The following is a 55857-nucleotide window of genomic DNA, read 5'->3' as shown; positions in this document are numbered from 1 at the left end:
CGTGTCCTGCCGTATCGCTGCCGTCGCCAGTGCGCCGAACGCGGTCGGCGTCTGGTTCAGGACGGTGATCCGCCGGTCGGTGAGGACCTTGAGGGTTTCCTCGGGTGACCGGGAGGTCCAGTGAGGCAGGACCACCAACCGGGCGCCGGTGGACAGCGGCCCCCAGATCTCCCAGACGGAGAAGTCGAAGGCGATGGAGTGGAAGAGCAGCCACCGGTCGGAGGAGGTGAAGGTGAAGAGCCCGGACGCGGCGGCGAGGAGAGCGACCACGTTCCTGTGCCGCACGGGCACGCCCTTGGGCTGTCCCGTCGTCCCGGAGGTGTAGATGATGTAGGCGGTGTCGTCCGGCCGCGGGCCGGGTGACTCGGTGCCGTCCGGCGCGGCAGGCGCCGCTTCGGCGGGATTCAGGGCGGGCCCCGGCCGGCCGAGCGCCGCCACAACCTCCTCCGCGATGACCGGTAACCCGGCCGGGACGCTGCCGTCCGCGTCGCCGAGGAAGGCGGTAGCACCGCAGTCGGCGAGGATGAACGCGTTGCGGGAAGGCGGATTGCGTACGTCCAGCGGTACGTAGGCCGCGCCCGCTTTGAGGATTCCCAGCATGGCCGCGATGGCCTCGGCGCCCGGAGGCATCCGCAGGGCGACGCAGTCACCCCTTGCCACGCCGTTCCCACGTAACGTCGTACAGACGGCGTTCGACCATTCGTCCAGCTGGGCGTAGCTGACCGTGCGCCCTTCCGATTCGACGGCTGGGGAATTTCCCGACCGCGCGGTGGCGGACAAGAGGAGATCGACGAGGGTGACGGCGGGGTGACCAAGGGATTGAGTGGCCGATAATGGCGCATGGTGCGTCAACGTGCCTCCCCACATGGCGTGTCAGAAAGGTACTGCTGAACGGTTGCGCTCAGTAGCCACACTTCCACGTCGCAAATCGCCCGCAAAGGTGATTCGTCATCAAGTTATCTTCGTTACAGGTGGCTTCTTGTGGTTTAAGCCCCGGCAGCCATGTGAAAGTCGCAGGTCGCGACGGGTGTACGGCGAATGTGGCGGCGAGCGCGAAGTCATGGGTCACCGCTGTGACCGGCCGACCGCGGTGGTCCGGGCGCGTGGGGAGCGTGCTCCGGGGAAACGCTGAGCGTCGGCGGAGGATGCTCAACCGGGATCCGGACGGTGGGGCGCCGGTCAACGGTGCTGCCACGCCGACCGGCATTCGATTTCGTGGAATGTTCCGCGAACGAGAAATGATCCTTTTCGGGAAAGCCCTGCTCAGGGCGGCTGACCTGCGGCGACGAAGATTTCCGCACGCCCCGCGGGGGCGGGCGTCGGGCTCGGCGGGCGGAGGGCGCCGGCGCTGGGCCCCGGGCGCCGGGCATCGGCGAAGGGCGCCGGGGTCGCCCCCGCTCCGGGCCCGGCCTTACGCCTCCACCCCCTCCACCACCACAGGTAGATGACGTGGGCCCCTCAGGACCGCGTTGCGGCGGTACGGCGGGGGGTCCTCGGCGAGGCGGGGGTTTTTGAGGCGGCGGGTGAGTTCGGTGAGGGCGATCTGGGTTTCGAGGCGGGCGAGGGGGGCGCCGAAGCAGGTGTGGATGCCGCTGCCGAAGCTCAGGTGCTGGTTGTCCGCGCGGTCGGGGAGGAAGCGGTCGGGGTCGGGAAAGCGCTGCGGGTCGCGGTTGCCGGAGGCGAGGAGGAGCCAGAGGGAGGCGCCTTTGGGGATGGTGGTCCCCGCGATGTCGATGTCGGTCAACGTGGTGCGCTGGGGCAGGAGTTGGACCGGGGGATCGTAACGGAGGAGTTCCTCGACGAAGGGGGCGGCGAGGGCGGGGTCGGTGCGGAGGCGGTGGAGGAGGGCGGGGTCGCGGAGGAGGGCGAGCATGCCGTTGGTGATGAGGTTGACGGTGGTTTCGTGGCCGGCGATGAGCAGGAGGGCCGCGGTGCTGACCATCTCCAGGGGGGACATCGCGCCGTCGGGCCCGTGGTCGGTGGCCATGGCCGAGAGCATGTCGTCGCGGGGGGCGCGGCGGCGTTCCTCGATGAGTTCGGAGAGGTAGGCGGCGAGGTCGGCGCGGGCCCGGCGGACGGTCCGCAGCTGGGTCTCGCGCTCCTCGGGGGTGCCCTGGACGGGGTCGAGGCCGGCGGCGAGGGTGTCGGCCCAGACGTGGAAGCGGGGTTCGTCCTCGCGCGGGACGCCGAGGAGCCGGCAGATCACCGTGACGGGGAAGGGGTAGGAGAAGTTGTCGACGAGGTCGAGGTGGTCCCGGTCGTGGAAGCCGTCGATGAGGTCGGTGACGATGGCGGCCAGTTCGCCCTGCATGGCGGAGACGCGACGGGGGCTGTGCGGCGGGCCGAACGGACGCATCGCCAGTCCGCGCAGCCGGTCGTGTTCGGGCGGGTCGAGGCGGAGGAACGTCGGCGGCAGGTTCGGGTCCTCCTCCTGGCCCAGACGCGCGGCGGCCTCCGGGTTCAGGTTGCGGGCGTCGGAGCTGACGCGCGGGTCGTGCAGCAACTCCTGGATCTCCCAGTACGTGCTGACCAGGTAGGCGCCGGTCTCGTCCCGTACGACGGGGGTCTTCCGTAGCTCCGCGTAGAGGGGGTAGGGGTCGGCGCGGTGGGCGGGGTCGAGGATCTGCCGCAGGAGGGCGACCGACGTCATGGGGGGTTCCTTCCGGGCTGCGGGCGGGTGGAGCCGGCTCAGCGGCGTGCGGGCCCCGGGGGGCCCTGGGCTTGCGGTGCGGGGCCCGGCGCCACCGGGCTGGCGTCGCCGCGCGGCGACGCGTCGAGGCTTCGTGAGGCGGGTGCTCAAGGCCGGCGGTTGCGGGCGTGTGCCGGGCGGGGGCCCGGGGTCACGCGCGTCGGGGAGTGAAGGAGAGGCGGCGGTCGGTGGGGGAGTGGCCGCTGAGGGTGACGGTGGGGCCGTGGGTGGGGAGGGAGGGGTCGGGGAAGCCGGCGGCCACCGGGTGGAGCCCTTCGGGGCGGCGGTCGACGGTGGGGAACTCCGGGGGGAACGGTGCCGCCCGTTCGATCTGCCGCTCGTAGAACTCCAGCCATTTGCCCTGGTCGAAGGTGACGGCGGCGATGACGCGGCCCTGGTGTCCGTAGACCGCGGTGAAGTGGCGGTCGGCCAGGGAGCCCTGGGTGACCAGGAGTTGGTCGGCCATGGGCGGGACGCCGACGGACTTGATGTTGACGCCGAACTGCGCGGACCAGAACGACGGCATCCACAGGTGCGGGCGGCGGTCGGTGCTCGCGCTGATCATGTTGTGGGCGGCGGTCGCTGCCTGGGCGACGGCGTTGCCCCAGTGCTCCAGGGAGAGGAACTGGTAGCCGAAGAGCGGGTGCGGGGAGCGGGCGACGTCCCCTGCGACGAAGATGTCGTCGGTGACGATGCCCCGGACGTCGAAGGCGCGGCAGCCGGCGTCGCAGGCGATACCGCGCGGGCCCGCGCCGAGTCCGGAGCCCGCGAGCCATTCGGTGTTGCGGGTCGCGCCCAGGCAGACGACGACCACGTCCGTGTCGAGGGTCGTACCGTCCGAGAAGTGGGCGCGCCGCACCCGGCCGGCGGAGTCCCCCTCCAGGCCCGTGACCTGCACTCCGCAGCGCAGATCGACGCCGTGGGCGCGGTGCAGGGCGGCGGCCGTCTCGCCGATGACGCCGCCGAGCGCGCCGGAGAGCGGGGCCGGGCCGCGTTCCGCGACGGTGACCGGCAGGCCCCGCTCGCGGCAGGCGGAGGCGATCTCGGAACCGGTGAATCCGGCGCCGATGACCAGCACCCGGTGCGGTCCGGCGGACAGCCGGCGGTGCAGCCGCGCCGCGTGGTCGCGGGTGCGCAGCACGAACACGCCGTCCAGGTCGGACTCCAGCTCGTGCGGCCAGGGGCGGGAGCGGACGCCGGTGGCGATCAGCAGCCGGTCGTAGGGGACGGTGTCGCCGTCGGCGAGGGTCACCCGCTTGGCCGCCGGGTCCAGTGCGGTGGCCGCGGTGCCGAGCCGCCACCGGGCGTCGAGCGCGCGGCGTCGCGGCAGCGCCGTGTGGTCGGCGGGGACGTTTCCCAGCAGCACCTGTTTGGACAACGGCGGCCGGTCGTACGGCTCGTGGGGCTCGTCGCCGATCAGGGTGAGGGTGCCGCGGAAGCCTTCCGCGCGCAGCGTCTCGGCGGCCCGCAGGCCTGCCAGGGAGGCGCCGACGATGACGATGCGGCCCTCGCGGCGGAGGGCTTCGAGGCGGTCGTCATCCGGCATGGCAGCCACCCGCCGCCGGCTCCGCGTCCTCGACGGTGATGGCCCGGACGGGGCAGGCGTACGCGGCCCGCAGCACCTCCGCGCGCCGTTCGTCGGCGGGCTGCGGGTCGTACATCAGCGCTTCCGCGCCGTGCAGGGTGAAGACATCGGGTGCGAGGAAGGCGCACTGGGCGTACCCCTGGCACCGGTTGAGATCGACGACCAGCCTCATCGGGTCTTTGCTCCTTCGCGAGGTGACCGTGCGCGCCTGCCGTCCCCGCCCCTCGGCGCGCACGCCGGAATCCGCCCGCCCCGTTCCAGCATCGGAGGGGACCGCGGGCGGTGCACTCCGGCCGATGCGACGGGGTGATCCGCCGGGCCGGAGGGGCAGGGAGGCGATGGGCGCCCCGGCCGGGGTACGCGTGGCCGGGGCGAGGGGGCGGGTCGGTGGCGCGGTGCGTCGTGACGGCTCAGGGCGGGCGGCCCGTACGGCTGCCCGCTCGCCGGTCAGCCGCCGAGGTGCCAGCTGACGGTGGCGTCGGCGGTGGTCAGCGCGGCCAGGACGATCAGGTCGGCGGTGCCGAGGACGAGTCCGAGGACGGCGCGGCCGCGGCGCCGGGTGCGGCGGGCCAGGGCGAGGGCGCCGAGGACGAGGGCGCACGGCCCCAGGACGACGTTGAAGACCAGGGTGCCGAGCAGTCCGAGGACGAAGGACGCGATGGCCATCCCGTCGGCGGAGGCGGTCCGTGCGCGGCCAGGACCGGCGGCCGGATCGCCGTCCGCGGTGTCCGGGGAGTGCGGTGCGGTGTCCTCCGGGCGGTCGGTGAGCGTGGCGGAGGTCATCGGGAGGCCCTCCCTGCGGAGTTGCGGTGTTCGCGTACGGAGAAGACGAGCAGCCAGCCGGCGATGACGGCGGCGGCGAGGAGGGTGACGGAGACCGGGAGGTGTGCCGCGGCGCCCAGCAGGATCCCCATCAGGAGGAGGGCTGCGACGAGAAAGAGCATCGATCTGCCTTTCCGATTCGGAGGACAGTTGTTCACTCACTTCCCTCAGTGTAGGGGTTGCCCGGGTGGAGAAGTTCGGAGAACGCTTGTTTACTGGATGATGTGAGTCACACCGTAGGGGTCCGCCAGGCCCGGAAGCAGAAAACCCGTCAGGCCCTGCTCGACGCCGCCCTGGGGCTGCTGGAGGAGCAGAGCCTGAGCAGCCTGGGGCTGCGCGAGGTGACCCGGACGGTCGGCATCGCCCCGACCGCCTTCTACCGGCACTTCCGCGACCTGGGCGAACTGGGCGTCGTCCTCGTGGAGGAGGCGCTCGGCAGTCTGCACGCGATGGTGCGTACGGTCTTGATCGAGCAGGCGGGTATCGAGGCGCAGATCGAGAGCGCGGTGGCGGTGATCGACCGGCACGTGCGCGAACACCCCGCCCACGTACGGTTCGTGGCGCGCGAACGCCACGGCGGGGTGCGGGCCGTACGGCAGGCCATCGCCGGGCAGTTGGACCGGTTCGGCGCCGAGGTGGCCGAGGCGCTCGCCGCCCAGCCGACGGCGCGGGGCTGGGACGGGCACGATCTGCGGATGCTGGCGGATCTCTTCGTCGACCGGCTGGTGGCGACCGCCGCGGCCATCCTCGGCACGGAGGACGCCCAGGACCCCGAGGCGGCCCGCGCCCGCGTCGTCGAGGCCGCCCGCTGGCAACTGCGGCTGATCGCCCTCGGCCAGCAGCACTGGAAGGACGAGGCGGCGGGCCCGGGGGACGGCGCCTGACCCGGCGCGCCCCGCAGGCCCGGCGCCCTCACGGCTCCGGCGGTGACGGCAGTGAGGGCGGCCGTACGCGGATGCGGAAGGTGCCGTCCGGCGCGGTGGCGAGGACGGTGACGGCGGTGCCGCTGCCGGGGTCGGTGAAGGTACTGCCGGGCCGGTGGGCGGCGTCGGAGAGTTCGGCGTCGACGTAGCGGTCCCCGGTGTGGCAGCCGCCGCTGCCCGGTGTCGCGTCCATGACCTGGAGCGGCCCGCCGCCGGAGCGGACGTCCGCCGAGACGCGGTAGACGAGGACGCCGGGGCGGCACAGCGCGGGATCGAGCGGCCCCCGGGTGCGCGCCTCGGCGACGAGGGCGGTGTGCGCGGAGGTCGGGATGACGGCGATCTTCGTACCGCCCGGGGTGGCCAGCGGCGTCAGTGTGTGGTCGGCCACCGGGCTGCCCGGCGGGACACAGTCGACCTGGCCTGCGGTGAGCCAGCCGAGCTTCCACTTGTGCCAGCCGAGGAAGTCGTTGCTCGGCCCCCAGTCCTCGTCCATCGGGTCCCAGTGGCCGACCGGGGGCGGTGCGGTCCGGCCGTCGGTGAAGTACAGGTCGGGCAGGCCGAAGGAGTGCGCGTTCTCGTGGTTGACGACCCGGAAGGCGCTCGGTCCCGGCTGCCGGCTCCAGAGGAACGACGTGTTGCGGAACGGCACCCCGTCGTCGGTCCGTAGCCCCAGATCGCCGCCGCTGAACGTCACCGACAGGACGGTACGGGTCGCGGGCGGGCCCGCGTTGGGGGCGGCGATGACGTTGATCAGGTCGTAGTCGCGGAAGTCGACGGAGGAGTCGACGGCGCGGACGATCTCGCGGGCGAGGGCGTGGTACCCGCCGTCCGACCCCGCGTCGAAGGTGGCGCCGCGCTGGATGCCGTACGCGGTGAGCGGCTTCGCCATGTGCAGCCAGCGCAGCAGCGGCACGGGGCGGTAGCGGAGCCGGCCGTAGGAGCTGCGGTGGAAGTAGTCGGACGCGGCGGGGAAGAACTCCGCGTACCGGGCGCGCGGGCTGATCGTGGCGCGGGCGTCCGGGAAGTCGATGAAGAGGGTGAGGGCTTTCACGGTGCCGCGGGAGCGCGCGTAGCCCTCGGGGGTGGCGGTGGTCTCGCCGACGTCGTCGCTGACGCCGCGCAGGGCGCACGGTCCGTGGCGTCCGCCGGGCGGTGCGGGGCCGGTGGGTATGTCGGGGGGCTGGGGGCCGGCCGCCCCCGGGGGTATGGAGAGCGGCGCCGGGGGCCCGCACAGCGCGACGGCGGCGGCCACCGCCGACGCGCCTGCGGCGAACGCCGCGGAGATGCACCGCTTCATACGGCCACCCTCGGGCGGCCGGCCCCGGCCCGCGCGCCGGATTACGGCATCCGGCGGGCGCGGGGAATTCCGGCGTCCGGTGCGGCAGTGGAGTGACCCGTGCGGTGGACGTTCACGGTGCCGGGGTGCGCTCCGGCACGGCGCCGCCCGGAAGGCCCGCCGGGGCGCCGCGGGTGAGCGGACGGCAGGCGAACCCGATCAGCACGGCGGCGAAGTGGCCGACATCGGTGAAGCCGCGGCCGGTCAGCAGCGGCGCCCCGTAGAAGGCGAGGACGCCGAGCGCGTAGGCGTACCGCCAGGGTCCGGTCAGGCGGTAGGTGAGGACCGCGACGACACCGGCGAGCGCGTAACTGACGCCCACATCGAGGGTGTTGACCGCCGATTCCGGGGCGGCGCCGGTGCGGATGGCGACGGCGAGGAGACCTTCGCTCAGGTACGTCGCGCCGATGTGCGCGGTGGCGAGGACGGCGAGCCAGCGCCGGGTGCCGAGCCAGCGTTCGGCGGGGGCGTGGACGACGTTGTAGAGCACGAAGTGGAGCGGCCAGCCGCCGCCGTCCAGCCACAGGGCGCTGGTGAGGAGGACCCGGCCGGGCGTGTGCAGCAGGTTGTGGATGTTGGTCGAGCGGTGCTGGAGGAAGTCCGTCAGGACCTCCGGGCTGAACCGGTGCATGATCGCCGAGGTCACCAGCAGGATGCCCAGCCAGAGGAAGGTGCCGGGTGCCCGGTGCAGATGGGTCCACAGGTGCCCGGCGAGGCCGCCGGGAGGCGGGGCGGGCCCGGTGGGCGGCCGTACGCGGTGCCGCGTGCGCGTCGGACGGGATATCCGGCAGGCGGCGAACTTGGACCTGGCGCGCATGGCGGACAAATTACCAAGAGGCGGGCAGGGCGGCCCGGGGAGCGGCCGGGTGTCCGGAGGACGGGGGCCGCGCGGCCGGGCCGCCGGGCGCCGGGCCGCCGCGCCTCAGCGGAGCCAGGGCAGGTCGGCACCCTTGGGCTGGAGGCCGTCCGCCACCACCCGGCAGATCTCGGCGAGTTGGCCGACCTGCTCGGGGGAGAGGCGGTCGAAGATCGCGCCGCGCACCGCGGCGACGTGCCCGGGGGCCGCCTTCTCCAGGACGTGCAGGCCCTCGTCGGTGAGGTGGGCGAGCTGGCCGCGCTTGTCGGACGGGCAGTTCTCGCGCCGCACCCAGCCGTTCTTCTCCAGGCGGGCGACGGCGTGCGAGAGGCGGGAGCGGGTGATCTTGGCGTTCTGGGCCAGTTCGGTCATCCGCATCCGGCGCCGCGGGGCGCGGGAGAGCTGGACGAGCAGGCCGTAGTAGACGTGCGGCATACCGGCGTCACGTTGCAGCTGGCGATCGAGGTGATCCTCCAGCAGCGTGGTGGCGTGGAGGTAGGACTGCCAGGCGTATTGCTCCTCGTCGCTGAGCCAGCGCGGCTCGGCTGCGGATTCGGTGCTCATGCCATCCATTCTCGCACCGCCCTCACTCTTCTTGAATGTTTAACAATTCCCTCCGGGGGGCGTAGGCTCGCAGTATCTCTTGAATCTTCAAGCAGATCCCGGGGTGCGTTCCCGGGTCCGTAGCCACGACGCCCGCCGGGAGCCGCGATGTCCGCACAGCCGATGCCGGCCCTCTACCTCAGCCACGGCGCACCGCCGCTCGCCGACGACGCGCTCTGGCCCGGTCAGCTCGCGGCCTGGTCCGCCGCCCTGCCGCGCCCCGCCGCCGTCCTCATCGTCTCCGCCCACTGGGAGGAGGCCCCGCTCGCCCTCGGCGCGACGGTCACCGCCCCGCTGGTGTACGACTTCTGGGGCTTCCCGGAGCGCTACTACCGCGTGCGGTACGCCGCGCCCGGCGCCCCGGAGCTGGCCGACCGGATCCGCCGCACCCTGCGGACGGCCGGGACGCCGGTGCAGGACCTCCCCGACCGCGGGCTCGACCACGGCGCGTACGTCCCGCTCGTCGAGATGTTCCCGCGGGCCGATGTGCCGGTCCTCCAGCTCTCCATGCCGACGCTCGATCCCCGCGCGCTCTTCGCCCTCGGCCGCAAACTGGCGCCGCTGCGCGACGAAGGCGTGCTGATCGTCGGCAGCGGCTTCTTCACCCACAACCTCGCCGCACTGCGCCACCAGGGACCCGGGGTGCCGTCCTGGTCGGCGGAGTTCGACGACTGGGGGCGGCGCGCCCTGGAGGACGGCGACCTCGACGCCCTCCTCGACTTCGGCCGCAAGGCCCCCGCCGGGCAGTTGGCCCATCCCCGCACCGAGCACTTCGCGCCGCTCTTCGTCACACTCGGCGCCGCGGACGCGCACGGTCAGCTCACGGACGGCCGGAGCGTGATCGACGGCTTCTGGAAGGGCCTGGCGAAGCGGTCGCTGCAGTTCGGCTGAGGGGCGACGGGGCACGGTACGGGCGCCGGGCGCACCCGAAGGCCGGGCCCGTACGGCCGCCCGGCACGGTGCCGGCCGGGCCCGCCCGGTGTGTCGGCTGCCCGGCCTTCGGGTGTTCCGTCGCAGGTCAGACGCCGGGTTCGATCAGTTCCAGGGAGCGGAGCGCGGCGGTCAGGGCGCGGTCGTCGCCGTCCGGTGTCCAGGACGCCACGTCCAGCGCGGTGTCCGTCAGCTTGATCGCGTGCGCGTCACCGTGGGCGGCGGCGCGCTGGAAGACCTCCTCGGGGGTGAGCGGCCCGGTGCGCAGCGGCGGCAGCGCGTCCGCCGTCCCGTAGACGGAGGTCAGCGCGGCGCTCGCGGCCCAGGCCAGGGCGAACGACGGTGCCCACAGGTCGCGCGGCAGGGCGGGCAGGGTGCGCAGGATCGCGTTGGGCGCGGTCGCCGCGTGGACCAGCATCACCCCGTCGCCGTGCCCGTGATCGGCGTACCGGTGCGTGGCCGCTCGTACGAGCGCGGTGAGCTGGGCCCGCGCCGCTTCCGGGTCGCGCGGCGCCCGGACCGCCTCGGCCGCCGTCCGCCAGCCCGGGGTGTCCGGCAGCTGGGCGAGGCCGCCGAGCGCGCTCGTGCGCTGGTCGGCGACGCGGGGCAGGGCGGCGAGGGCGTCGTCCGGCGCGGTGGTGCCGCCGGGCACCACGGCCACCGGCAGCGTGGTGTGCCGGGCCGCCCAGTAGCCGAGGGCGTGGGCCAGCTCGGCGATCCGCGGCCGCGTCTCCTCCTCGGCCAGCAGGGTGCGGACGATATGGCCGACCCGGATGGCGGGGTGGGTGGCCGCGCCCGCGATACCGGGCAGCAGCCGGGGCCACCACTGCGCGAGCACCTCGCGCCAGGGCCGCTCGGCGACGGCGCGGGCGAAGTGGCCGGTCCAGTCGGTGACCCGCCGCGGATCGCCCAGCGCCTGCCGCCAGTTGGCGCCGGTGATGGCCTCGCGGGCGCCCGGTACGTCCTCCAGCTGCGCGGTGTACGCGTCGAGCCAGCGGTGGACGCCGCCGCCCTGCCCGTGGCGGGCCAGCGCCTCGACCGCCATGGGCCCGTGGTTGCTCAGATAGCCGTGGAATTCCGGCCCGGTGGAGTGCAGCCGCTCCAGGGCCTCGTCGAAAGTGCCGTGGTGTGCCGTCATGTCCGTGAGGCTAGAAGCGCGGCCGCCGCCCGGTAACCGGCTGCGGACCTGGTCCTCGCGCCGTACGGGGTGGCCGCCGTCGGTCGCGGGGACGAGGCCGCGGGGACGAGGCCGAGCGGCGGAGGGGACGGGCCCCGGCCGCAGGCGCGGTCGGCGGCGGCGCGTGCCCGTGTGGGCCGGTGCGTTGTCAGTGGCCGGTGTCACCATGAAGTCATGGAGCAACGCAGCGTGGTTGACGAGGCGGGCCGGCCGGACGCTGCGGCGCCGCGGGCCGGAGCGCCGGGCGCGGTGGGGCCGGGCGCGCCCGTACATACAGACGCCTGGAGGAATCCGGACAGCGGATGTCGGGTTGGGGAGCGACCTTGGAGGCATGACGGAAAGCGCGTACGGAGAGGCCGGACCGGACGGGACCGGGACGAGCGGGAGCACGCCCGGCCGGAACGGGCCGGACGGAAGCACGCAGGGCAGTGACAGGCCGGGCGGGGCCGGGCCCGGCCCGGTGGGGGCGGCGGGTCCGGCCGCCGTGCCCGGGGCGCCGAGGCGGCAGGCACCACCGGCGGCACGGCCGGATACCGCGGCACGGACCGGGCCGCGCGGACCCGTACCGCGCGGTGTCGGCTGGGCGGTGGCCGAGGCACGGGAGCCGGAGTTCGTCCGCGCCGTACGGGAGCGGTTCGGGCGCTACCGCCACCACGTACTGGGCACGCTCCGCGCGGACGGCTCCCCGCGGCTGACCGGCCTGGAGGCGGACTTCCGCTTCGGTGAGCTGTGGCTCGGCATGCTGACGGGCTCCCGCAAGGGCGCCGACCTCCACGCCGACCCCCGGTTCGCCCTGCACGCCAACCCGGGGCCCGGCACGGACCTGTCGGACGGCGACGTCCGGGTGTCCGGCCGCGCGGTCCGGACCACCGACGAGGAGGTGCTCAGGCGCTACGCCGCGGAGGTCCGGCCACCGGAGCCGTTCCTCCTCTTCCGCACCGACGTGACGGAAATCGTCCGGGTCTCCGTCCAGGAGGCCGCGATGACCGTCCAGAGCTGGCGCCCGGACGAGGGCCTCCGCACGGTACGGCGGTAGGGGGAGGGAGGGGAGGGGAGCAGAGGGGAGGGCAGGGGGCGGGGGCCAGGCACTCCGGGCCACGGCCCGGCCTCGGGTTCCGCCGCTCGTGCCCCGGGCCCCGCCCTTCGACGGGGGCCCCGGGCCCCGCCCCTTCGCCGCGGTACCCCGGCACGCGGGCCCCGCGCACCCCGAGGCCCCGGCCGGAAGCCGGGGCCTCGGCGTGTGCTCGCCTCATCACCGGTCGACCGTCAGTGCGCCCCGTGCGGGGTGCGGTGCATGTGGCGGGGGCGGTGGCGGCCGTGGGGCTCGCGGACGCGGTGGGAGCGGAAGATGTAGAGGGAGACGACGAACATCACGGCGCCCATCACCAGGCCCCAGGCCGACGACTTCAGGACGGACGGGCCGCTGAGGTTGTAGAGCCAGCCCATGCTGCTCCCGAACAGCGCGCCGTAGGCGAGCGCCCGGGTGTCGGTGATCATCGTGGACTGGAAGTGCACGAGGATCAGGCCCAGGGCACCGGTGACCACCGCGGCGATCAGCCCGAGCAGGGCGGCGTGGCCACCGCTCGCGCCCCCGGTGTGATCGATCCAGATCGTGTAGCAGCCGAAGCCGAGCGCGGCGATGACCGGCCAGACCACGGTGGCCGGCAACCGGCGGCCACCCCTGGGGTGTGCCGCACCGGACTCCGGCCCCGTGCCGGCGGTCGCGCCGTGTTCCCGTTCGACCGCGCCGTGCGTACCGGCGGCCCGCGCGTCGTGGCGCGGAGCGTGGTTCTCCATGACGGGCTCCTCTCGCTTGCCCCTCCTGTCCAGGCGACACCCGCGCCCTGCCCCCGTCAACTGGATCAGCGGCCCCCGGGGCCCAGGCCCGCGCCCGCCCGCGTCCGGCGCCTCGGGCCAGGCCCCGGCGTCGCCCGCGCTCCCGCGCAACCCGGCGACGGCACGGGCCGTCTTCGGAAGGGAAGGCGCCGGCTGCCGGGCCCGCCGGAACGTCCCGGACCCGCCGGTGTCCGAAGCCGCGGCGCCCCGGGCGGCACCGTGAGGGACACGCCATCGAGGTGACGTACGTCCCCCGGGCGAAGGAATTGCCCACGAGTCACAGCAGCCCCGGGCAGGGCCACGGACCGCGCCTGACCTGGGGTTCTTCCCTCCCGGTGGCATCTGGGCGCCCGTGGCCGGGCCGCAGGGTACTGCATGATCAGAAAAATAGACGGGCAGCTTGGGAATTCTGTCCGGTTTCCAGCCGTTGTTTCCTTCGGACGGGGCAGTCCGGTCACCCCGCTCTTCCGCGTCCACCGTCCCGCGAACGACTCATCACCGACTCATCGCAAAGGGAGCTCACGCATGGCAACCCGTGCCGTCGCCCGCCGTCAGACCACCAGCAACGGTGCTGACAGGGCCAGCAGTGTTCGCGCCGTAGGCGGGGAGATCGCCGACCGCGACCTGGTCGGCATGTACCTCGACGAGATAGCGCGCACGCCCCTGCTCGACGCCGCCAAGGAGGTCGAGCTGTCCCAGACCATCGAGGCGGGCGTCTACGCGCAGAAGATCCTCGACGAGACCGTGACCGACGGCAACGCCGCGGACGCGAGCCGTGCGGAGCTGGAAGCGCTGGTGGCGGAGGGTGAGCGGGCGAAGGACGTCTTCATCCGCTCCAACCTCCGCCTGGTCGTCGCCGTGGCCCGCCGCTACCCGCGCGCCGGTCTGCCGCTCCTGGACCTGATCCAGGAGGGCAACGCCGGTCTGGTGCGCGCGGTGGAGAAGTTCGACTACGCCAAGGGCTTCAAGTTCTCCACGTACGCGACGTGGTGGATCCGCCAGGCCATCACCCGCTCCATCGCCGATCAGTCGCGCACCATCCGGCTGCCCGTCCACCTCGTCGAGGAGCTGGGCCGCATCCGCCGCGTCCAGCGCGAGTTCAACCGCGAGAACGGCCGCGACCCGGAGCCCGCCGAGGTCGCCGCGGAGCTGGGCTCCACGCCCGCCCGCGTCACCGACGTCCTCGACTGGGCCCGCGACCCGGTCAGCCTCAACATGTCGGTGGACGACGACGGCGACACGCAATTCGGTGACCTGCTGGAGGACACCTCCGCCGCCTCGCCCGAGCAGTCCGTCCTCTCCCTGCTGCGCAGCGAGGAGCTGGAGGACCTGATCGACCGCCTCGACCACCGCACCGCCTCGATCATCAAGGCGCGCTACGGCATCGAGGACGGCCGCGAGCGCACCCTGACCGAGGTCGGCAAGCAGCACGGTCTGACCCGCGAGCGGATCCGCCAGATCGAGAAGCACGCCCTGGTCGAGCTGAAGCGGATGGCCCGCGACACCGGCTTCGACGCGGCGGCCTGACCACATCCGGCACACCGGGCACGCCCGTCCCGCGGGGCGTGCCCGCTCGTGCTGCCCGGGGAACGCCCGGCCTGACGCCCCGCGCCACCACCCCGCCCCCGTACACACACCGGCGGCCGGCCCTCACGAGGAGGACCGGCCGCCGGTTTCCGTACGGGCGCGAGAGGGAGCAGCCCCCTCGCGGAAGGGGTCAGACCGCGCTGCCCGCCTTCCACTCGGACCAGGAGAGGTTCCAGCCGTTGAGACCGTTGTCGGGCTGGACGGTCTTGTCGTGGGAGTTCTTGACGATCACCACGTCGCCGATGAGCGACTGGTTGAAGAACCACTTGCCGGGGGTGTCCCCGCCGCCGCCCTTCGCATCGCGCAGACCGACGCAGCCGTGGCTGGTGCCGGAGCGGCCGAAGATGGACGGCGAACCCCAGTAGTTGCCGTGGATGAAGGTGCCGGACGACGAGAGCCGCATGGCGTGCGGGACGTCCTTGATGTCGTACTCACCGCCGAAGCCGACCGTCGAGCCGTCCATCCGGGTCTGCTCGAACTTCTCCGAGATCACCATCTGGCCGTTGTAGGTCGGGTGGTCGGGGCTGCCGCCGGAGATCGGCACGGACTTCAGGACCGAGCCGTTCCGCTTGACCGTCATGGTCTGGGTGTTCATGTCGACGGTCGAGACCTGCGAACGGCCGATGGTGAAGGTGACCGTCTTGGACTGCACACCGGTGATGCCGTTGCCGCCCTCCACGCCGTCCAGGTCGATCTTCATCGTGACCTTGGAGTTGGCCTTCCAGTACTCCTCGGGCCGGAAGTCCAGACGCTGCGCGCCGAACCAGTGGCCGACGACCTCCTGGCCGCTGCTGGACGTCACCGTGATGTGGGACTGGACGTCCTTCTTGTTGGTGATGGCCTTGTCGAAGTTGAATGAGACCGGCATGCCGACGCCGACGGTCTTGCCGTCGTCCGGCGTGTAGTTGCCGATGAAGCTGTGGTCCGACGAGACGGTGCTGAAGGTGGCGTTCTCGGTGGCGGAGCGGCCCTTGGCGTCCTTGGCGTTCGCCACCAGCTTGTACTTGGTGCCCCGCTCCAGCTGGACGCTGGGCTTCCAGGAGGTGCCGTCGTCCGATATGGCGCCTTCGACGGCCGCGCCGCTGTCGGCGACCGTCAGCTTCACATCGGTCAGCTTGCCGCCGGTGACCTTCACGCCGGTGGCGTTGATGCTGGCGTCCGTCGCGCCGTCCTTCGACGAGACCGTGATCTTGGCGTCCGAGGCGTCCTTCGCGGCGGCGGCGTCCGCGCCCGCCTGGCCGTTCTTGCCGTCGCCCGAACCGGCCTCGGCGCTGCCGCCGCACGCCGACAGCGTCAGCGCGCCGGCGGCGAGCAGCGCCGTCAGCGCGAGGGTGCGGCGCGTCCGGCGGCCCCGGCGCGGCGCCGCGGCACCGTCCTGCTCGGGCGGCTGGAGCAGCTGGTGCGAGGTGCGGGACCGAGCGGTGGTGGAGTTGTCCGGCGATGTCACGAGCTGCTCCATACAAGGGTGTTGTGTGATCCGTGCTGGTAAACAGCACGTACGGCGGGAATTGGTTGCGGATGGCCTGAACTTGTGGGCAAGGTCACACGCATGGCGGAAGGGGGTGGTCGGGAGGGCCCGACAGCCAGGTTCGCAGCGGTGTGCCGTGTTCGTCCAGACGCGGAGGGGGTGCGGGGGTTGTGACGGGTGTCTCGGAGAGCCGGAGTGCGCTGCTGATCTGGGGAATTCTCCCCTCTCCCACCGCGGTCACAGGCGCCAGCCCCAGCCGCTCGGCGAACTCCAGGGCTTCCGAGAGGGTGTTGACGGGGCCGCAGGGCACCGAGGCTGCGGTGAGCCGTTCCGTCCATGCTTGCGGCGTATCCGAAGAAAGCAACTTCTCCAGCAGTTCAGCCAGTTCTGTACGGTTTTGTACACGGTCTTGATTGCGACGGAAACGCACATCGTCGGCGAGCGCGGGCGCGCCCAGGGTATGGACCAGCGCCCGGAACTGCCGGTCGTTGCCCACCGCCACGGCCAGCAGCCCGCCCCGGCAGGCCAGCGTCTCGTACGGGGCGATGCTCGGGTGCCGGTTGCCCATCGGGCCCGGATCGCTGCCCGTCGCCAGGTGCCCGGACGCCTGGTTGACGAGCGAGCCCAGCAGTGACGACAGCAGGTTGACCTCCACCAGCTGGCCCCGCCCGGTGCGCCCGCGGTGGTGCAGCGCGGCGAGGATCGCGGTGGTGGCGTCCTTCGCGGTGAGGACGTCGACGAGGGCGACGCCCGCCTTCAGCGGCGGACCGCCGCTCTCCCCGGTGATGCTCATCAGCCCGCCGACCGCCTGCACCACGAAGTCGTACCCGGCCAGATGCGCGCCGCCGCCGGAGCCGAAGCCGGTGATCGAGCAGTGCACCAGGCGCGGATTGGCGGCCCGGGTGGACGCCGGGTCCAGGCCGTACTTGGCGAGGGCGCCGGGCCGGAAGTTCTCGATCAGGACATCGGCGCGGCGGGCCAGTTCGCGGGCGGCGGCCGCGTCGCCGGGATCGGCGAGGTCCAGGGCGAGGCCGCGCTTGGAGCGGTTGGCGGCGTCGAAGTAGGCGGCGGTGCCGTCCGGGCCGAACGGCGGGCCCCAGGACCGGGTGTCGTCACCGGCGCCGGGCCGCTCCACCTTCACGACGTCGGCGCCCAGGTCGGCGAGGGTCGCCGCGGCCAGCGGACCTGCCAGCACCCGGCTGAAGTCGGCGACGAGCAGCCCGTCCAGGGCGTGGGCGGGCGCCCCGTCCGGCTGCGGGGACTGCGGTTGCGGGGGCGGCTGCGGCACGGCGTACTCCTCACCTCGCGGGCGGCTGCCGCCATCGTCGGTGACACCTCGGGGCGCGGGAAGGTGCCGCCCCGTCCAACGTGGGGGCCGTACTCTGCCGCCCCGGAGGGAGCGGGGGTGGTGGCGGGGCGGGCAGGCACTTCCGTCATAATGGTGTGAAGTGCTGCAATACCGGTAATTCTCCTGAGGGGTACAGGACTTCACCCGGTGCCCGTAGAGTTCCGCGAGGCCCGGCCGGTGCGCGTCCGGCCACGGCCTCGTCCCGTCCACCGTGGTCACCGCGCCCGCGTGGCCACGCCGTCCGCCGCACACCGCCCCGCCCTGGAGGACCGCATGCTCCTCTCCGCCTCGACCCTTCAGCTGATCGGATTCGCCGTGCTCGGCGTCGCGAGCGTTCTGTGGGTCGCCGGGCTGCTCCGGCTGCTGCGCCGGGAGGAACACCGCGCGGCGACCGGACGCGACGGCCGGGCTCTGCTGGACCGGGTGCCGCGGCAGACGGGGCCGGCCGGCCCGCCCGCCGAGTGCGTGGAGCTGACCGCCGCCGAACGCGAGGCGTTCGCCCTGCTCGTACGGCAGTTGACGCGCCGCCGCTGAGCCCTGTGGATCACTGTGCGGGGGTCACTGCGCGGGTCCGAGTTTGAGCAGCGCCAGCGCCGCCAGCATCTGCACCGATATCGCGGCCGCCGCCTTGTGCGTCGGCAGGTGGTGCTGACCGCGGATCAGCAGCACCGCCAGGACGTACCCGAAGCCCCAGGTCGTCCACGTCAGCGCCTGGACGAAGGTGGCCTGCGGGGGCAGCCACGTCGCCAGCAGCAACCGCGGCAGGTCGGTCACCCAGAACAGCACGATGAACAGGCTCGCGGTCGGCGCGAAGCGGCCGTTGCCGCCGAGCGTGCGCGCGATGGCGTGGGTGGCGGCGCCCAGCGCGAAGCTGGCGGCCAGGACGCATCCGACGGCCAGCCCCATCAGCTTCAGCGCCGCACTCGGGTCGGACGTCCACTGCCCGTCGAACGCGTCCGCCGACAACACCCCGACCACGCCGCTGACCAGGCACAGCACCACCGCCGCGCTCCATGCGGAGCGGTCCCGCGCCTCGTCCAGGATCTCCACCGGCCGGTACCACAGGCCGAGGAACAGCCGGTGCCACCACAGCCGCCGCCGCTCGGGCGCGGGGCGGGGCGGCTGGACGAGCGTGGGCGTGGGGGGCGGCGGAGCGGACATACAGCCGTTCTACCATCGGCCGTTTTGTCGCGTTGCGGTGGCGTCGGCGCCGGGCGCGCGGCCCCGGATGAGACCCTGCGGGCATGAGCGAACAGACGCCCGATCACGGAGAGGCGCACGGCGGCGGGTTGGGCGGGCGGCTCAACTGGCTGCGCGCCGCGGTGCTCGGCGCCAACGACGGCGTGGTCTCCACCGCGGGCCTGGTGGTCGGCGTCGCCGGAGCCACCACGTCCCGCGCCACCTTGCTGACCGCCGGACTCGCCGGACTCCTCGCCGGCTCCATGTCGATGGCGGCGGGCGAGTACGTCTCCGTCTCCACCCAGCGGGACGCCGAGAAGGCCGCACTGGTCCAGGAGCGGCGCGAGCTCGCCACCGAGCCGAAGGCCGAACTCGTCGAACTGACCGGTCTGCTGAAGGCGAAGGGCCTGAGCGCGAAGCTGGCCCGTGAGGTGGCCGAGCAGCTGACCGCGCACGACGCGCTGCGCGCCCACGCCGAGGTGGAGCTGGGCATCGACCCGGACGAACTGACCAACCCCTGGCACGCGGCGGGCGCCAGCTTCCTCGCCTTCACCGTCGGCGCGCTGCTCCCGCTGCTCGCGATCGTGCTGCCGCCGCACGGTCTGCGGCTCCCGGTCACCGTCGTCGCCGTGCTCGCCGCCCTCGCCCTGTGCGGCTGGACCAGCGCCCGCCTCGGCGGCGCCCCCGCCGCCCGCGCCATCCTCCGGAACGCCGGGGGCGGCGCCCTCGCCATGGCCGTGACGTACGTCGCGGGATCGGCGCTGGGCGCCAGCGGGGTGTAGGGCGGGACGCGTTCGGGCTTCCGTACGTAGGTGATGCTCAGTCCGGGGCGTGGGGCGCCCGGCCCTGGAGCGCGTGGGGCGCACGCCGTCGGGCCGGTGGTGTCCCGGCCGGTGCGCGCCGCCGGGCCCGCCGGGGCTCGGCCTCCTCGGTGAGCGACGTGCCCGCCGGGCGGAGGCGAGGCGGCGGGCTGCGGCCCGCCGGGACGGCGCCGCGCTCGCGGTCTCCCGCCGTGCCGCCGCCGCACGGGGCGTGCCCGGTACCCGGGCCGACGACGGACACGCCCGGCACCGGGCCCTACGGCGATCGCACGCCGGGCCCGTGCCGTGTGCCGGGCCGGTGCCGTGGGCCTTACGGCTGCCCCGGGGGCGCCCCGCCCGAGAGGCCCGGGGCCCCGCCCGCGTCCGTGTCCGCGTCCGTCCTGCCGTACAACTCGGTGTACGAGGGGAAGAGGCCGCCGGGGCCGTCGACGGAGGTGGCGGTCAGGAGCGCGTCGGTGACGGCGCGGGTCAGGACGTCGGCGCCGGCGGCGAGCACGTCGTTGAGCGCCCCGGTTGCGGCGTGCACCGCGAAGGCCGGGTCCGCGTTCTCCGCAGTGAGCGGCCGGGCGCAGGTGGAGAGGGCGAAGACGGTGTCGCCGTCGGACATCAGATGGACCGGGCGCACCGCGCGGGCCAGCCCGTCGTGGGCGGTTCCGGCCAGCTTGTGGGCCTGGGCGCGGGTGAGCACGGCGTCGGTCGCGACGACGGCGAGGGTGGTGTTGAGCGGCGGCCGGGCGGCGGCCGCCGCCCGCTGCCGGGATGTCTCGCGCGCCGCGTCCAGCGCGCGGGCCGCCGCCGCGTGCCGCTCCGGCGCGGGCGGCGCACCGGGCGCCCCGTCCGGCCCGAGGAGGTGCCCGTAGAGCACACCGGTACGGGGATCGACGGGCGACCCGACGGCGTTGACGGCGGCGAGCGCGGCGACGGTCACCCCGGAGGGCAGCAGCACGCTCGCCGTCCCGATGCCGCCCTTGAGCCCGCCGGCCACCGCGCCCGTACCGGCGCCGACGTTGCCGCGTTCGACGGGGCCGCCGGCGGGGGAGCGGTGCGCGGCGTGGACCGCGGCCCGGCCCAGCGCGGCGTCCGGCCGGGCCCGCCAGTCGCCGCCGCGCCCGAGGTCGAAGAGGGCGGCGGCCGGGACGACCGGTACCACCTGCGAGGGGTCCGGGCCGACGCGGAAGCCGCGGCCGTGCTCCTCCAGCCAGGTGGCGACACCGGACGCGGCGTCCAGCCCGAAGGCGCTGCCGCCGGTCAGGACGACGGCGTCGACGCGCTGGACGAGATTGCGGGGATCGAGGGCGTCGGTCTCGCGGGTGCCGGGCCCGCCGCCGCGCACATCGACCGCGGCGACTGCGCCGCCCTCGGGCGCGAGGACGACGGTGGTCCCGGTCAGATGGCCGGATCCGATGCGCTGGGCGTGCCCCACCCGAAGGCCGGTCACATCGGTCAGGGCGTCGTGGCGGTGCGCTGCGTCAGCCATGCCCCATGCGTACCACGGCGCACGCGGGGCGGGGCGAGGCCGGGCGGGAGGGGGCGCGGACGCGGCCCGCGGAAGGCGCGGAGCGGCCGGGCGCGCGGGCTCGGCCACGTCCGGGAACGGCCCGGGGCGTCGCGGGCGGGCCGGAGGCGGGGGCCCGGCGCTCGGACTCCGGCGTCGGCCGGGCCGGTCCGGCCCGCGGGCCTGTTGGGGCACGGGCCCCCGAGGCCGGGCCGGCCGGGCGCGTGGCCCGGCCGGCGGGCCGTCAGCTGTCGCCCGGACCCATCACGATGACGGGGTGCTGTGCGGGATCCAGGGTCCGCAGCAGTTCCCGCATCACCTCGGGCTTGAGGCTCACACAGCCCTGGGTGGGGCCGTCGTGGTCGACGTGCAGCCACACGCCGCCGCCCTTCTCGTCACCGTCCGGGCGCTCCGGGTCCAGGGGCGAGGTCCCGGCCACCCGGTTGTAGTTGATGGCGATGACGTAGTCGAACGCGCCCGCCAGGGGCTCGCCCTCCACGCCGGTGCCGTTGGCGACGAAGCTGTCGTTGTGGTCGTACGGGAGCTTGGTGCCCTTGGGCGCGGGCAGCAGGCCACCGGCGTCGGTCAGGGTGAAGACCCCTTCCGGGGAGCGCAGGTCGCCGTAGTGGTGGTCGTCGGTCCAGCCGTGCGCGGCGTTGTGGGCCGCCCACCGCGCACCGGGACGCCAGTCGTCCGACCCCTTGGCGCGGGTGTACAGGACCACCTGCGAGTCGAACGAGTCCTTGTCCTCGCCCCGCACGACGAGGACCTGGCGGGAGTCGGCCGGTATCCGCTTCCGCTCCGCGTCGCTCAGACCCGGGATGGTACGGGTGGCCTTCGCGACGGTCTTGGCACCGGACGGTTTCTCCGGACCGGACACCGACGCGGGGGTGCCGTTCTTGGCCTCCTGCTGCGCGTCGTGGTCATCGCCGGATGCGGGCCAGGCCCACAGGGCGGTTCCCATCAACGTGGTCAGCGCGAGACCGCTCACGGCCTTCCCGCGGCGGGACATACTTCTGCGCGCGCGGGGCTGAGCGTGGCGGGCGGCCATGGCTGGCGTCTCCTCAGATACGGATCAGATACGGACGATCGGGTACGGCGGTCGGGTGGTGCGGTTCGGTCTCCTGCGGGCGGTACGGCCGGTCAGATGCCGGCGGGCGCACGGCCCGTAGGTATAAAAAGGGCAATATGCACCCTACCGCGAGCAGGTCGTGCCGCCGCCCCGGCCCGGGTCCCGCCGCTCGGTCCGCAGGGTCCGAACGCCCGGAATGTACGCCCGAAAGGGGCAGGTGTGGCGCGGTTCGGGCTCCTGTACGGGGCGCCGGTGACGGCCCGTCCGAAGCCCCGGAACATGGCTGAAAATTCACCGCAAAATCCCCTACCTGTCCATGAGTTGTCCTCCAATGCCGAGGAGGCCCAGGTCACGGCGTACGCCGGAGGGGGGAGCGGTCCGCTGGAGCGCCCCGCGGAACGGTGCGCGAGCGGCCCGGCGACGCCGTACGCCGGGGGCGGCCGCCGCTCACGCGTCCGGGGGAACCGCTCCGATTCCCGAAATCGGACGCCGTAATTCCGCCGGTCGGGCCGGGGCGCGCGCTCTGTTCACCGGGGTGGCGGAGGAGCGGGGGCGCACGGACGCCGGCGGGACGGGCGCGAGGGCGCGGGAGCCGGTTCCCGGCGGGAGCCGCGTGGGACTTGCCGGGACCGGGCCTTCGGGGCGGACGTGCGGTGCCGGTCCGCCGGGGCCCGGCGGCGTGCCGGGGCGGGAGCGCCGGCCGCGGCTCACGCGCTCAGCGCCGCACCCTGGCGGGACGTCAGGGTCACACCGGCGGTGACCGCCGCCGCACACACCAGCCCGGACGCGAGCACCGCGTACGTCCCGGCGAAGGTGCAGCCCAGCACGGCGACCGCGGCGAGCGGCAGCACCAGCTGCTGGGCCCAGCCGCGCTTTTGATGGCGTGAGTGCAGCAGCCAGACGCTGAACAGGAACAGCGCGGCCGGCACCGTCACACAGGCGGACGCGGCCAGGACCGACAGGTGCGAGGCGCCGACCGACTGCTCCACCGCGACCTCGATCCCCGCGCCGATCGCCGCCGCCGAGCCGAAGACGACGTAATGGCCATAGCCCCAGACGAACGCCTGACGGCTGGAGCGCAGATGCAGATGGATGGGGACGGCGAAGTAGATCCAGTACGCGGCGAAGACCAGCAGCAGACCGCCGCCGGCGATCGGCAGCAGCGCCCCCAGCTCGTCGTGCTCGTCCAGCGCGGACTGCACCGCGACGGTCGCCGCCGAGATCGTCTCGCCCAGCACGATGATGGTGAACAGTCCGTACCGCTCCGCGATGTGGTGCGGATGCCACGCCGTCGCCCGGCGCCGCTCCGCGAACGCCGGTACGCACATCTCCGCCACCGCCATCACCAGGAACACCCACGGGCGGCCGTGTTCCGGCAGGAACAGCAGACCGAGCCAGCCGACCTGGCACAGGGTCACCCCGCCCGCGTAGCGCAGCGCGGTGCGGCGCTCCTCGCCCTCGCAACCGTGCGCGGCGCGCAGCCACTGGGCGACCATCGCCAGCCGCATCACCAGATAGCCGAACCAGACGACCGCGAACTGACTCTGCTCGAAGGCCCGCGGCACACCGGCGGCCAGGATGAGCACACCGGCGATCTGCACCAGCGTCGTGACCCGGTAGAGCGTGTCATCGGTGTCGTAGGCGGAGGCGAACCAGCTGAAGTTCATCCACGCCCACCAGATGGCGAAGAAGAGCATGAGGTAGCCGCTGATCCCGTGGCCGGCATGCCCCTCGGCGAGGGCGTGTACGAGCTGGCGCCCAGCCTGGGCGATGCCCACGACGAAACACAGATCGAAGAAGAGCTCCAGCGGGGTGGAGGCGCGGTGGGCCTCATCGGTACGGCGGGCTCGCATACGGACCGGCACGGCGGCGTTCCTCCTGGGCGACCGGTGATCCCTCTCGGCGTGATCACGTAGGCCACGACGGTACGCGCGCACCCTTGCCTCCCGGGGGAGCCGCCGCCTCGCGAGGGGCTGTGGCCGGCGCGGGGCGCCGGATGTCCGGCCGCGGGACCGGGCGTCCGGGCGCCCGCCGGCCGTGATGGGGCGCCGCCGGGTGGATGCGGCCGGGGCGCCCGGAGCCGGTCGCGCGCCGCCGGGCCGCCCCGCTTCGTACCCGGGACGCGCAGTGAGCGGCCGTCGCACGGTGGGCGTGCCCCGGCCGGACGCGCGGGGCCCCGGCCGGCCCCGGGCCGCGGGCGAGGGCGCCGCCCGGACCCGGCGTACGGGCCGCCCGCCCGTCAGGTCATTCGGCGACCGCCTCCACCACGGACGGGGGCGCGCCGGTCGGCAGGACGCGGGTGAGCCGGAAGCCGCCGGACGACAGCAGCGCCGCGAACTCCTCCGAATCGCGCTCCCGCCCGTCGACGACCGCCATCATCGCGACGTCCATCGTCTTGCCGAAGTGCGGGGCGTTGCCCGGTGGCAGCACCGACTCGACGATCAATATCCGGCTGCCGGGCGCCATCGCGGCGCGGCAGGTCCGCAGGATGTCCCGGCACCGCTCGTCGGGCCAGTCGTGCAGCACATGCTTGAGGACGTAGACGTCGCCGCCGTCCGGGACCGCCGTGAAGAAGTCGGCCTCCTCGGTGCGCCAGCGGCCCTTCAGCTCGTCGTCGTCCAGCAGATGCCGGGCGAGGGGCGGTGCCTGGTCGACGAGGATGCCGGTCAGTGCCGGGCGGCGGCGCAGGACCGCGCGGAGCAGTCCGCCCCGCCCGCCGCCGACATCGACGACGGTGCCGGTCTCCGGGAAGGGGTAGGCCGCCGCGATCGCCTCGTCCGCCGCGGACGTCAGGGAGGTCATCCCGTCGTCCAGGAGGGTGCGGGCCCGCTCGTCGCCCTGGAGGTAGGTGAAGAGGGGCTGCCCGAAGAGCCGCTCGAAGGGCGCGGCGCCGTCCCGGACGGTCTCCTCCAGCTGCGCCGATGTCTGCAGGAACAGCGAGTCCGTCAGCATCAGCACCGCGGTGTGCAGCGAATCGGGGACGTCGGTACGCAGCAGACGGGCGGCGGGCGTGAGTTGGTAGGTGCCGGAGGCGTCCTCGTGGAAGATGCCGCGGCTGGCGAGAAGGCGCAGCACCCGGCGCAGATGCGGGGCGTGTGTACCGGTGACCTCCGCCAGCTGCTCGGGGGTGCGGGGGCCGCGGGCCAGGTGGTCGGCGAGGCGGTAGTGGGCCGCGGTGCGCAGCGCGGCCGAAAAGAGGTGCCCCAGCGCCTGGTCCGTCAGGTGCGTGACGAGATCGGTGGGCTCGCCGGTCGGTCGGGGGGATGAAGTGGCCAACGTCCGCCTCCGGTCATCGACGTGAAGGTGCTGGTCCACGGTGGCAGCGTCCGGCCCGCGTGTCACCAGAGCGCCGGGCCGCACCCGCGAAGTCCGGCCAGCCGGGCGCCGGGTTCGCGCCGTACGGAGGTGGCCGGTAGGGATGCCTGGACAGCTGACCCGTGGTCGAATGCGTGTATGGGCCACCGTGATGACGATCGTGAGAACAGGACCGCTGCCACCGCCGGAAGCGAAGGCGGGAGGGAGCCTGCCGGCGCGGACGCCGCGGACCGGGACGCCGTACTCGCACCGCTCGACGCCCGCCTGGACGATCTGGTGGCGCTCTACGAGGACCTGCACCGCCACCCCGAACTCTCCTTCCAGGAGACCCGCACGGCTGCCGAGGCCGCCCGGCGCCTGACGTCCTGGGGATACGACGTCACCACCGGCATAGCCGGGACCGGTGTCACCGGGGTGCTGCGCAACGGGTCGGGTCCGGTGGTCCTGCTCCGCGCCGATATGGACGCGCTGCCGGTCGCCGAGGAGACGGGTCTGCCGTACGCGTCGACCGTGCCCGGGGTCATGCACGCCTGCGGGCACGATGTGCACGTCAGCTGTCTGCTGGGCGCCGCCGACCTGCTGGCGGCGGGGCGGTCGCGCTGGTCGGGGACACTGGTCGTGCTCTTCCAGCCCGCCGAGGAGAACGGCGGCGGCGCCCGCGCGATGCTGGACGCCGGGCTCTACACCGAGGGGATCGTGCCGACGCCGGACGTGGTGCTGGCCCAGCACGTGGCCCCCTTCGGCGCGGGGCTGATCGCGTACTGCCCCGGGGCGTGCATGGCCGCGGCCGACAGCCTGGAGATCACCTTCCACGGCACCGGCGGCCACGGCTCCCGGCCGGAGACCACCATCGACCCGATCGTGATGGCGGCGTCGTTCGTCCAGCGGGTGCAGTCCGTGGTGGCGCGCGAGGTGGCGCCCGGCGAACGGGCGGTGGTCACCGTCGGCTCGTTCCGGGCCGGTGACAGCGCCAACGTCATCCCCGACCGCGCCCAGGTCAAGCTCAGTGTCCGCACCTTCGACGAGGCCGTACGGTCCCGGGTGCTGGACGCCATCGACCGGATCGCGCGGGCGGAGGCGGAGGCGTCGGGGGCGAAGCGGCCGCCGGAGACCGCGGTCCTGGACGCCTTCCCGGTGACCTTCAACGACGCACGCACACTGCGGCAGGTCAACTCGGCCCTCACCGGGCTCTTCGGCGAACAGCGGCTGTTCGCGTACGACCCGGCGTCGGGCAGCGAGGACGCGGGACTGCTGGCCACGGCCGCCGGGGCGCCGCTCTACTACTGGTGGCTGGGCGGCTGGGATCCGGAGGCGTTCCACACGGCGTTCGCCGCCGGGCGGCTGGCGCAGGACATCCCCTCCAACCACTCGGCGCGCTTCGCGCCCGTCCCCCGCCCGACCCTGACCATGGGCGTCCAGGCCCTCACGACAGCGGCTCTGAGCAGGCTCGAAGCGGCGTAGCGGAGGCCGCCCGGTACGTAGGTCCTGACGCAGTCCGGGCCGCCGCGCGGGCGCCGGGGCACACCGCGCCGCCCGAGTGACGCGGCTCCGGGCGGTGCCGGGAGGCGGTGCGGGCGCGTGTCCCGGAGCCGGTGCCGGGCGGTGGTCCGGGCGCGTGGCGAGGGGGACCGGGGCCGCCCCTTCCCCGGGGCCGGCCGTCGCCCGTTCCGGCCCCGGCGCCGGGCGCCCCGGCAGCCCCGGTGACGGACGGGATTGACCTTGCCCTTGGGGGAAACCGCAGCATCGGTGGAGCCGGGCGACGGACCCGGCACGAGGAGGACGGCCGGGCGCCCCACGGCTCCCGGGCGGAGCGGGAAGGGGCGGACGGTGACGGGGTACGGAGAGCGCGCGGAACCAGGGGCGGCGCTGCTGACGATCGGGGCGTTCGCCCGAGCCTGCCGGCTCTCGCCCAAGGCGCTGAGGCTCTACGACGACCTCGGCCTGCTGGTCCCGGCGCACGTCGACCCGTTGAACGGCTACCGGCGTTACGCGCCGGCGCAGCTGGAACGGGCGCGGCTCGTCGCCTGGCTGCGGCGGCTCGGGATGCCGCTGGCCCGTATCCGGGAGGTGTGCGCCCTGCCCCCGGACGGGGCGGCCACCGCGGTCGCCGGGTACTGGGAACAGGTCGAGGCCGACACCGCCGACCGCCGCGACCTGGCCTTCTTCCTCGTCGACCAACTGACCCGGAAGGACTCCACCATGACGACCACTTCCTCTCCTGTGACGCTGCGGGCCGCGGCCCTGACCGACGGCGGGCTCGTCCGTACCGCCAACCAGGACGCGGTGTACGCGGGGCGACGGCTGCTGGCCGTCGCCGACGGATACGGCGCGGACGGCGGCCGGGCGGCGGTTACGGCGCTCGCCGAACTGTCGGCCCTGAAGGAGCGTGATCTCGCGCCCGCGGATCTCCTCGGCGCGCTGGAGGAGGCAGCGCACCGCGCCAACCGCGCGGTCCAGCGGCCGGCCGCAACGGGCGCGGCGGAGGCGGGCTGCACCTTGACGGCGCTGCTGCGCGCCGGGGCCCGGTTGGCGCTGCTGCACATCGGGGACTCGCGCGGCTACGTGCTGCGGGACACCGGGCTGGTGCGGCTGACCCATGACCACAGCCTCGTGCAGTCCCTCATCGACGAAGGGCGGCTCACCCCGGAGGAGGCGCCCGGCCATCCGCAGCACGGGCTGCTGACCCGTGCCCTCGACGGCGGTGAGGCGTTCGCCCCCGAACTGCAGTCGCTTCACGCGCGCCCCGGCGAGCGGTACCTGCTCTGCACCGACGGGCTCCACACCGTCCTGCCGGCCGCCACCCTCCAGGAGGTGCTGACCGCCGCACCCGGCCCCGAAGAGGCCGTACGCGAACTGGTCGCACGGGCGCGGGAGGCCGGCGCCCCGGACAACGTCGGCTGCGTGGTCGCCGACACCACGGCGGCGCCCGCCTGACCCCGCGGAGCGCGGTGGACGCGGCAGCCACCCCGCCCACCGCCCGGCCCGGCGCCGACCGCCACCCCACTCACGCCACCTGCGCCGGGCGCCCATGGGCCGTCCGATGGCGGGACGGGCACCTCCGCGTCCACTTGGACCACGCCGGACCGCACCACGTCCGCGGACACCGCGCCGACCACTGCCGCGCCCACCCGCGCCGAGCCGCTCAGCCCAGCGACCACTCGTCAACTTCCGCATGCCGAACCCCCGTTGAATCACCGTGCGTCACCTTCCGCGTGATGTCGCTGACTCAGCGTACGGCCGCCGAGGCGCGCCGCGCCGAGCCTGTGGATAACTTCGCGACGGGGTGCGTGACGCATGCTGCACGGGCCCGAGCGGCGGTCATTCCGTGTCGCTTCTTCCGCCCCTGCGCGTCGTTCGGCGGAGGAGCCGGAGGACGGTCGGGGCCATCAGGACGACCGCCGTCGTCAGGCAAGCCCCGCCGAGGAAAGCGGGGCGAGGGCCCTCGTCAGGGAGCGGCAGGGCGAGGCCCAGTCCCGCGGTGACGGTCAGAACCGCCTTGGTCACCCCGGCGGCGGTGCCCGCCCCGTCGGCCGCCGCCAGGGCCTGCGTGCCGGTGAGGGCCAGGGCACCCGCCGTCCCCAGAGCGGCCGTCGCGACCGTGGCCGCCACCAGGACCGGCAGCGGACTTGCGCCGCACCGGGACAGCGCCCCCGACGCGACGGCCGCCACTGCCAGACAGCCCGCCATCACCGCGGGCCCGGTCGCCGCTCGCACCCGTCCGGCGACCGGACCGCCTGCCGCCAGCGCCCCGGCCGGTAGCAGGAACGCCAGACCGGCGGCGGCCGGTGACAGCCCGGCAGCTCGTTCCAGCAAGTGCGGCACGGTGAAGAGCAGGGCCACCGTCGCCGCGTTGGCCACCGCCCCCGAGGCCGTCAGCCGCAGATACCGCCCGTCGCGGAGCAGCGCCGGGTCCAGGAGCGGCGCCGTCCGGCGCGCCCGGTGGACGCAGCCGGCGCCCAGTGCCACCGCGGCGCCCAACCAGGCCCACCACCAGGGGCCGCCCCCCAGGGCGAGCACCAGAGCGGCGCATCCGCCCGTGGCGCTCGCCGCGCCCACCACGTCCGGACGGGGACGGGCCGCGTCCCGCACGGCCGTCCCCGGGGCGTGCGGTGCGGCGGGGCGCCGGGCGACCACCGCGGCGGCCAGCGCCGGGAGCGCGGTCAGCCAGAAGACGGCCCGCCAGGAGCCGTACTGTGTGACCGCGCCGCCCACGAACGGGCCGCAGGCGGTGGCGAGCCCGGCCAGCCCCAGCGCGCGGCCGGTCATCCGCCGCCCCCGGGGCCCGGGGAAGAGCCGGGTCAGCAGCGCCAGCCCGTTGGGCATGATCAACGCGGCGCCCGCCCCTTGGAGCACCCGGGCCGCCACCAGGAGCGGCAGCGTCGGCGCGAGGCCGCAGGCGACGGCCGCCGCGGCGAACAGCAGCAGCCCGGCGCGGAACATCCGGCGCCCGCCGCATGTATCGCCGAGCCGCCCGGCAAGGGGCATCAGCGCCCCGGCCGCCAGGAGATAACCCCCGCTCACCGCCCGCCCGAGGGCCGCCGGCCCCGGCAGGTCGTCCCGGATGACGGGGAGTGCGACATGCAGCGCGAACGCGTCCAGCTGAACGCAGAACGCACCCGACGCGACCGCGGTCGGCGCCCGCCACCCGCCCCGCCCGGGGCCGTGCGCGGACGGAGACGGCGGGACGTACGGGGGTGTGGGCATACGGTGCGGCCTTTCGTACGGGCGCGCGTGCGGGGCGCGCGGCATGGATGGATGCGCCGGGGCGCGAGGGCGCGCACCCGGGGCGGGCGGAATGCGGGGCGACCTCTGTCGCGGGGAGGGGAACGGGTGCCCGGAGCGAGGCGTGGAGCGGCGGCGAGCCGAGGTGAGGCGGGATTCCGCCGGGGACCGGACACGGCGCGGTCGGGAACCCGAGGTCAGACGCGGTGCCGGGAGACGCGGTGCCGGGAGGCGCGGGAGCGGGGTGCCGGGATCCGGCCCGGGGAAGCGGCGGGGCGGGCCCGGCGCGGGGCGATCGGCGGCGGACGGAAGCGGTCTTCGCCGGGCGATGCCTTTCGGTAGCGTAGCGGCCCGCGCCGTACCGGGTGCGCCGGTGGGGCACAGGCCGCTCGGGCGAAGGCGGTGACCGCCCCGCCGCACCGGTGGCCGCGCGTACAACGGACGTTCAGCGATCGTTGATCGGCGATCTTCACACTGATCCGTATGTTGCGCCGTGTGACCTCAGAGCATGCAGATGGCCCCAGCGAGCCGCGGGACGGCCGCCGGTCGGGCGGCTCGCGGCCCGCGCTGACCTGGTCCGGGGAGCCGGGCCGGCTGGAGGAGCTGACCCACGGCATGCTCCTCGACCGGGCGGAGCGCGCCGCGAGCGCCCTGCGCCGCCTCGGCGCCGGCGCCGGCGGCCGGGTCGCCGTCCATCTGCCGCTGGTCCCGGAATCGGTGATCGTCACACTCGCCTGCGGGCAGTTGGACGCCGTCCGTGTCACGCTCCCGGTGCAGCTCACCGCCCCGCAACTCGCCTCCCGCATACGGGAAGCGCGCGCCCAGGTGCTGATCACCGCGGACGCGGCGTTCTGGGAGGGGGCCGTCCACCCCGTGAAGCCGGTCCTGGACCGGGCCCTGAACCATGCCGACTGCCGGGACACGACGACCCCCGCCGCGCCCGTCCTCGTCGTCAGCCGCTGCGCCCGCCCGGTGGGCTGGAACCCCGGCCGCGACCACTGGTGGCACGAGGAGCTGGCACGGGACTGAGCCCCCGGCCCGCCCCCTCACCCCGCCGGCGCTGCGGCGTGCCCCGGACGGTCCTCCGGAGCACGCGGCCGCACCCCCGGTCGCCGACCGGCTGCGGTCCTTCGAGGAGCACGGCCCCGGTCGCCGACCGGCTGCGGTCCTTCGAGGAGCACGGCGCCGTCCGCCTGCGTAACGCCGCATGGCTCGTCACCGCCACCACCGCCGGCCCGCCCTGACCCGTCGGCCGCCCGAGCCCGCCCGGGGGCACGTAATGGGCCGGGCCCGCGCCTCACCCCGACCGGCCCCGGGCCGCACCGGGACCGGCCGTACCCTGAGAGGGTGAGCACCACCCCCGCACCCGATCCGGCGGACTCCCAGGACCCGACGCCCGCGCCCGTACCGCCGGGCCCCGCCCCGGAGCCGGGCACGCCCGCCGCCCCGCCCGCCACCGGAACCGGTGAACCGGCCGAGGACCGGACGTCCCACGGCTCCGCCGACGGCCGGCCGGACCGGGACGCCGACGAGGAGCGGGCGGCCGCCGCCCGCCGCCGCGCCCGCGCCGCGCTGATCTTCGACGATCCGCTCTCCCGCCGCTCGGACGACGACTCCGACCGTGGCTGGGGCGAGCGTCCCACGGGTGACGCCGCCGACAGCGCCGCCGACCTCCGGCGCTTCCTCGACGAAAAACCGCCCCACCACCTCTGAACGAGGCGGTGGAGCGGTCCTGGTCGGCCGCGGGTTCCCGCTACGACTGCGTCTTCTGCGTGATGACCGTCCCGACGGCTTCCGACGCCGACGAGGACGAGGACGAGGAGGAACCGTTGCGCTGCGCGATCAGGGCGTCGCGGATCTCCGACAGCAGCTCGACCTCGGTCGGCTCCGCCGGGGTGTCGTCCACCGGCTTGCGGGCGTCCATCCGCTCCTTCCACTTGTTCATCGGAAGGATCATGAGGAAGTAGACGACACCGGCGGTGATCAGGAACGTCAGCACCGCGCTGAGGACCGAGCCCCACAGGATGTAGATCCCGTCGGTGAACTCGCCCGTCTTCTTGTCGACGACACACGTGGTGAGGCAGGTCTTGTAGTTGTCGAGGTTCTGCGAGCCGAAGGCGCCGACGATCGGGTTGATCACGCCCTTGACCACCGCGTTCACGATGTTGGTGAAGGCCGCACCGACGACCACCGCCACCGCGAGTTCGATGACGTTGCCCCGCATCAGGAAGTCCTTGAATCCCTGCAGGACGCTCTTGCTCTCGCTCAACGGTCGGCCTTTCTCCATGTGCTTTACGGACGGTGCACCAACGAACAGCACCGCAACTTACGTCAGGGCGGGGCAGTGGTGTCCAGCCGCTCCACACGAACCAGTGAGCGACCAGAGCGTCAGTGCGGATCACATCCGGGGCGCCGGGGAAATAACGGGCGCGCTCCGGGCGGCATGCGGCAGCGACCCCGCCGCCGGCAAAAGTTTCGCGCGGCCGGGAAACGGACGCCACTCGATCTTGCCCCATGGACTACCGCCCCTCCGGCGCCGCCGAAGAGGCACAACCGGCACCGGCCGGAGTCCGGTCCGCGTCCGATAACTCCCCGAATGCCCATGTCGCGGCCGTGATCGCGAGCCCCGCCGCGGTCAGCCGCCACCAGGCGGCCCGGCGCCACGGATGCCGTACGCCGCCGAGCCGCAGCGGCGGGAAGTGGGGCACCTCACACGGCGCGGGGGTGGGCAGCACCACCGGAGGCGGGGCCGGGCGCACGGCGTGCGGAGCGGACGGGAGGAACGGGGCATGAGGCACGGGAGCACCGCCTGCGATGAGGGAACGGGACCGACGCCCCCACCGTGCCCGCTCTCCCCGCCCCGCGCGTGGGCCTGTGGACGGCCTCGGCGGCTGGGGAAAACTCCGCCACCCACCCGAGGGATCCGCCCCGAAGGCCGCAACGGACCGGCCACGAAGCCGCGCCCGTACCCGTCGGCCACCTCCGTACCGGGGGAAACCCGCACCCGGAAGTCCGGGCTGTCGCCGCAAGGTCCTACCGGCTCCCGCCCCGCAAGCCCCGGCTCGTGCCCGTATCCCCAGGTCACGCCCGCTCCGGAGGGCCCGCCCCGGGGCCCGCTCGCAAGCCTCGTCCGAGGCGCGCGGCCTCCGTCCGGGGCCCGCCCGCAAGCCTCGTCCGGGGCGCACGGCCCCGACCGGGGCCCTACGGCAGCTCGATTCCCAGCTCCCACCCGTCGTGCACGGCCGCGCATCCACAGGTGCGGTCGCCGGTGGCCGGGAGGGCGCCGACCGCGTCGAAGAGGACCTCGCGCAGCCGGCCGACGTTCTTCCCGAAGACTTCGAGGACGTCGTGGTGGGAGACCCCCTCGCCCGCCTCGGCGCCCGCGTCCAGGTCGGTGACCAGCGTCAACGAGGCGTAGCAGAGGCCCAGTTCGCGGGCGAGCGCGGCCTCGGGGTGGCCCGTCATGCCGACCACCGACCAGCCCTGGGCGGCGTGCCACCGCGACTCGGCGCGGCTGGAGAAACGCGGCCCCTCGATCACCACGAGCGTGCCGCCGTCCACCGCGTCCCACTGACGGCCACGCGCCGCCGTCAGCGCGGCGGTCCGGGCGCCGGGGCAGTACGGATCGGCGAACGGCAGGTGGAAGACGCGCGGAATGCTGCCGTCGGGGAGCGGGACGCCGTCGAAGTACGTCTGGGCGCGCGTCTTGGTGCGGTCCACGACCTGGTCCGGGACGAGCAGCGTGCCCGGTCCGTACTCGGGGCGCAGCCCGCCCACCGCGCACGGGCCGAGGACCTGCCGGACGCCGACGGAGCGCAGCGCCCACAGGTTGGCGCGGTAGTTGATGCGGTGCGGCGGGAGGTGGTGGCCGCGCCCGTGCCGGGGCAGGAACGCGACCTGCCGCCCGGCGACCTCGCCGAGGAACAGGGAGTCGCTGGGGCTCCCGTAGGGGGTGTCCACCGTGATCTCGGTCACGTCGTCGAGGAAGGAGTAGAAACCCGATCCGCCGATGACGCCAATCTCCGCGTCAGCCATGCCGGTCAGCCTACGGGGTGCCCCGCACGCACCGGACCCCCGCCGTCGGTGCGACGGCGGGGGTCCGGGGAAGCGGGATCAGGCGGCGGAGCTGCTGCTCGCCGAGGACGAGGTGCTGCTCGCCGACGAGGACGAGGAGCCGGTCGACGACGCGGTGGACGACGACTTCGTGTCCGAGCCGGAGCCGGACGAGCCGGAGTCGGACGTGCTCGCCGAGGAGGAGGACTTCGCCGGGCTGCTGCTGGACGACGCGCCGCGGCTGTCGTTGCGGTAGAAGCCGGAGCCCTTGAAGACGATGCCGACCGCGGAGAACACCTTCTTGAGGCGTCCCTGGCAGCTGGGGCACTCGGTGAGCGCGTCGTCGGTGAACTTCTGCACCGCCTCGTGGCCCTGGCCGCACTCGGTGCACTGGTACTGGTAGGTCGGCACTGTGACTTCCTCCTGGCACTCTCACTCGATGAGTGCTAACGACGATCCATAGTGCAGTATTCCGGCGCGTCAGTCCACTGTGGCCGCCGTACGGTGACCGACCCCACGCTCCGCCGCGTCACCGTCCGCCTCGCCCGAGGGCGCCCCGGACGACGTCACCAGCCGGTTCGCACCCCGGGGCAGCAGCCGTGAGCGCAGCGTCAGCAGCACCGCCAGCGCCAGCGCGGTACCGGCCAGCGGTACGAGGAAACCGCTGCTCGGCGCGTACGCGTCGGCCAGCCGGCCCGCCGAGGTCGCGGCCGCCGCCTGGCCCAGCGCCACCGCGCCGGTCAGCCAGGTGAACGCCTCCGTACGGGCGCCCGCCGGGACCAGAGACTCCACCAGCGTGTAGCCGGTGATCAGCGCCGGGGCGATGCACAACCCGATGACCAGGCCGTTCGCCGCCAGCAGCGGCACCGCCGTGATCGCCCACAGCGGGACGGTGGCCAGCGCCAGCAGCCCGTACGCGACGAGCAGCCGGCGGCGCGGGCCGGTCTTCCAGGCGATGGCGCCGCAGGCCACACCGGCCAGCATGTTGCCCGCCGCGAAGATCCCGTAGAGGACGCCGTTGATGCCGGGACGGCCGATGTCCTGGGTGAACGCGGTCAGCGTGACCTGCATGCCGCCGAAGACGGCGCCGATGCCGAGGAACGCCACGACCAGCACCCGCACCCCGGGGACCGACAGCGCCGAGACGTGCGGCGCGTCCCCCCGGCGGTCGCGGTGGACCGGCGGCTGGCTGCGCCGCTGCGCCGCGAAGAGGAGTCCGCCGGCCAGCGTCAGCGCCGCCTCGGCGATCAGTCCGGCCGCCGGGTGGACGCCGGTGCACAACGCCGTGGCCAGCACCGGACCGACGACGAAGGTGAACTCGTCGGTGACCGATTCGAACGCCGCGGCCGTCGGCATCAGCGGACTGCCGCCCAGCCGCGCCGCCCACCGGGCCCGCACCATCGGGCCGACCTGCGGCGTCGAGGCGCCCGTGGGCACCGCGACGGCGAGCAGCGCCCACAGGGGCGCGTGCGAGAGGGCCAGCGTGATCAGCGCGGCGATGCCCGCGACGTGCACCAGCACGCCGGGCAGCAGCACCGCGCGCTGCCCGAACCGGTCGGCGAGCTTGCCGCTCTGCGGGGCGAACAGCGCCATCGCGACGCCCGTGGTCGCCGAGACCGTACCGGCGGTGCCGTAGGAGCCGGTGGTGTGCTCCACCAGCAGGACGATGGAGATCGTCAGCATGGCGAAGGGCTGCCGGGCCAGGAAGCCGGGCAGGAGGAAGGTCCACGCACCGGGGGTGCGCAGCAGTTGTCCGTATCCAGGACGGGAGTCCTTGACCGCGGATGCCACGGCCGGGCCTTTCTGCCGCCTGGTAGCGCACGACCGCGAGTGTTCACGGGTGGTGCGCCGAGAGCTGTCCTCTCGCGCAGGACCGAGTGATACCGCGTGGCCCGCACCGGGCCGCGGCCGCCGAGCGGTCGCGCCAGCTCTGCATCAGGCAGAGTGGTGTGGTGATGTGCTGAGGGGATTGTACAGGCCGGTACGGGCACGGCCCTGGGATCGGCCGGGGCCGGACGGGGTTCTCCTTCGGATCGGTGGTGCGCCGCCGCACGCCGGGGCGGCGCACCGATCCGTCAGTCGTGGTGCGGGCGGCGCCGGTCCGCACCGTGCCCGGCGGTGGCGGGTGTCTTCTTCCGCCACCCGTGGCGGCGTACCGCCTCGACCGGCGCCTCCACCGCGGTGCCCAGCCAGCCGGCCAGCTTGCCGCCGGCGGAGACGGCCTGGAGCCGCTTCTCCGCCGCGTCGCGTACCTGGTCGGTGGCGACGACCAGCAGTTCGTCGCCGCGCCGCAGCACCGTCGTCGGCGTCGGGACGAAGCTCTCGCCGTCGCGGACGACGAGGGTGACGGCGGCGCCGGACGGCATCCGCAGCTCCCCGACCTCCACGCCGTGCATCCGGGAGGTGGCGCTGATCGAGGTGGACAGCAGGTGGCCGCGGAGCCGCTCCAGCGGCGCCGACTCGATGCCGAGGTCGGCCGCCTCCTCCTCGCCGAGCCGCAGCCGCCGGGCCAGCCACGGCAGCGTCGGGCCCTGGACGAGGGTGTAGACCACGACGAGGACGAAGACGATGTTGAAGACGCGTTCGCTGCCGGGCACCCGGCCCACCATCGGGATGGTGGCCAGGACGATGGGCACCGCGCCGCGCAGTCCGGCCCAGGACAGCAGCGCCTCCTCCCGCCACGGCACCCGGAACGGCAACAGTCCGAGGAAGACCGACAGCGGCCGGGCCACGACCGTCAAGATCAGGCCGATCAGCAGCGCGGGCACGATGTCGTCGAGGAGGTTGTGCGGCGTCACCAGCAGGCCCAGCAGGACGAACATGCCGATCTGGCCTATCCAGCCGAGCCCTTCGGCGAAGCCGCGGGTCGCCGCGGAGTGCGGCAGTTTGGCGTTGCCGAGGATCACCGCGGCCAGATAGACGGCGAGGAAGCCCGAGCCGTGCGCCAGCGCGCCCGCCGCGTACGCCGAGATCGCGATGGCCATGACGGCGATCGGGTACAGGCCCGAGGCGGGCAGTGCCACATGCCGCATCCCGTACGCGCCGAGCCAGCCGACGGCCAGGCCGATGGCCGCGCCGATCGCCAGCTCCAGGGCGATCTCGCCGATCAGGACGTACCAGTGCTCCACCGGTCCGGCGGTGGAGAAGGCGACGACGAGGATGACCACCGGGGCGTCGTTGAAGCCGGACTCGGCCTCCAGTACGCCGGTCAGGCGGGACGGCAGCGGTACCGAGCGCAGGACGGAGAAGACCGCGGCGGCGTCCGTCGACGACACCACCGCGCCCACCAGCAGCGCCTGACGCCATTCCAGACCGGCGAGGTAGTGCGCCCCCGCCGCGGTGACCCCCACGCTCACCGCGACGCCGAGCGTGGAGAGCAGCGCCGCCCGGGGCAGGGCGGGCCGGATCTCCTTCCACTTCGTCCCGAGGCCGCCCTCGGCCAGGATCACGACCAGGGCGGCGTAGCCGAGCAGTTGTGTCAGCTCGGCGTCGGAGAAGTCCACGCCGCCCAGTCCGTCCTGCCCCAGGGCGATGCCTATCCCGAGGTAGATGAGCAGGCTGGGCAGCCCGCTGCGCGACGAGATGCGTACCGCGGCCACCGCGACGAGCAGTACGAGCGAGCAGATCAGCAGGAGTTGGTTGAGATGGTCGACAGTCAGGAGCTGGTCCTTCCGCGCGCGGTCCGGAGGCGGGTCCGGTGCCTTTCCTGGCTTAATCCTTACCGTATCTAGTTACTGAGGCTAACAATTTACCATCGCTTGAACCTCGGATGCGCTGGTCATGACTCCGCGTAGGGGCCGCGCGACCCGTGCGCCTATGGTTGCTCCAGCACTCCCACCCTGCCCCTCGAAGGACAGAGATGCCCGCCAACAAGACCGGCCCAGCCCCCAAAAAGAAGAAGGGGCGGCGCGGCCGCCTCGTCGCCGTCGCGGTCGTGCTGCTGCTCGTGGCGGGCATCGCCTTCGGCGCCTTCTGGGGGGTGAACACCGTGCGGGCGTCGTTCCCGCAGACCACCGGGTCGCTCAAGCTCGCGGGGCTGACCGCTCCCGTCGACGTCCGCCGCGACGCGCACGGCATACCCCAGATCTACGCCGACACCGATGAGGACCTCTTCCGCGCCCAGGGCTACGTCCAGGCGCAGGACCGCTTCTGGGAGATGGACGTCCGCCGCCACATGACGGCCGGCCGCCTCTCCGAGATGTTCGGCAAGGACCAGGTCGACACCGACGCCTTCCTGCGGACGCTGGGCTGGCACCGCGTCGCACAGCAGGAGTACGACACCAAGCTGTCGCCGGCCACCAAGAAGTACCTCCAGGCGTACTCCGCCGGCGTCAACGCCTACCTCAAGGACCACGAGGGCTCCGCGCTCTCCCTGGAGTACGCGGCGCTCGACCTCCAGAACGACTACGAGCCCGAGCAGTGGACGCCCGTCGACTCGGTCGCCTGGCTCAAGGCCATGGCCTGGGACCTGCGCGGCAACATGCAGGACGAGATCGACCGCTCCCTGATGACGAGCCGGCTCGACGCGCGGCAGATCGCCGACCTGTACCCGGCCTACCCGTACAAGCGGAACAAGCCGATCGTCGAGGGCGGCGCGGTCAACCCCGTCACCAAGGAGTTCGACCCCAAGGGCCACGGCACCGGCACCACCGCGAACGGCACCCCCGGCGGCGCCGCCCAGGGCCTCCAGCACCAGCTCTCCGCGCTCTCCTCCTCGCTCGACAAGATCCCGGCGCTGCTCGGCCCGAACGGCAACGGCATCGGCTCCAACTCCTGGGTCGTCGCCGGCTCCCACACCACCACCGGCAAGCCGCTGCTCGCCAACGACCCGCACCTCGCCCCGCAGATGCCCTCGCTCTGGTACCAGATGGGCCTGCACTGCCGCACCACCGGCCCGAAGTGCGGCTACGACGTGGCGGGCTACACCTTCTCCGGTATGCCCGGCGTGATCATCGGCCACAACCAGGACGTCTCCTGGGGTATGACCAACCTCGGCGCCGACGTCACCGACCTGTACCTGGAGAAGATCACCACCGACGGCTACCTCTACGACGGCCGCCGCCGGCCCTTCACCACCCGCAAGGAGACCATCAAGGTCGCCGGCGGACCGAGCCGCGAGATCACCGTCCGCTCCACCGGCAACGGCCCCCTCGTCTCCGACCGCGACGACGAGCTGGCCACCGTCGGCAAGCGGGCCCCCGTCGGCAACGCCGCCCCCGACCGCGGCGACGGCTACGCGATCTCGCTGCGCTGGACCGCGCTCGACCCCGGCAGGTCCATGGACGCCGTCTTCGAGCTGAACCGCGCCAAGGACTTCACGAGCTTCCGCAAGGCCGCCGCCGACTTCGAGGTCCCCTCGCAGAACCTCATCTACGCCGACACCAAGGGCAACATCGGCTACCAGGCCCCCGGCCGTATCCCCGTCCGCGCCAAGGGCGACGGCTCCCTCCCGGCGCCCGGCTGGGACCCCGCCTACCGCTGGTCCGGCACCATCCCGCAGTCCGCGCTGCCCTGGGAGTACAACCCGGCCCGCGGCTACATCGTCACCGCCAACCAGGCCGTCGTCGACGAGAAGAAGTACCCCTACCTCCTCACCAAGGACTGGGGCTACGGCGCCCGCAGCCAGCGGATCAACGACCTCATCGAGTCGAAGATCAAGGACGGCGGCAAGGTCTCCACGGACGACATGCAGAGCTTCCAGCAGGACAACAGCAGCCAGATCGCCCGGATCCTGACGCCGTACCTCACCAAGGTCAACATCTCCGACCCGTACGTGCGGGAGGCGCAGCAGCTCCTCGACGGCTGGGACTTCACCCAGGAGCCGGACTCCGCGGCCGCCGCCTACTTCAACGGCGTCTGGCGCAACCTCCTCAAGCTCGCCTTCGGCCACAAGATGCCCAAGGAACTGCGGGTCAAGGGCGAGTGCCTGACCGTCCGCCCGGCCGCCGGCAGCGGCCCCGTCGACGACCTCGCCAAGTTCGTCCGCGAATGCGGTGAGCGCGCCCCCGACATGGCCCAGCCCGACGGCGGCGACCGCTGGTACGAGGTGGTCCGCTCGATCCTCGACGATCCGGACAACGCCTGGTGGAAGACGGCGGATCTGCCCGGCCACCCCGGTGACAACAACCGCGACCAGCTCCTCGCCCACGCCATGAAGGACGCCCGCTACGAGCTGACCTCCAAGCTGGGCAAGAACATCGACAACTGGACCTGGGGCCGTCTGCACCAGCTGTTCCTGAAGAACCAGACCCTCGGCACCGCGGGCCCCGGCTTCCTCCAGGGCCTCTTCAACCGCGGCCCGTGGAATGTCGGCGGTGGCGAGGCGGCGGTCAACGCCACCGGCTGGAACGCCTCCGGCGGCTACGGCGTCACCTGGGTCCCGTCGATGCGGATGGTCGTCAACCTCGCCGACCTCGACAAGTCCCGCTGGATCAACCTCACCGGCGCCTCCGGCCACGCCTACGACGCCCACTACTACGACCAGACCGACAAGTGGGCCAAGGGCGAACTCCTCCCCTGGGCCTTCGGCCAGGACGCCGTCAAGAAGGCCACCAAGGAGACCTTGACCCTCACCCCCTGACGGCCTCCGGCCCGTGCACGAACGGCCCCGGCCCCCGACCGCGCGACGCGGCCGGGGGCCGGGGCCGTTGTGACGCGGCCGGGGCCGGCGCCGTTCCGGCCGCTCCGCCGGGCTGTTCCGGCCAACCGGGTCGGGGCCGATACGGGCGGACCCGGGGGCCGGGGCGGATCCGGTGGCCCGGGGCGACCCGGCAGAGGCGGCTTCCGCACGGTGGCCCCGGCCCCGCACGGCTGACCGGCCCCGCACGGCGGCCCTGCGGCGTAGGGCGGTCCTGCTTGTGCGGGGCGTGGCCCGGTCTCGTACGACGGCCCGGCCCCCGGCGGCCCGGTCCCGTACGAGGGCCTGGACGTACGACCACCTCGCTCCGTCCGGCGGGCCCGGTCCGAAGCGGCTTCCACACCCGAAGCGGCTTCCGCACGGCCCGCCCGGTCTCGTTCCGCACGGCCCGTCCCCGCCCCTCCCGGCCTCCCTTTCCGGCCAACACGCAACGGCTGAGAAGCGCTACCCGAAGTCCGCCCCTACGCCGCGAACCGCCACACCTGGGACGGGGTCACCGCCGCGTCCACCGGCCGGTCGTGCGCCTGTGCCGGCACCTCGTCCAGCACCTCGCCGTCGTGCAGCAGCACCACCGTCGCCGGGTGCGCCCCGGCCCGCTCCAGACGCGTCAGCACCCGGTCGTACGAGCCGCCGCCACGCCCCAGCCGCGTGCCGTTCCGGTCCACCGCGAGCCCCGGCAGCAGCACCGTGTCCACCGCCGTCACCGCCTCGGGGCCCAGCCGCGGACCGGCCGGCTCCAGCAGCCCGCGACCCGCCTCGACCAGCCGTTCCGCACCCTCGTACGCCGCCCAGTCCAGATCGTTGTCGGCCAGCAGCACCGGCAGCAGCACCCGCGTCCCCGCGCCGCGCAGCCGCTCCAGCAGCGCACGGGTGGACGGCTCACGCCCCACCGACACGTACGCCGCCACCGTCCGGGCGTCCGCCAGCTCCGCCAGCTCCAGCGCCCGGCGCGCCAGCCGGTCCCCGGAAACCGCCGCGACATCGGGCGGCAACGCTCTCCTCACCTCCAGGAGATGCCGCCGCAACCTCTGTTTCCTACTGTGATCCGTGCTCACCGTGTGGCCCTGTTCCTGCTCTCCGAGAGTGTTAACCAGACGCTCATCATCGTTCGGATCGGTCCGGTTATGGTGCTCCGCATGACCCCATCGCACCCCCGGATCAGCAAGGCCGTCATCCCGGCGGCCGGCCTCGGCACCCGCTTTCTCCCCGCCACGAAGGCCACGCCCAAGGAGATGCTGCCGGTCGTCGACAAGCCCGCCATCCAGTACGTGGTGGAGGAGGCGGCCGCCGCCGGACTCTCCGACGTCCTCATGGTGACCGGCCGCAACAAGCGGCCCCTGGAGGACCACTTCGACCGCAACTACGAGCTGGAAGAGGCGCTGCACCGCAAGGGCGACGAATCCCGCCTCGCCAAGGTCCAGGAGTCCAGCGACCTGGCGACCATGCACTACGTCCGCCAGGGCAACCCCAAGGGCCTCGGCCACGCCATCCTCTGCGCCGCCCCGCACGTCGGCGACCAGCCCTTCGCCGTCCTCCTCGGCGACGACCTCATCGACCCGCGCGACCCGCTGCTGCAGCGCATGATCGACATACAGGAGCGGCACGGCGGCTCCGTCATCGCCCTCATGGAGGTCGACCCGGCCCAGATCCACCTCTACGGCTGCGCCGCCGCCACCCCCACGGGCGACGACGACGTCGTGGTGGTCTCGGACCTGGTCGAGAAGCCCGAGGCGGCGCACGCCCCCTCCAACCTCGCCATCATCGGCCGCTACGTCCTCGACCCGGCCGTCTTCGACGTGCTGCGCGAGACCGCGCCCGGCCGCGGCGGCGAGATCCAGCTCACCGACGCCCTCCAGACGCTCGCCGCCGACCCGTCCCTGGGCGGCCCGGTGCACGGCGTCGTCTTCAAGGGCCGCCGCTATGACACCGGCGACCGCGGCGATTACCTCCGTGCCATTGTCAGACTGGCATGCGAACGTGAGGACCTGGGCCCGGAGTTCCGGACCTGGCTGCGCAGTTACGTCACCGAGGAGTTGTAGGGCCTTGAGCGGTACCACCGACCCGACCCGCCGTCCGCACCGCGTCTGGTCGGTGGCCGGCCATCTCGACGACGTCCTCGCCAAGATCCGCCCCCTCGACCCGATCGAGCTGCAACTGCTCGACGCCCAGGGGTGCGTCCTGGTCGAGGACGTCACCGTTCCGGCCGCGCTCCCGCCGTTCGACAACAGCTCCATGGACGGCTACGCGGTCCGCGTCGCCGATGTCGACGGCGCCACCGAGGAGTTCCCCGCCACCCTCACCGTCATCGGCGATGTCGCGGCGGGCAGCGGTGAGCTGCCCGTCGTCGGCCCCGGGCAGGCCGCCCGCATCATGACCGGCGCGCCCGTTCCGCCCGGCGCCGAGGCCGTCGTCCCCGTCGAGTGGACCGACGGCGGCAGCGGCGGCGGCCCCGCCGACTCCATGGCGGCCCGCGGCGCGTCCCCCGCGGGCGCCTCCGGCGAGGTCCGGGTGCACCGCCCGGCCGCCGCCCGCGCCCACATCCGTGCCGCGGGCAGCGACGTCACCGCGGGCGAGCGCGCCCTGCGCGCCGGTACGGTCCTCGGCCCGCCGCAGATCGGTCTGCTCGCCGCGATCGGCCGCGGCACGGTCCGGGTCCGGCCCCGCCCCCGCGTCGTCGTCCTGTCCACCGGCAGCGAACTGGTCCAGCCCGGCGAGAGCCTGGGCCCCGGGCAGATTCACGACTCCAACAGCTTCCAGCTCACCGCCGCCGCCCGGGACGCCGGTGCCATCGCCTACCGCGTCGGCGCCGTCGCCGACGACCCCGACACCCTCCGCGCCACCCTGGAGGACCAGTTCATCCGGGCCGACCTGCTGGTCACCAGCGGCGGCGTCAGCGTCGGCGCGTACGACGTGGTCAAGGAGACGCTCACGGACCTCTCCGCCGAGGAGGGCACCGTCGAGTTCCGCCGCCTCGCCATGCAGCCCGGCAAACCCCAGGGCTTCGGCCTCCTCGGCCCCGACCGCATCCCGCTGCTCGCCCTCCCCGGCAACCCGGTCAGTGCGTACGTCTCCTTCGAACTCTTCGTCCGCCCCGCCATCCGCACCCTCATGGGCCTGCCCGACGTGCACCGCACCACCGTCCCCGCCGCGTGCACGGAAGCGATCACCGGCTCCCCGGAGGGCCGCCGCCAGTTCCTGCGCGGCTCCTACGACGCGGATGCCGGGACGGTCACCCCGGTCGGCGGCGCCGGCTCCCACCTCATCGGGGCGCTCGCCCAGTCCAACGCCCTGATCGTCGTCCCCGAGGACACCACCGGGGTCGACGCGGGCGGGAGCGTCGACGTCGTCCTGCTCGGGTAGCCGCCGCGCCCCAGGGGTACGGTGTCGTCCCACAGGCGGCAGCGCGGACCAGGAGAACAATGAGCAGCGGCCAGCAACACCTCACCCATCTCGACGCGGCGGGCGCCGCCCGGATGGTCGACGTCACGGCCAAGGACGTCACCGCCCGCACCGCCCGCGCCACCGGCCGCGTCCTGGTGTCGCCGCAGGTCGTCGCGTTGCTCCGGGGCGAGGGCCTGCCCAAGGGCGACGCGTTGGCCACCGCCCGGATCGCCGGGATCATGGGCGCCAAGCGCACCCCGGAGCTGATCCCGCTCTGCCACCCCCTCGCCGTCTCGGGCGTCACCGTGGACCTCACCGTCGCCGACGACGCCGTCGAGATCGCCGCCACGGTCCGCACCACCGACCGCACCGGCGTCGAGATGGAGGCCCTGACCGCGGTGTCCGTCGCCGCGCTCACCGTCGTCGACATGGTCAAGGCGGTCGACAAGGCGGCCGTGATCACCGACGTACGGGTCGAGACGAAGACCGGCGGCAAGTCCGGCGACTGGAGCCGGGGATGACCGCCCCGCGCGCCCTCGTCGTCACCGCCTCCAACCGCGCGGCCGCCGGCGTCTACCCCGACAAGGGCGGCCCGCTGCTCGCCGAGGGGCTGACGGCCATGGGCTTCACGGTCGACGGGCCGCGCGTCGTCCCGGACGGCGCACCCGTCGAGCAGGCCCTGCGCGAGGCGGTCGCCGCCGGGTACGACGCCGTCGTCACCACCGGCGGCACCGGCCTCTCGCCCACCGACCGCACCCCCGAAGCCACCCGCGCCGTCCTCGACCGGGAGATCCCCGGCATCCCGGAGGCGCTGCGCGCCGCGGGCCGCGAGGCGGTGCCCACCGCGGCCCTCTCCCGCGGACTGGCCGGCATCGCCGGCACCACCTTGATCGTCAACCTGCCCGGCTCGTCCGGCGGCGTCCGCGACGGCCTCACCGTCCTCGCCGCTCTCCTGCCGCACGCCGTCGACCAGATCCGCGGCGGCGACCACCCCAGGCCCCCGCGGAGCACCCGCTGAACGCGCCCTGGCCGGTCGTCCTCACGGACAACGACGTCACCCTCCGGCCGATAAAACTGCGCGACCAGCGCGCCTGGCGCGAGGTCAACGTCCGCAACCGCGACTGGCTGCGCCCCTGGGAGGCGACGGTCCCGCCGCCCCCGCCCGGCATCCCCGTACCGCACCGCCCGACCTACCGTCAGATGGTCCGCCATCTGCGGGCCGAGGCGTACGCGGGCCGGATGCTGCCGTTCGTCGTCGAATACCGGGGCCGGCTGGCCGGTCAGCTGACCGTCGCCGGAATCACCTGGGGCTCGATGTGCTCGGGCCATATCGGCTACTGGGTGGACCGCGACGTGGCCGGCCGCGGCGTCATTCCGACCGCCGTCGCACTCGCCGTCGACCACTGCTTCCGGAGTGTGGGACTGCACCGCATCGAGGTGTGCATTCGCCCCGAGAACGCGCCCAGCCGCCGGGTGGTGGAGAAACTCGGATTCCGCGAGGAGGGACTGCGCCCGCGCTATCTGCACATCGACGGCGCCTGGCGTGACCACGTGGTATTCGCGCTGACCGCGGATGAGGTCCCCGAAGGAATGCTGAACCGCTGGCGACGGCAGAAGCCTGGCACGCCCCACAAATGAAATGCCTGTTCGAATTGCTCCATCGAATGGCCACATCCGAAGAGTGCTGATCTCAACAATCACAAAAAAAGTTCGAGATATCAGCCAGATCGTGCGACACACCGGCCCAATTGGCGGATGGCCCCCCGCAAACCCCTCTACCGTGTGAGTCGTGAGAAGCAGCGGCCTCATCTACGCAGTCATCGTCGGGGCCTGGGCTGCCTACTTGGTGCCGATGTGGCTCCGTAGGCAGGACGAGCTGAACGAAGCGCGTCCCACGGAGCGCTTCAGTACGGCGATCCGGCTCCTCTCCGGCCGAGCGGCCATGCAGCGCCGCTACGACAAGGAGCAGGACGATCTCGCCGACGATGCCGCCGACGAGCAGGAACCGGACCACCGGCCCGACGAGGCCGACGTCCGGCCCCCCGGCGACCCCGCGACCGACCCCCGCACCCGGGTCGCCGCCCACCCGCCACGCCCCTCGCTCGGCGAACGCGCCAAGCGGGCCAAGGTCCTCGCCCGCCGCCGGCGCACCATCACGGTGCTCTTCCTCACCTTCACCGTCGGCGCGATCGTCGCCGCGGTCGGCGGCACCGCCTTCCTCTGGGCCCCCGCCGCCCCCGCCCTCCTGCTGAGCGCGTACATCGTCTACCTCCGCACCCAGGAGCGGCGCCGCTTCACCTTCACCATGGACCAGCGCAAGGCGGAGGCGGCGGCGCAACGGCTGCGGGAGGGGCGCCCCCGCCCTCCGCGGGCGGCCGACCAGCCGCCCGCCGCCGACCACCCGGCCGACCCCGCCGCTGACGCCCCGGCCGAGCCCCACCCGGAGCCGCGCCCCGAGCCCGCCCAGGCCGCCGGCCGCCGCGCTCTCGTCGAGGAGACCGACCACGCCGAGTGGGTCGACCAGCAGCGCGAGCGGGAGCGCCCGCACCCGGGATCCGGCACATGGGAACCGGTCCCCGTACCGCTCCCCACCTACGTCACCGCCCCGGTCGCCCCCCGCGCCACCAGCCACGTCGACCTCGACACCGACGACGCCTGGAGCTCCGCCCGCTCCAGCGCCGCCGCCGAGCACCCCGAGCCCCCGCAGCGCCAGGACCGCCCCGCCGCTCCCCGCCGCTCCCGGGGCCGCACCCCGCTGTTCGACCAGTACGCCTCCCCGGCGCCCCACGACACCGCCGACCCGGACGACTACGACCGCCCCCGCGCCGCGAACGAGTAGCCCGCCGCTGACCAGCACGGGAAGCGATTTCCGAGCACCGCCTGGGAGGTGCTAGAGTTTCACTCGTCGCAAGGGCCTGTGGCGCAGCTGGTAGCGCACCTCGTTCGCAACGAGGGGGTCAGGGGTTCGAATCCCCTCAGGTCCACCGGCGGACTCTCCCGGAGAGTTCTTGAAATCCCGCCCGATCTTCTGATCGGGCGGGATTTCTGCGTTGTGGGGGTTGTTGTGCGGGCGCGTGCCGGTCGTTCCTCCGGCGTGCCGGGACCGGCGGGGCCTGGGGATCGAGGAGACGAGCGGGTTGTGCGGCGCCGCGCAGCGGCTGGCGCGGGCCGCTGCCGGAGACCGGCCGCCGACCCGGGGTGGAGGCACCGGCAGGCAGGCTGTTCCGTGCGGGGCCGAGGGTGCCGGGTGGCCCGACCGGTGCCCTCGGCTCGGTCGGGGCCGGTCGGTCAGCGGTAGGTGACCCCGTGTTGGAGGCCGGTCGTGCCGGGGCTCGCGGCTTCGGGAGGGGGGCCGCCGGCGGTGATCACGTAGGCGCAGACCTGGTACCTCTCGCCGGGTACGAGGTTCTGGCGGACCTCGATCTCCCGCCACTGCGGGGCGTCGTCGCGGGGGGTGGGGTAGGCGGGCATGGTGTGGAAGCCGATGCCGTTGCGCTTGTCGGGGCCGGGGTAGACGACCTTCTTGGCGGAGTCCTCCAGCCAGAGATAGACGTCCACGAGGGCGTGGCCGGACGTGGTGCGCCACTCGCCGACCATGTAGAGGCGGTCCCCGTCGCGGCGGGCGCAGGAGCGGACCTGGACTCCGGGCGCCTGGGAACTCGTCGTCCAGGAGCGGCAGTTGCCCGCCGCCGGGTTGGGGACGGGGCCGGAGTCGGCGGTGTCCGCGGAGGCGGCAGGGGCGGCGGGCCGTTCGGTGGGCGTCGCGGGGGGTGTGGTCGGGGTGTCCGTGGGGTGGTCGGGGGACGGGCTCTGCCGCGGGGTGGGTGTGGGGGATGCCGGGGCGGGGGTGGTGGCCGGGCCGGTGGCGGTGACCGGGCCGGTGGCCGGGGTTTTGTGCCGCTCCCACAGGACCACGCCGGTGACGGCGCCGAGCGCCAGGATCACCGCGGTGACCAGCGACCAGGTCACACCGGCCGGGACGGGGCGGTTCGGCCGGGCGGGGGCGGGCGGCGCCGGGTAGTGGTGGTGCTCGTTGACGTCGCGGCCGGCTTGGTAGGTCCGTGCCTGGTCGGTGGCGTGCGCGGTGAACGAGGTCGTGGACGTGGGCGGTTGGCCGGTAGGGGGCTGCGGGGGCTCCGAAGGGGCGGGCCGGGGCTGTTCGGTCATCGCGGGGCGCCGTTCGGGAGTCCGGTGGAGGGGTGGGGGCGGCCGGTCGGTGCCGCTGTCCCGGGGGTTGAGGCGCGTGCCACCGTCTCGGCGTCCACAACGCTCCTTCTGGTGTTCAGGAGAGTCCAGTAGGGGGCGTTATTTTAGAGCATCAAGTGGGGCGCGATGGGCGCCAGTTGGTGCCTTGGGCCGGGCCCCTGCGGGGCGGGGCCGTTGCTGACGGGGGTGTCCGTGGGCGGCGGTGAGGGTGCGTCACGGAGGCGGGGGCCGCCTCATGCGCGCAGGGCGGGCGGGGGCGCTGCGTACGGCGAATTCCCCGGGGTGCCGGGCGGTCGTGCATCCGGGGGAACGAGCGTCCGGATGCAGTGGTACCGGACGCTCCTAAAATGGAAATATCTGTGCGCGGGGCACGCGATGGGGCGCTCGCCGAGACTCGCATTCTCGTGGGCTGGGTCGAACGGCCGAGCGGCCGGACCGGGGGCGCTTGCCCCGGAAGGCATATGAGAGGTCGCCATGACCATACATATCCCACCGGCTTTGATTGCTCTGGCGAAACTTCTGGCGGACCAGAGGCGGTCGCGTGAAGAGCTCTACGGAGCGAGGCTCGAACGGGACATCAGTAGCTACTTGGTGAAATACAGCGTGCCAGGGATTTCGATCGCCATCATGCGGGACGGAAGACTTGAATATGCTGACGCTTTCGGCTCGGCCAGGAGGCCGTTCGGAGCCTCGGAAGCACTCACCGAAAGCGATGTTTTCCGCATTGCGAGCATATCGAAAATGGTGACGGCCGCGTGCGTCATGAGGCTGTCCCAGGAAGGCAAAATCACCCTGGACCGAACGGTGTTCGGAGCCAATGGAATTCTCGGTACCGCCTACGGGTCGAAGCCGTACAGCGGCTTCACGACGATGCTCACGGTGCGCCACCTCTTGAAGCACACAAGTGGGTGGACGGACCTGGACGCGGTGGGCGCCCCTCTGGATCCGATGTTCACGAGTCCGGGCAGGACCCACGCTCAGATCATTGGTCACATGCTGGACGAGCGTCCTCCGATGCGGGCGCCGGGGCTGCTCCACGAATACAGCAACTTCGGGTACTGCCTGCTCGGGAGGGTCATCGAGAAGGTCACCGGGAAAACCTACGAGCAGTACGCCAAGGACGCCGTTCTCAGTAAGTGCGGAATCAGCCGTATGCATATCGGGTCCGAGTCGCCCGCCACCGCGAACTCCGGCGAAGTCGAATACTTCGGTGAGGGACTGCGGAATCCCTACAAGCTCAGAGTAGGTCTGTTCGACTCGCACGGCGGTTGGGTGGCCAATCCGATAGATCTGCTGCGGATGGCGAAAGAGATAGGTGTGTTCAGTATGAAGGAGGGGGTGCTGACGCGGGGCACCAAAACGCAGATGATCGTTGGCTCCGATGATGCGCCCGGATACGGATTGGGGCTGGAGCTCTTCCATGGCCCTCCCGTTTATGTGCCTCCCGTCACCCCCTCGTCTCCCCCGGTGAAAATTCCCGGGCGGGTGGTGTCGGCCGGGCACGGCGGCTGGATGGTCGGGACGATGGGGTTCTTGATCTCGCGTGACGACGGCTACTCGTTCGCTTTCCTGGCCAACAAACAGCCCGAGCGTCTGAGGGGGGAGTCTGCTTATGACAGCTCCCTTCTGTATGTCGCCGACCGGATCATCTGGCCTGCCATTGATTTCGTTTCCACGAGTGGGTACAAGCCGTACGACCTGTTCCCCCTGTACGGGTAGCGGGCTCCTGCGCGGCGGGGTCCGGTGGCCGTGAGGGGGTGGCGGTCGCCGGGCCCGGGGCGGTGCGCCGGGCCACGCTCCGCTTCACTCCCCTCCCGGGAAAGTATTTTCCAGAGTGGAAAGTGTGTGGCAGGGTGGGGTGGACGATGTGCGGTGCCCGGCCGGGTGCCGGGAGGGGTGGTGGACGTGATGGCGGTGCAGGGGAGTACGCCGGACGCGGTGGGTTGCGGGGCCGAGGTTCTGGCGCCGGACGCGGTGAGCGGGCTGCGGGAGGCGGAGGCGGCTCGGGCGCGGGCCGAGGTCCAGGCGCGGATCTTCCCCTCGTGGTGCGGCCCGGTGTTCGCGCTCATCGTGGTGGCGGTCGGGGCCACGCAGAGCTGGAGCGCGGGCCGGGACGGCTTCCCGGTCCTGGTGGCGCTGGTGGTCGCACTCGCCGGGGTTCTGGCGGTCCGTCTCGTACGGTGGTTCGCCACGCGCGGTACGGGTGTGGTGCGGTACGTGCCGCTGTCGGCGCGGCTGCGGCGGGGCCGCTACGGGTTGTTGATCACGGCGGTGGTGTGCGCGGTGACCTGGGGCGCGGCGCAGCTGCTCGGGACCGGCGCGTTCGCGGCGCGGCTCGCGGTGTACGTGGTCGCGGGCCTTTGCGTATGGGGCAACTTCATGTGGCGCAACGCCGCCGCCCGGCGGGAGCTGGCGCGGCTGCGGGACGAGCCGGGGGCGGCGTGAGCGGGACCGGACCCGGCGCGCCCGGGGAGCCGCGGTGGGACGCGGCGATCCACCACCCGACCCGGCTGGCGGTGATGGCGTTCCTCTCCGCCTGCGACGAGGCGGAGTTCGCGGCCGTACGGGACGGCTGCCAGGTGTCCGACTCGGTTCTCAGCAAGGCCGCGTCGGCGTTGGAGGCGGCCGGTTACGTCGCGATCCGCAAGGGGTACGCGGGCAAGCGGCCCCGTACCTGGCTCGCCCTCACCGACGCGGGAGAGTCGGCGTTGACCGGTCATCTGGCCGCGCTCCAGGGCATCGCGGACACGGCCCGCAGCGCGGGAGCGCGGGCGCGCCCGGAGGCGGGGGAGTAGCGGGGGAGTGCCGCGCCTGCTCGGGGCCCGGTGCGGGCGAAGGTGCCGGGCCGCTGCGGGCGGGGCGGTGGCAGTCCCTCCGGAAGTGCCATGTGCGCACCAGCGGTGGCGGCGGGTCGCTGCGGGGTCAGTCCGCCAGGCGGGCCACGGCGGAGACGACGGCGGCGATGCCGTCCTCCGTCTCCATCCGGCGGGCCGCGTCGGCGGCGCGGGCCCGGTGGGAGGGGTCGGTGGTGGCCCGGGTGAGTGCCGCGGCCAGCCGGTCGGCGGCGTCGTCGGCGGTGAGTGCGGCGTACGGGATCGGGGGTACGGCCGCCTCCAGTGCGGCCAGTCGCCCGGCCCAGAACGGCTGATCGGCGGTGACGGGTACGGGCACGCTCGGGACGCCCGCGCGGAGCGCGGCGGCCGAGGTCCCGGCGCCCGCGTGGTGCACCACGGCCGCGGTGCGGGGGAAGAGCAGGGCGTGCGGCACCTCCCCGATGGTCAGGACATCGCCCGAGGCGTGCGCGAGGGGGGTGGCGGTGGTGCACGGAGCCGCGGCGGCGCCTTCGGGGGAGGGGGCATCCGTACGGGCACCCGTAGGGGAATCGCCGGGGGTGGCGGAGCGGGGGCCGGTGCCGGCGGGTCCGGGGGCGTCCGGGGCCGTGGCCTCGGCCCGACGGAGCGGGAGGGGCGCCGGTCCGGGGTGGGCGGTGGCGGGGGCGGTCAGGCCCGCGGTGCCTGATTGGAGGATGCCGCGGAGTCCGGCGCGGCGCAGTGCCCGTACGGCGAGGTCGCCGAGGCGTGCGCCCTCGCCGGCGGCCATGCTGCCGAAGCCGACGAAGACCGGGGGCGGGCCGTCGTCGAGGAACGCCCGTACTTCGTGCGGGAGTTGGGCGTCGGGGGCGTGCCAGGGCCACCAGTTGCCGACGACGTCGAGGCCGGGGCGCCAGTCGGCGGGCCGGGGCAGCAGGGCCTCGCTGAAACCGTGCAGCACCCGCGGCCAGGCCGCCTCGGCGCGGCGGCGGACGGCGCCCGGGGTGGCGGGCGGCAGGCCGAGGCGGGCGCGGAGGGCGCGGGCCGCGTCGGCGTACAGCCGGTCGACGACGCGCGGGGCGAGGTGGCCCGCGAGGCGGTTGCCCCAGCCGCCCAGGTGCCGCCCACCGGCCACCACGGGTGCGAACTCCCTGGTGGGGGCGGTGGGATGGAGGGGGAGGCCGAGCGCGGGAATGCCGTACGCCTCGCGGAGGTGCCGGCCGAGCGGGGCGGTGGTGGCGGAGAGCAGCAGCAGGTCCGTATCCGGGGTGACGGCGTCGGCCATGCCCGCCCCCAGCTCACCGGCGAACGCGGCGGCGGCGCGCATCAGGGCCCGCCCGCCGTGCCCGGCGCCGCCCGTCCGTCCCGGATCGGCGGGCAGCCGCCGGAATTCGGGCCCGGCGGCCCGGACGAGCGGGGCGAAGCCGTCGTGCGTGGCGATCGCCACGTCGTGCCCCGCGGCGAGGAGAGCGGCGCCGATCCCGGTGTACGGGGCGACGTCACCGTACGAACCGGCGGCGGTGAGGAGGATCTTCATGGCGTGGGCCTTCCGTGGGCGCGCGGTCCGCAGCCGGTGCGGCGGGACGGGCGCGGTGGCCGGGGAGCGGGCGTGGTGCGGGCCCCTAGGGGGCGAGTGGTCCGTGCGGAAGGTCTCGGGCACGGCGTGCCGGGAGCTTCGGGCCCCGCGCAGCCGGGGCCCCGGGGCTCGCCGACCCGGACGTCATCGGTCGCGCCGGGAGCCTTCGGGCGGGGCGTCCTGGGGGCTTTCGGTCCCGGTGTGCCGGAGGCCCCTGGGCCTGCCGGTCCGGAGGTCACCGGTCGCGCCGGTCCTGGCCCGGCGGGTCTTCTGGCCCGGCGCATCGGAAGGCTTCGGCCGCCCCGCCGGGCTCCCCGGGCTCCGCCTCCAGGGGCTCATCCGCCGTCCCCGTCCCCGTCCCCGGGTCGCGTACCGCGTTGGCGTGGATGGCGGTGTGCAGGTAGGAGGCGAGACCGGGGCGTTGTTCGGACGGGGGGACGAGGAGGGCGAAGGCGCGGGGGTCGGTGAGGAAGTCGTCGGCGATACGGGCGTGCATATCGGTGGGGCAGGGGGTGAACCAGCGGCTGATGTGGGCGCGGTGTTCCTCCGCGAGCCCCATCGCCACCGGGCCGTCCGGGGGCTCCTCGGCGTCGTACGCGGTGAGCAGACGGGCGCGCCAGTCCGTCGCCTGGGCCATCAGACGGGTCCAGTCCTCTTTGGTGTGGGTGTCGGCACGGGCCATCGCACGCCGGTGACCTGCGCTGTCGCGCCACTTGTGCTGGGCGTCGGTGGCGTAGCTGAGGTCGAAGGCGATCTCGCCGAAGACCTCGAACCGTTCGTCGGGCGTCAGCCGTACGCCGGTCCGCTGGACCTCCATGGCGCGTTCGGCGACCTCCACCAGACGGCCGAGCCGGGCGATCTCCTCGGTGAGCCGGCGGTGGCGGGCGCGCAGCCGGTCGAGGAGGTCGGCGTCGGGCGCCTGGAGGAGCGTGGCGATCTCGCCGAGCGGGAAGCCCAGCTCGCGGTAGAAGAGGATCCGCTGGAGCCGGGCGAGGTCGGCGTCGGTGTAGCGGCGGTATCCGGCCGGGCTGCGGTCGCCGGGGCTGAGCAGTCCGGCCTTGTCGTAGTGGTGCAGCGTCCGCACCGTGATGCCCGCGAAGCGGGACACCTGGCCGACCGTGTAGCTCATCGCGGCGCCCTTTCGTCCTGGTCCGTCCTGCGGTTCCTCGCGGCGGAGCCCCGGCCCGCCCGTAGGGGGCCGGGGCGAGCCGCCCCCGTCGCCTCTCAGGGTGCGCCCTGACGCGACGTGAGGGTCAAGCGGGCCCGGCCGTGGGAGCAGGCCCCGGGAAGGCGAACGTCCCCGGGAGCGGCGCGGGCTCCCGGGGGCGGTACGGCGGCGGACGGGCCCGGCGGCGGGGGTCCGCCGCCGGGCCGGGGCTCAGCCGCCGTCCTGGTAGGTGTCCTGGAGGACGGAGTTGAGGAGGGCCTGGGTGTCCTCACGGGTGAGACCGGCGGTACGGGCCCGGGTCATCCAGGCGCGCAGCTCCTCGCGGAGCTGGGTGTCGGCGGCCGACTCCGGGCGGGCCAGGGTGCGGCTGACGAAGGTGCCGAGGCCGGGGCGCGGCTCGACCAGTCCCTCGCGTTCCAGCTCGCGGTAGGCCTTCAGCGTGGTGTTCGGATTGACCTTGGTGGTGGCCGCGACCTGCGCCGCCGTGGGCAGGCGGTCCCCTTCGACCAGGGTGCCGAGCCGCAGTGCCTGCTGCACCTGCTGGACGATCTGGAGGTAGGTGGCCACGCCACTGCGCCGGTCGATCCGGAACTCGACCACGCTCACCACCTCTCCGGCTCTTCCCTTTGCCGCGGCCGTCCGCCGGTCCCGTACGGGCCCGGCCGCCCCGATCGCCGTGCGCCGCGTGTGCCGGACTCCGTACGGCCCGACCGATTGATGATGGTGCGACCGCTACCGGGTGTCAAAGCGCGGCACGGCAGGTGACCGGGGGCGGCGGGCCGGCCGGCGCTCAGAGCGGCCGCCTGCGGGCGCGCCAGATGACGAAGCCGAGGATCAACGCGCTCGCCGCCAGCATCAGGAGCGAACCCCGCCACTGCATGCCGGCCATCTGGTCGAAGCCGAAGTAGTCGGTGACGCTCTGCGTGATGCCCAGCTTCTTCTCGCAGGCGGTGGTGGCCGACTCGGTCGTCTCCGCGCAGGTGCCGAAGCCGTAGAGCTTGCCGTCGGCGGTGGCCACCCAGTTGTCCATGTAGATGGCGTCCACCGGGATCGGCGGGGTGTCGGCGAGCGGGGCGAACATCCGCCGCAGGGTGGCGAGGTGGGCGGGGATACGCTCCCAGACGAGGCTGAACGCCCCCATGAAGACGACGGTGGCGACCATCGCGGTGAGGACCCGCTTGAGGACCACGCCGAGCGCGATACCGCAGACCGCGAAGAGGAGCGCCTTGGCGGGCAGCATCGGGCCGGTGACGTCGAACGGTCCGCTGTTCAGCCAGTCGCTGTGGAACGCGAGGACGTGGACCGGGGCCCACATCCACCGGAACGCCATCGACAGCGCCGTGGTGCAGACCACGACGAGGGCCAGCGGCAGCGCCAGCGTCGCGGCGATCCACCGGCCGCGGCTGACGGACTGCGTGGTGACCAGCCGGACCGTGCCGTGCTCCTGCTCACCGGAGATCAGCGGGGCGCCGAGGAAGAGCCCGATGAGCGCAGGCAGGCCGCTCAGCAGTACCACCCCGCCGTTGAAGGCGGTACCGAACCGCTTGACGAACGCCGGTGTCGTCCTCTCGCCGGGCTCGGCGCCGTACTCCCGGACGAAGTCGAGGACGGCGAAGTGCTGGTACACGAAGTACGCGGTGAGCAGCACGGTGACGGCGAGGCCGATGGTCAGTGCCGCGCGGTGGCGGCGCCAGACCAGCCAGGGCAGACCGCGCAGCAGCCTGCCCGGGGAGCGGCCGGCGGTGGTGTCGCTCATGGCGGGGGTGTTCCCCTCCTGCCGGGGGCGGTGTTCCGCCCGGATGTCGGTGGTCATGCGGCACGTCCGGGGGTGGCGGCGTCGAGGCGGGCCTCGTCCGCGATCATCGTGGGCGCCTGCGGTGAGCGCAGGTACGCCAGCAGGACCTCCTCCAGGCCGGGCGCCTGCTGCTCCCAGCTGTCGGAGAGCGGGCCGCCGGGGCGGATCAGCGCGGTGAACTGCCGCCCGGTGACCCGGGATTCGACGACGGTGTGCTGCCGGGTCAGGTCGTCGGGCAGGCCGTTGCCGACGGCCAGGCCCGTCACCAGGGTGTGCGCGGGGACCAGCTCGTCGGTGGGGCCGCCCATCCGCAGCCGTCCTTCGGAGAGGACGAGGAGGAAGTCACACATGTCCTCCATCTCGGAGAGCATGTGGGACGACATCAGGACGGTCGTGCCGTGCTCGGCGGCCTCGGCCATCAGCAGCCCGGCCATCTCGTGGCGGGCCAGCGGGTCCAGGTCGGCCAT

At 73.8% G+C, this 55857-nt stretch carries 51 protein-coding genes and 1 tRNA gene (2 of these 52 running past the window's edge); 21 read left to right on the top strand and 31 right to left on the bottom strand.

Going from position 1 to position 55857, the window contains the following annotated elements; all coding sequences use genetic code 11:
* From ACZ4M8_RS20970 to ACZ4M8_RS20945, 6 genes are all read right to left on the bottom strand, one after another.
* Positions 1 to 867: the 5' portion of an amino acid adenylation domain-containing protein gene (locus tag ACZ4M8_RS20970; RefSeq protein WP_467609490.1), read on the bottom strand. Its footprint begins 813 nt before the window's first position; 867 of the gene's 1680 nt are visible here — the first part of the coding sequence; the start codon lies at positions 865 to 867; its stop codon lies off the left edge, out of view.
* 544 nt (positions 868 to 1411) lie between these two features.
* Complete coding sequence (locus ACZ4M8_RS20965; protein WP_467609489.1) at positions 1412 to 2650, bottom strand: cytochrome P450; 1239 nt, start codon at positions 2648 to 2650, stop codon at positions 1412 to 1414.
* A 190-nt stretch (positions 2651 to 2840) separates the two neighbouring features.
* Positions 2841 to 4235, bottom strand: coding sequence for an NAD(P)/FAD-dependent oxidoreductase (locus ACZ4M8_RS20960; protein ID WP_467609487.1), 1395 nt, complete (start codon positions 4233 to 4235; stop codon positions 2841 to 2843).
* Positions 4225 to 4446, bottom strand: coding sequence for a ferredoxin (locus ACZ4M8_RS20955; protein ID WP_467609485.1), 222 nt, complete (start codon positions 4444 to 4446; stop codon positions 4225 to 4227). Before ACZ4M8_RS20955 ends, ACZ4M8_RS20960 begins: the two co-directional genes overlap by 11 nt.
* A gap of 275 nt (positions 4447 to 4721) precedes the next feature.
* Positions 4722 to 5057 carry a DUF4190 domain-containing protein gene (locus ACZ4M8_RS20950; protein WP_467609483.1) on the bottom strand — a complete coding sequence of 112 codons (336 nt, stop codon included), beginning with the start codon at positions 5055 to 5057 and terminating at the stop codon, positions 4722 to 4724.
* Entirely contained in the window at positions 5054 to 5218 is a 165-nt protein-coding gene (locus ACZ4M8_RS20945) for a hypothetical protein (protein ID WP_467609482.1), read from the bottom strand. Before ACZ4M8_RS20945 ends, ACZ4M8_RS20950 begins: the two co-directional genes overlap by 4 nt.
* Positions 5219 to 5320: 102 nt before the next feature.
* Here ACZ4M8_RS20945 and ACZ4M8_RS20940 point away from each other — a divergent pair, with 102 nt between their 5' ends.
* Positions 5321 to 5980 carry a TetR family transcriptional regulator gene (locus ACZ4M8_RS20940; protein WP_467609481.1) on the top strand — a complete coding sequence of 220 codons (660 nt, stop codon included), beginning with the start codon at positions 5321 to 5323 and terminating at the stop codon, positions 5978 to 5980.
* Positions 5981 to 6008: 28 nt separating this feature from the next.
* Here the strand turns inward: ACZ4M8_RS20940 and ACZ4M8_RS20935 are convergent, their stop codons facing one another.
* The 3 genes from ACZ4M8_RS20935 to ACZ4M8_RS20925 all read right to left on the bottom strand — a co-directional run bounded on the left by ACZ4M8_RS20935 (position 6009) and on the right by ACZ4M8_RS20925 (position 8775).
* Positions 6009 to 7316: a M6 family metalloprotease domain-containing protein gene (locus tag ACZ4M8_RS20935; RefSeq protein WP_467609479.1), complete on the bottom strand. Its 1308-nt coding sequence runs from the start codon at positions 7314 to 7316 to the stop codon at positions 6009 to 6011.
* A 112-nt stretch (positions 7317 to 7428) separates the two neighbouring features.
* Positions 7429 to 8172, bottom strand: coding sequence for a rhomboid-like protein (locus ACZ4M8_RS20930; RefSeq protein WP_467609477.1), 744 nt, complete (start codon positions 8170 to 8172; stop codon positions 7429 to 7431).
* Between the two features lie 105 nt (positions 8173 to 8277).
* Positions 8278 to 8775: a MarR family winged helix-turn-helix transcriptional regulator gene (locus ACZ4M8_RS20925; RefSeq protein ID WP_467609475.1), complete on the bottom strand. Its 498-nt coding sequence runs from the start codon at positions 8773 to 8775 to the stop codon at positions 8278 to 8280.
* Between the two features lie 147 nt (positions 8776 to 8922).
* Here ACZ4M8_RS20925 and ACZ4M8_RS20920 point away from each other — a divergent pair, with 147 nt between their 5' ends.
* Positions 8923 to 9705, top strand: coding sequence for a dioxygenase family protein (locus ACZ4M8_RS20920; RefSeq protein ID WP_467609473.1), 783 nt, complete (start codon positions 8923 to 8925; stop codon positions 9703 to 9705).
* 127 nt (positions 9706 to 9832) lie between these two features.
* Here ACZ4M8_RS20920 and ACZ4M8_RS20915 read toward each other — a convergent pair whose 3' ends face one another.
* Positions 9833 to 10882: a questin oxidase family protein gene (locus ACZ4M8_RS20915; protein WP_467609471.1), complete on the bottom strand. Its 1050-nt coding sequence runs from the start codon at positions 10880 to 10882 to the stop codon at positions 9833 to 9835.
* Positions 10883 to 11507: 625 nt separating this feature from the next.
* Between ACZ4M8_RS20915 and ACZ4M8_RS20910 the strand changes: the two genes are divergently transcribed.
* Positions 11508 to 11957: a pyridoxamine 5'-phosphate oxidase family protein gene (locus ACZ4M8_RS20910; protein ID WP_467609469.1), complete on the top strand. Its 450-nt coding sequence runs from the start codon at positions 11508 to 11510 to the stop codon at positions 11955 to 11957.
* Positions 11958 to 12187: 230 nt separating this feature from the next.
* Here ACZ4M8_RS20910 and ACZ4M8_RS20905 read toward each other — a convergent pair whose 3' ends face one another.
* On the bottom strand, positions 12188 to 12718 hold the full coding sequence (locus ACZ4M8_RS20905) for a hypothetical protein (protein ID WP_467609467.1): 531 nt from the start codon (positions 12716 to 12718) through the stop codon (positions 12188 to 12190).
* Between the two features lie 564 nt (positions 12719 to 13282).
* Between ACZ4M8_RS20905 and ACZ4M8_RS20900 the strand changes: the two genes are divergently transcribed.
* On the top strand, positions 13283 to 14284 hold the full coding sequence (locus ACZ4M8_RS20900; protein ID WP_467609465.1) for a sigma-70 family RNA polymerase sigma factor: 1002 nt from the start codon (positions 13283 to 13285) through the stop codon (positions 14282 to 14284).
* A gap of 190 nt (positions 14285 to 14474) precedes the next feature.
* Here the strand turns inward: ACZ4M8_RS20900 and ACZ4M8_RS20895 are convergent, their stop codons facing one another.
* Positions 14475 to 15803, bottom strand: coding sequence for a L,D-transpeptidase (locus tag ACZ4M8_RS20895; RefSeq protein WP_467609463.1), 1329 nt, complete (start codon positions 15801 to 15803; stop codon positions 14475 to 14477).
* 82 nt (positions 15804 to 15885) lie between these two features.
* Positions 15886 to 17100, bottom strand: coding sequence for a CaiB/BaiF CoA transferase family protein (locus ACZ4M8_RS20890; protein WP_467609461.1), 1215 nt, complete (start codon positions 17098 to 17100; stop codon positions 15886 to 15888).
* A 288-nt stretch (positions 17101 to 17388) separates the two neighbouring features.
* Between ACZ4M8_RS20890 and ACZ4M8_RS20885 the strand changes: the two genes are divergently transcribed.
* Positions 17389 to 17694 (top strand): hypothetical protein, encoded by a 306-nt coding sequence (locus ACZ4M8_RS20885; RefSeq protein ID WP_467609459.1) that lies wholly within the window; start codon positions 17389 to 17391, stop codon positions 17692 to 17694.
* Positions 17695 to 17718: 24 nt separating this feature from the next.
* Here the strand turns inward: ACZ4M8_RS20885 and ACZ4M8_RS20880 are convergent, their stop codons facing one another.
* The gene (locus ACZ4M8_RS20880; protein ID WP_467609457.1) at positions 17719 to 18321 is read right to left on the bottom strand and encodes a YIP1 family protein; all 603 of its coding nucleotides are present in this window, start codon (positions 18319 to 18321) and stop codon (positions 17719 to 17721) included.
* A gap of 83 nt (positions 18322 to 18404) precedes the next feature.
* Here ACZ4M8_RS20880 and ACZ4M8_RS20875 point away from each other — a divergent pair, with 83 nt between their 5' ends.
* The gene (locus ACZ4M8_RS20875; protein WP_467609455.1) at positions 18405 to 19121 is read left to right on the top strand and encodes a VIT1/CCC1 transporter family protein; all 717 of its coding nucleotides are present in this window, start codon (positions 18405 to 18407) and stop codon (positions 19119 to 19121) included.
* Between the two features lie 349 nt (positions 19122 to 19470).
* Here the strand turns inward: ACZ4M8_RS20875 and ACZ4M8_RS20870 are convergent, their stop codons facing one another.
* From ACZ4M8_RS20870 to ACZ4M8_RS20855, 4 genes are all read right to left on the bottom strand, one after another.
* Entirely contained in the window at positions 19471 to 20637 is a 1167-nt protein-coding gene (locus tag ACZ4M8_RS20870; protein WP_467609453.1) for a P1 family peptidase, read from the bottom strand.
* A gap of 262 nt (positions 20638 to 20899) precedes the next feature.
* A complete protein-coding gene (locus ACZ4M8_RS20865) occupies positions 20900 to 21706 on the bottom strand; it encodes a L,D-transpeptidase family protein (RefSeq protein WP_467609451.1) in 807 nt (268 codons plus the stop codon).
* 728 nt (positions 21707 to 22434) lie between these two features.
* Entirely contained in the window at positions 22435 to 23592 is a 1158-nt protein-coding gene (locus ACZ4M8_RS20860; RefSeq protein WP_467609449.1) for a low temperature requirement protein A, read from the bottom strand.
* 379 nt (positions 23593 to 23971) lie between these two features.
* The gene (locus ACZ4M8_RS20855; RefSeq protein ID WP_467609996.1) at positions 23972 to 25003 is read right to left on the bottom strand and encodes a methyltransferase; all 1032 of its coding nucleotides are present in this window, start codon (positions 25001 to 25003) and stop codon (positions 23972 to 23974) included.
* A gap of 177 nt (positions 25004 to 25180) precedes the next feature.
* Between ACZ4M8_RS20855 and ACZ4M8_RS20850 the strand changes: the two genes are divergently transcribed.
* Together ACZ4M8_RS20850 and ACZ4M8_RS20845 are read left to right on the top strand one after the other, a co-directional pair.
* Complete coding sequence (locus ACZ4M8_RS20850) at positions 25181 to 26503, top strand: amidohydrolase (RefSeq protein ID WP_467609447.1); 1323 nt, start codon at positions 25181 to 25183, stop codon at positions 26501 to 26503.
* Between the two features lie 366 nt (positions 26504 to 26869).
* Entirely contained in the window at positions 26870 to 27976 is a 1107-nt protein-coding gene (locus ACZ4M8_RS20845; protein WP_467609445.1) for a MerR family transcriptional regulator, read from the top strand.
* 384 nt (positions 27977 to 28360) lie between these two features.
* On the opposite strand, the gene ACZ4M8_RS20840 is transcribed toward ACZ4M8_RS20845, so the two are convergent.
* Positions 28361 to 29746 (bottom strand): MFS transporter, encoded by a 1386-nt coding sequence (locus tag ACZ4M8_RS20840; RefSeq protein ID WP_467609443.1) that lies wholly within the window; start codon positions 29744 to 29746, stop codon positions 28361 to 28363.
* Positions 29747 to 30259: 513 nt separating this feature from the next.
* Between ACZ4M8_RS20840 and ACZ4M8_RS20835 the strand changes: the two genes are divergently transcribed.
* Together ACZ4M8_RS20835 and ACZ4M8_RS20830 are read left to right on the top strand one after the other, a co-directional pair.
* On the top strand, positions 30260 to 30793 hold the full coding sequence (locus tag ACZ4M8_RS20835) for an AMP-binding protein (protein ID WP_467609441.1): 534 nt from the start codon (positions 30260 to 30262) through the stop codon (positions 30791 to 30793).
* A gap of 318 nt (positions 30794 to 31111) precedes the next feature.
* A complete protein-coding gene (locus ACZ4M8_RS20830; protein WP_467609439.1) occupies positions 31112 to 31477 on the top strand; it encodes a hypothetical protein in 366 nt (121 codons plus the stop codon).
* A 40-nt stretch (positions 31478 to 31517) separates the two neighbouring features.
* Here ACZ4M8_RS20830 and mscL read toward each other — a convergent pair whose 3' ends face one another.
* From mscL to ACZ4M8_RS20805, 5 genes are all read right to left on the bottom strand, one after another.
* A complete protein-coding gene (gene mscL / locus ACZ4M8_RS20825; RefSeq protein WP_467609437.1) occupies positions 31518 to 32033 on the bottom strand; it encodes a large conductance mechanosensitive channel protein MscL in 516 nt (171 codons plus the stop codon).
* A 932-nt stretch (positions 32034 to 32965) separates the two neighbouring features.
* Positions 32966 to 33799 (bottom strand): S-methyl-5'-thioadenosine phosphorylase, encoded by an 834-nt coding sequence (locus tag ACZ4M8_RS20820; RefSeq protein WP_467609435.1) that lies wholly within the window; start codon positions 33797 to 33799, stop codon positions 32966 to 32968.
* A 78-nt stretch (positions 33800 to 33877) separates the two neighbouring features.
* Entirely contained in the window at positions 33878 to 34228 is a 351-nt protein-coding gene (locus tag ACZ4M8_RS20815; RefSeq protein WP_467609434.1) for an FmdB family zinc ribbon protein, read from the bottom strand.
* Positions 34229 to 34297: 69 nt separating this feature from the next.
* Positions 34298 to 35608 carry an MFS transporter gene (locus ACZ4M8_RS20810; protein ID WP_467609432.1) on the bottom strand — a complete coding sequence of 437 codons (1311 nt, stop codon included), beginning with the start codon at positions 35606 to 35608 and terminating at the stop codon, positions 34298 to 34300.
* Between the two features lie 284 nt (positions 35609 to 35892).
* Entirely contained in the window at positions 35893 to 37416 is a 1524-nt protein-coding gene (locus ACZ4M8_RS20805) for a potassium/proton antiporter (RefSeq protein WP_467609431.1), read from the bottom strand.
* Positions 37417 to 37676: 260 nt separating this feature from the next.
* Here ACZ4M8_RS20805 and ACZ4M8_RS20800 point away from each other — a divergent pair, with 260 nt between their 5' ends.
* Positions 37677 to 40397, top strand: coding sequence for a penicillin acylase family protein (locus ACZ4M8_RS20800; protein ID WP_467609429.1), 2721 nt, complete (start codon positions 37677 to 37679; stop codon positions 40395 to 40397).
* Positions 40398 to 40915: 518 nt separating this feature from the next.
* Here the strand turns inward: ACZ4M8_RS20800 and ACZ4M8_RS20795 are convergent.
* Positions 40916 to 41509, bottom strand: a complete 594-nt coding sequence (locus ACZ4M8_RS20795; protein WP_467609428.1) for a 5-formyltetrahydrofolate cyclo-ligase — start codon at positions 41507 to 41509, stop codon at positions 40916 to 40918.
* Positions 41510 to 41590: 81 nt separating this feature from the next.
* Here ACZ4M8_RS20795 and galU point away from each other — a divergent pair, with 81 nt between their 5' ends.
* The 7 genes from galU to ACZ4M8_RS20760 all read left to right on the top strand — a co-directional run bounded on the left by galU (position 41591) and on the right by ACZ4M8_RS20760 (position 46819).
* Positions 41591 to 42493, top strand: coding sequence for a UTP--glucose-1-phosphate uridylyltransferase GalU (galU, locus tag ACZ4M8_RS20790; protein ID WP_467609427.1), 903 nt, complete (start codon positions 41591 to 41593; stop codon positions 42491 to 42493).
* A 4-nt stretch (positions 42494 to 42497) separates the two neighbouring features.
* Positions 42498 to 43814 (top strand): molybdotransferase-like divisome protein Glp, encoded by a 1317-nt coding sequence (gene glp / locus ACZ4M8_RS20785; protein ID WP_467609425.1) that lies wholly within the window; start codon positions 42498 to 42500, stop codon positions 43812 to 43814.
* 59 nt (positions 43815 to 43873) lie between these two features.
* Positions 43874 to 44356: a cyclic pyranopterin monophosphate synthase MoaC gene (moaC, locus tag ACZ4M8_RS20780; RefSeq protein ID WP_030282029.1), complete on the top strand. Its 483-nt coding sequence runs from the start codon at positions 43874 to 43876 to the stop codon at positions 44354 to 44356.
* Positions 44353 to 44853: a MogA/MoaB family molybdenum cofactor biosynthesis protein gene (locus tag ACZ4M8_RS20775; protein WP_467609423.1), complete on the top strand. Its 501-nt coding sequence runs from the start codon at positions 44353 to 44355 to the stop codon at positions 44851 to 44853. Before moaC ends, ACZ4M8_RS20775 begins: the two co-directional genes overlap by 4 nt.
* Entirely contained in the window at positions 44850 to 45473 is a 624-nt protein-coding gene (locus ACZ4M8_RS20770; protein WP_467609994.1) for a GNAT family N-acetyltransferase, read from the top strand. Before ACZ4M8_RS20775 ends, ACZ4M8_RS20770 begins: the two co-directional genes overlap by 4 nt.
* A 151-nt stretch (positions 45474 to 45624) precedes the next feature.
* The gene (sepX, locus tag ACZ4M8_RS20765) at positions 45625 to 46674 is read left to right on the top strand and encodes a divisome protein SepX/GlpR (RefSeq protein ID WP_467609421.1); all 1050 of its coding nucleotides are present in this window, start codon (positions 45625 to 45627) and stop codon (positions 46672 to 46674) included.
* 72 nt (positions 46675 to 46746) lie between these two features.
* Positions 46747 to 46819 (top strand) — tRNA-Ala (locus tag ACZ4M8_RS20760).
* 304 nt (positions 46820 to 47123) lie between these two features.
* On the opposite strand, the gene ACZ4M8_RS20755 is transcribed toward ACZ4M8_RS20760, so the two are convergent.
* Entirely contained in the window at positions 47124 to 48002 is an 879-nt protein-coding gene (locus tag ACZ4M8_RS20755; protein WP_467609419.1) for a hypothetical protein, read from the bottom strand.
* A 513-nt stretch (positions 48003 to 48515) separates the two neighbouring features.
* On the opposite strand from ACZ4M8_RS20755, the gene ACZ4M8_RS20750 reads away from it, so the two are divergent.
* From ACZ4M8_RS20750 to ACZ4M8_RS20740, 3 genes are all read left to right on the top strand, one after another.
* The gene (locus ACZ4M8_RS20750) at positions 48516 to 49760 is read left to right on the top strand and encodes a serine hydrolase domain-containing protein (RefSeq protein WP_467609417.1); all 1245 of its coding nucleotides are present in this window, start codon (positions 48516 to 48518) and stop codon (positions 49758 to 49760) included.
* Between the two features lie 189 nt (positions 49761 to 49949).
* The gene (locus tag ACZ4M8_RS20745) at positions 49950 to 50486 is read left to right on the top strand and encodes a hypothetical protein (protein WP_467609415.1); all 537 of its coding nucleotides are present in this window, start codon (positions 49950 to 49952) and stop codon (positions 50484 to 50486) included.
* Complete coding sequence (locus ACZ4M8_RS20740) at positions 50483 to 50836, top strand: winged helix-turn-helix domain-containing protein (RefSeq protein ID WP_467609413.1); 354 nt, start codon at positions 50483 to 50485, stop codon at positions 50834 to 50836. The genes ACZ4M8_RS20745 and ACZ4M8_RS20740 overlap by 4 nt, the downstream gene beginning before the upstream one ends.
* A 127-nt stretch (positions 50837 to 50963) precedes the next feature.
* On the opposite strand, the gene ACZ4M8_RS20735 is transcribed toward ACZ4M8_RS20740, so the two are convergent.
* The 5 genes from ACZ4M8_RS20735 to ACZ4M8_RS20715 form a co-directional block, all read right to left on the bottom strand.
* Positions 50964 to 52388 carry a glycosyltransferase gene (locus tag ACZ4M8_RS20735; RefSeq protein ID WP_467609411.1) on the bottom strand — a complete coding sequence of 475 codons (1425 nt, stop codon included), beginning with the start codon at positions 52386 to 52388 and terminating at the stop codon, positions 50964 to 50966.
* 274 nt (positions 52389 to 52662) lie between these two features.
* Positions 52663 to 53556, bottom strand: a complete 894-nt coding sequence (locus ACZ4M8_RS20730; RefSeq protein WP_467609409.1) for a MerR family transcriptional regulator — start codon at positions 53554 to 53556, stop codon at positions 52663 to 52665.
* A 249-nt stretch (positions 53557 to 53805) separates the two neighbouring features.
* A complete protein-coding gene (locus tag ACZ4M8_RS20725; RefSeq protein WP_467609407.1) occupies positions 53806 to 54204 on the bottom strand; it encodes a GntR family transcriptional regulator in 399 nt (132 codons plus the stop codon).
* Between the two features lie 181 nt (positions 54205 to 54385).
* Entirely contained in the window at positions 54386 to 55408 is a 1023-nt protein-coding gene (locus tag ACZ4M8_RS20720; RefSeq protein WP_467609405.1) for an ABC transporter permease subunit, read from the bottom strand.
* Positions 55405 to 55857: the end of an ABC transporter ATP-binding protein gene (locus ACZ4M8_RS20715; protein WP_467609403.1), read on the bottom strand. The gene runs 477 nt beyond the window's last position; the window shows 453 of its 930 coding nt (coding positions 478-930); the start codon falls outside the window, past its right edge; it ends in the stop codon at positions 55405 to 55407. The genes ACZ4M8_RS20720 and ACZ4M8_RS20715 overlap by 4 nt, the downstream gene beginning before the upstream one ends.

It is taken from the genome of Streptomyces sp. NPDC027185 (genome assembly GCF_055567035.1).
Note: the sequence above shows the minus strand (reverse complement) of the source record. Positions and strands in the feature narration are given on the sequence as shown.

What these genes read in the sequence shown, in the direction of transcription:
- ACZ4M8_RS20920 (WP_467609473.1), top strand. Translation starts at nt 8,923, where the DNA reads ATGTCCGCACAGCCGATGCCGGCCCTCTACCTCAGCCACGGCGCACCG.
- ACZ4M8_RS20880 (WP_467609457.1), bottom strand. Translation starts at nt 18,321, where the DNA reads ATGTCCGCTCCGCCGCCCCCCACGCCCACGCTCGTCCAGCCGCCCCGC.
- ACZ4M8_RS20945 (WP_467609482.1), bottom strand. Translation starts at nt 5,218, where the DNA reads ATGCTCTTTCTCGTCGCAGCCCTCCTCCTGATGGGGATCCTGCTGGGC.
- ACZ4M8_RS20925 (WP_467609475.1), bottom strand. Translation starts at nt 8,775, where the DNA reads ATGAGCACCGAATCCGCAGCCGAGCCGCGCTGGCTCAGCGACGAGGAG.
- ACZ4M8_RS20840 (WP_467609443.1), bottom strand. Translation starts at nt 29,746, where the DNA reads ATGCCCACACCCCCGTACGTCCCGCCGTCTCCGTCCGCGCACGGCCCC.
- ACZ4M8_RS20865 (WP_467609451.1), bottom strand. Translation starts at nt 21,706, where the DNA reads ATGGCCGCCCGCCACGCTCAGCCCCGCGCGCGCAGAAGTATGTCCCGC.
- ACZ4M8_RS20775 (WP_467609423.1), top strand. Translation starts at nt 44,353, where the DNA reads ATGACCGCCCCGCGCGCCCTCGTCGTCACCGCCTCCAACCGCGCGGCC.
- ACZ4M8_RS20820 (WP_467609435.1), bottom strand. Translation starts at nt 33,799, where the DNA reads ATGGCTGACGCGGAGATTGGCGTCATCGGCGGATCGGGTTTCTACTCC.
- ACZ4M8_RS20930 (WP_467609477.1), bottom strand. Translation starts at nt 8,172, where the DNA reads ATGCGCGCCAGGTCCAAGTTCGCCGCCTGCCGGATATCCCGTCCGACG.
- moaC (WP_030282029.1), top strand. Translation starts at nt 43,874, where the DNA reads ATGAGCAGCGGCCAGCAACACCTCACCCATCTCGACGCGGCGGGCGCC.
- ACZ4M8_RS20960 (WP_467609487.1), bottom strand. Translation starts at nt 4,235, where the DNA reads ATGCCGGATGACGACCGCCTCGAAGCCCTCCGCCGCGAGGGCCGCATC.
- ACZ4M8_RS20900 (WP_467609465.1), top strand. Translation starts at nt 13,283, where the DNA reads ATGGCAACCCGTGCCGTCGCCCGCCGTCAGACCACCAGCAACGGTGCT.
- ACZ4M8_RS20755 (WP_467609419.1), bottom strand. Translation starts at nt 48,002, where the DNA reads ATGACCGAACAGCCCCGGCCCGCCCCTTCGGAGCCCCCGCAGCCCCCT.
- ACZ4M8_RS20745 (WP_467609415.1), top strand. Translation starts at nt 49,950, where the DNA reads ATGGCGGTGCAGGGGAGTACGCCGGACGCGGTGGGTTGCGGGGCCGAG.
- ACZ4M8_RS20850 (WP_467609447.1), top strand. Translation starts at nt 25,181, where the DNA reads ATGGGCCACCGTGATGACGATCGTGAGAACAGGACCGCTGCCACCGCC.
- ACZ4M8_RS20720 (WP_467609405.1), bottom strand. Translation starts at nt 55,408, where the DNA reads ATGACCACCGACATCCGGGCGGAACACCGCCCCCGGCAGGAGGGGAAC.
- ACZ4M8_RS20950 (WP_467609483.1), bottom strand. Translation starts at nt 5,057, where the DNA reads ATGACCTCCGCCACGCTCACCGACCGCCCGGAGGACACCGCACCGCAC.
- ACZ4M8_RS20800 (WP_467609429.1), top strand. Translation starts at nt 37,677, where the DNA reads ATGCCCGCCAACAAGACCGGCCCAGCCCCCAAAAAGAAGAAGGGGCGG.
- ACZ4M8_RS20915 (WP_467609471.1), bottom strand. Translation starts at nt 10,882, where the DNA reads ATGACGGCACACCACGGCACTTTCGACGAGGCCCTGGAGCGGCTGCAC.
- ACZ4M8_RS20905 (WP_467609467.1), bottom strand. Translation starts at nt 12,718, where the DNA reads ATGGAGAACCACGCTCCGCGCCACGACGCGCGGGCCGCCGGTACGCAC.
- ACZ4M8_RS20735 (WP_467609411.1), bottom strand. Translation starts at nt 52,388, where the DNA reads ATGAAGATCCTCCTCACCGCCGCCGGTTCGTACGGTGACGTCGCCCCG.
- ACZ4M8_RS20935 (WP_467609479.1), bottom strand. Translation starts at nt 7,316, where the DNA reads ATGAAGCGGTGCATCTCCGCGGCGTTCGCCGCAGGCGCGTCGGCGGTG.
- ACZ4M8_RS20895 (WP_467609463.1), bottom strand. Translation starts at nt 15,803, where the DNA reads ATGGAGCAGCTCGTGACATCGCCGGACAACTCCACCACCGCTCGGTCC.
- ACZ4M8_RS20730 (WP_467609409.1), bottom strand. Translation starts at nt 53,556, where the DNA reads ATGAGCTACACGGTCGGCCAGGTGTCCCGCTTCGCGGGCATCACGGTG.
- ACZ4M8_RS20955 (WP_467609485.1), bottom strand. Translation starts at nt 4,446, where the DNA reads ATGAGGCTGGTCGTCGATCTCAACCGGTGCCAGGGGTACGCCCAGTGC.
- galU (WP_467609427.1), top strand. Translation starts at nt 41,591, where the DNA reads ATGACCCCATCGCACCCCCGGATCAGCAAGGCCGTCATCCCGGCGGCC.
- ACZ4M8_RS20750 (WP_467609417.1), top strand. Translation starts at nt 48,516, where the DNA reads ATGACCATACATATCCCACCGGCTTTGATTGCTCTGGCGAAACTTCTG.
- ACZ4M8_RS20870 (WP_467609453.1), bottom strand. Translation starts at nt 20,637, where the DNA reads ATGGCTGACGCAGCGCACCGCCACGACGCCCTGACCGATGTGACCGGC.
- ACZ4M8_RS20875 (WP_467609455.1), top strand. Translation starts at nt 18,405, where the DNA reads ATGAGCGAACAGACGCCCGATCACGGAGAGGCGCACGGCGGCGGGTTG.
- ACZ4M8_RS20965 (WP_467609489.1), bottom strand. Translation starts at nt 2,650, where the DNA reads ATGACGTCGGTCGCCCTCCTGCGGCAGATCCTCGACCCCGCCCACCGC.